General features: G+C 73.3%; 52 protein-coding genes and 1 pseudogene (1 of these 53 cut by a window edge). 12 read left to right on the top strand and 41 right to left on the bottom strand.

What is annotated here, in order from left to right; translation table 11 throughout:
- Positions 1 to 498: 498 nt before the first annotated feature.
- Positions 499 to 1185 (bottom strand): Crp/Fnr family transcriptional regulator, encoded by a 687-nt coding sequence (locus tag ACH4B3_RS07095; protein WP_398461736.1) that lies wholly within the window; start codon positions 1183 to 1185, stop codon positions 499 to 501.
- Between the two features lie 148 nt (positions 1186 to 1333).
- Positions 1334 to 1984: a TetR family transcriptional regulator gene (locus ACH4B3_RS07090; RefSeq protein ID WP_398461735.1), complete on the bottom strand. Its 651-nt coding sequence runs from the start codon at positions 1982 to 1984 to the stop codon at positions 1334 to 1336.
- A 106-nt stretch (positions 1985 to 2090) separates the two neighbouring features.
- Between ACH4B3_RS07090 and ACH4B3_RS07085 the strand changes: the two genes are divergently transcribed.
- On the top strand, positions 2091 to 3599 hold the full coding sequence (locus ACH4B3_RS07085) for an FAD-dependent monooxygenase (RefSeq protein WP_398461734.1): 1509 nt from the start codon (positions 2091 to 2093) through the stop codon (positions 3597 to 3599).
- 86 nt (positions 3600 to 3685) lie between these two features.
- Here the strand turns inward: ACH4B3_RS07085 and ACH4B3_RS07080 are convergent, their stop codons facing one another.
- The 8 genes and pseudogenes from ACH4B3_RS07080 to ACH4B3_RS07045 all read right to left on the bottom strand — a co-directional run bounded on the left by ACH4B3_RS07080 (position 3686) and on the right by ACH4B3_RS07045 (position 13254).
- Positions 3686 to 6304, bottom strand: a complete 2619-nt coding sequence (locus ACH4B3_RS07080) for a polynucleotide kinase-phosphatase (RefSeq protein ID WP_398461733.1) — start codon at positions 6302 to 6304, stop codon at positions 3686 to 3688.
- Positions 6301 to 7905 (bottom strand): 3' terminal RNA ribose 2'-O-methyltransferase Hen1, encoded by a 1605-nt coding sequence (locus ACH4B3_RS07075; protein ID WP_398461732.1) that lies wholly within the window; start codon positions 7903 to 7905, stop codon positions 6301 to 6303. Before ACH4B3_RS07075 ends, ACH4B3_RS07080 begins: the two co-directional genes overlap by 4 nt.
- A 34-nt stretch (positions 7906 to 7939) precedes the next feature.
- Positions 7940 to 8929 carry a homocysteine S-methyltransferase gene (gene mmuM, locus ACH4B3_RS07070; protein ID WP_398461731.1) on the bottom strand — a complete coding sequence of 330 codons (990 nt, stop codon included), beginning with the start codon at positions 8927 to 8929 and terminating at the stop codon, positions 7940 to 7942.
- 255 nt (positions 8930 to 9184) lie between these two features.
- Complete coding sequence (locus tag ACH4B3_RS07065; protein ID WP_398461730.1) at positions 9185 to 10108, bottom strand: LLM class F420-dependent oxidoreductase; 924 nt, start codon at positions 10106 to 10108, stop codon at positions 9185 to 9187.
- Positions 10109 to 10358: 250 nt separating this feature from the next.
- Positions 10359 to 10832 carry a DUF6099 family protein gene (locus tag ACH4B3_RS07060; RefSeq protein WP_398461729.1) on the bottom strand — a complete coding sequence of 158 codons (474 nt, stop codon included), beginning with the start codon at positions 10830 to 10832 and terminating at the stop codon, positions 10359 to 10361.
- Between the two features lie 132 nt (positions 10833 to 10964).
- Positions 10965 to 11348 carry a nucleotide pyrophosphohydrolase gene (locus tag ACH4B3_RS07055; RefSeq protein WP_398461728.1) on the bottom strand — a complete coding sequence of 128 codons (384 nt, stop codon included), beginning with the start codon at positions 11346 to 11348 and terminating at the stop codon, positions 10965 to 10967.
- Between the two features lie 347 nt (positions 11349 to 11695).
- Positions 11696 to 12772 (bottom strand): annotated as a pseudogene (locus tag ACH4B3_RS07050) (ATP-binding protein); the annotation flags it as partial.
- An 80-nt stretch (positions 12773 to 12852) separates the two neighbouring features.
- The gene (locus ACH4B3_RS07045) at positions 12853 to 13254 is read right to left on the bottom strand and encodes a cell division protein SepF (RefSeq protein ID WP_398461727.1); all 402 of its coding nucleotides are present in this window, start codon (positions 13252 to 13254) and stop codon (positions 12853 to 12855) included.
- 293 nt (positions 13255 to 13547) lie between these two features.
- Between ACH4B3_RS07045 and ACH4B3_RS07040 the strand changes: the two genes are divergently transcribed.
- A complete protein-coding gene (locus ACH4B3_RS07040) occupies positions 13548 to 14090 on the top strand; it encodes a DUF402 domain-containing protein (protein WP_398461726.1) in 543 nt (180 codons plus the stop codon).
- Between the two features lie 243 nt (positions 14091 to 14333).
- On the opposite strand, the gene ACH4B3_RS07035 is transcribed toward ACH4B3_RS07040, so the two are convergent.
- The 3 genes from ACH4B3_RS07035 to ACH4B3_RS07025 all read right to left on the bottom strand — a co-directional run bounded on the left by ACH4B3_RS07035 (position 14334) and on the right by ACH4B3_RS07025 (position 15840).
- Complete coding sequence (locus ACH4B3_RS07035; RefSeq protein ID WP_398461725.1) at positions 14334 to 14696, bottom strand: DUF4180 domain-containing protein; 363 nt, start codon at positions 14694 to 14696, stop codon at positions 14334 to 14336.
- A gap of 137 nt (positions 14697 to 14833) precedes the next feature.
- Positions 14834 to 15535, bottom strand: coding sequence for an HNH endonuclease family protein (locus ACH4B3_RS07030; RefSeq protein WP_398461724.1), 702 nt, complete (start codon positions 15533 to 15535; stop codon positions 14834 to 14836).
- Positions 15536 to 15639: 104 nt separating this feature from the next.
- Positions 15640 to 15840: a hypothetical protein gene (locus ACH4B3_RS07025; protein ID WP_398461723.1), complete on the bottom strand. Its 201-nt coding sequence runs from the start codon at positions 15838 to 15840 to the stop codon at positions 15640 to 15642.
- Positions 15841 to 15954: 114 nt separating this feature from the next.
- Here ACH4B3_RS07025 and ACH4B3_RS07020 point away from each other — a divergent pair, with 114 nt between their 5' ends.
- A complete protein-coding gene (locus tag ACH4B3_RS07020; RefSeq protein WP_398461722.1) occupies positions 15955 to 16932 on the top strand; it encodes an Eco29kI family restriction endonuclease in 978 nt (325 codons plus the stop codon).
- Between the two features lie 65 nt (positions 16933 to 16997).
- Here the strand turns inward: ACH4B3_RS07020 and ACH4B3_RS07015 are convergent, their stop codons facing one another.
- From ACH4B3_RS07015 to ACH4B3_RS06975, 9 genes are all read right to left on the bottom strand, one after another.
- On the bottom strand, positions 16998 to 18323 hold the full coding sequence (locus tag ACH4B3_RS07015; protein WP_398461721.1) for a class I SAM-dependent RNA methyltransferase: 1326 nt from the start codon (positions 18321 to 18323) through the stop codon (positions 16998 to 17000).
- Positions 18324 to 18818: 495 nt separating this feature from the next.
- Positions 18819 to 20882, bottom strand: coding sequence for an APC family permease (locus ACH4B3_RS07010; RefSeq protein ID WP_398461720.1), 2064 nt, complete (start codon positions 20880 to 20882; stop codon positions 18819 to 18821).
- A gap of 109 nt (positions 20883 to 20991) precedes the next feature.
- On the bottom strand, positions 20992 to 22143 hold the full coding sequence (locus tag ACH4B3_RS07005; protein WP_398461719.1) for a cytochrome P450: 1152 nt from the start codon (positions 22141 to 22143) through the stop codon (positions 20992 to 20994).
- Positions 22107 to 23591 carry a cytochrome P450 gene (locus tag ACH4B3_RS07000; RefSeq protein WP_398461718.1) on the bottom strand — a complete coding sequence of 495 codons (1485 nt, stop codon included), beginning with the start codon at positions 23589 to 23591 and terminating at the stop codon, positions 22107 to 22109. Before ACH4B3_RS07000 ends, ACH4B3_RS07005 begins: the two co-directional genes overlap by 37 nt.
- Complete coding sequence (locus ACH4B3_RS06995; RefSeq protein WP_398461717.1) at positions 23588 to 24190, bottom strand: GTP-binding protein; 603 nt, start codon at positions 24188 to 24190, stop codon at positions 23588 to 23590. Before ACH4B3_RS06995 ends, ACH4B3_RS07000 begins: the two co-directional genes overlap by 4 nt.
- Entirely contained in the window at positions 24168 to 24527 is a 360-nt protein-coding gene (locus tag ACH4B3_RS06990) for a DUF742 domain-containing protein (RefSeq protein ID WP_398461716.1), read from the bottom strand. The genes ACH4B3_RS06995 and ACH4B3_RS06990 overlap by 23 nt, the downstream gene beginning before the upstream one ends.
- Positions 24524 to 24952, bottom strand: a complete 429-nt coding sequence (locus tag ACH4B3_RS06985; RefSeq protein ID WP_398461715.1) for a roadblock/LC7 domain-containing protein — start codon at positions 24950 to 24952, stop codon at positions 24524 to 24526. The genes ACH4B3_RS06990 and ACH4B3_RS06985 overlap by 4 nt, the downstream gene beginning before the upstream one ends.
- Positions 24949 to 26340, bottom strand: coding sequence for an ATP-binding protein (locus ACH4B3_RS06980; RefSeq protein WP_398461714.1), 1392 nt, complete (start codon positions 26338 to 26340; stop codon positions 24949 to 24951). The genes ACH4B3_RS06985 and ACH4B3_RS06980 overlap by 4 nt, the downstream gene beginning before the upstream one ends.
- A 286-nt stretch (positions 26341 to 26626) precedes the next feature.
- Entirely contained in the window at positions 26627 to 27511 is an 885-nt protein-coding gene (locus ACH4B3_RS06975) for an SIS domain-containing protein (RefSeq protein ID WP_398461713.1), read from the bottom strand.
- A gap of 141 nt (positions 27512 to 27652) precedes the next feature.
- Between ACH4B3_RS06975 and ACH4B3_RS06970 the strand changes: the two genes are divergently transcribed.
- From ACH4B3_RS06970 to ACH4B3_RS06960, 3 genes are all read left to right on the top strand, one after another.
- Positions 27653 to 28432, top strand: coding sequence for a DeoR/GlpR family DNA-binding transcription regulator (locus ACH4B3_RS06970; protein ID WP_398461712.1), 780 nt, complete (start codon positions 27653 to 27655; stop codon positions 28430 to 28432).
- Positions 28433 to 28773: 341 nt separating this feature from the next.
- Positions 28774 to 29439 (top strand): potassium channel family protein, encoded by a 666-nt coding sequence (locus tag ACH4B3_RS06965; RefSeq protein WP_398461711.1) that lies wholly within the window; start codon positions 28774 to 28776, stop codon positions 29437 to 29439.
- Complete coding sequence (locus ACH4B3_RS06960) at positions 29436 to 30107, top strand: potassium channel family protein (protein WP_398461710.1); 672 nt, start codon at positions 29436 to 29438, stop codon at positions 30105 to 30107. The genes ACH4B3_RS06965 and ACH4B3_RS06960 overlap by 4 nt, the downstream gene beginning before the upstream one ends.
- Positions 30108 to 30184: 77 nt before the next feature.
- Here ACH4B3_RS06960 and ACH4B3_RS06955 read toward each other — a convergent pair whose 3' ends face one another.
- The 4 genes from ACH4B3_RS06955 to ACH4B3_RS06940 all read right to left on the bottom strand — a co-directional run bounded on the left by ACH4B3_RS06955 (position 30185) and on the right by ACH4B3_RS06940 (position 34967).
- Positions 30185 to 31039 carry a DUF3159 domain-containing protein gene (locus tag ACH4B3_RS06955; protein WP_398461709.1) on the bottom strand — a complete coding sequence of 285 codons (855 nt, stop codon included), beginning with the start codon at positions 31037 to 31039 and terminating at the stop codon, positions 30185 to 30187.
- 3 nt (positions 31040 to 31042) lie between these two features.
- On the bottom strand, positions 31043 to 31441 hold the full coding sequence (locus tag ACH4B3_RS06950) for an OB-fold nucleic acid binding domain-containing protein (protein ID WP_398461708.1): 399 nt from the start codon (positions 31439 to 31441) through the stop codon (positions 31043 to 31045).
- A 175-nt stretch (positions 31442 to 31616) separates the two neighbouring features.
- Positions 31617 to 32360, bottom strand: a complete 744-nt coding sequence (locus tag ACH4B3_RS06945) for a response regulator (RefSeq protein WP_398461707.1) — start codon at positions 32358 to 32360, stop codon at positions 31617 to 31619.
- Positions 32361 to 32414: 54 nt separating this feature from the next.
- Positions 32415 to 34967: a DUF4118 domain-containing protein gene (locus ACH4B3_RS06940; RefSeq protein WP_398461706.1), complete on the bottom strand. Its 2553-nt coding sequence runs from the start codon at positions 34965 to 34967 to the stop codon at positions 32415 to 32417.
- Between the two features lie 178 nt (positions 34968 to 35145).
- On the opposite strand from ACH4B3_RS06940, the gene ACH4B3_RS06935 reads away from it, so the two are divergent.
- On the top strand, positions 35146 to 35688 hold the full coding sequence (locus tag ACH4B3_RS06935) for a GNAT family N-acetyltransferase (protein WP_398461705.1): 543 nt from the start codon (positions 35146 to 35148) through the stop codon (positions 35686 to 35688).
- 127 nt (positions 35689 to 35815) lie between these two features.
- Here the strand turns inward: ACH4B3_RS06935 and kdpC are convergent, their stop codons facing one another.
- The 7 genes from kdpC to ACH4B3_RS06900 form a co-directional block, all read right to left on the bottom strand.
- The gene (kdpC, locus tag ACH4B3_RS06930; protein ID WP_398461704.1) at positions 35816 to 36463 is read right to left on the bottom strand and encodes a potassium-transporting ATPase subunit KdpC; all 648 of its coding nucleotides are present in this window, start codon (positions 36461 to 36463) and stop codon (positions 35816 to 35818) included.
- Between the two features lie 5 nt (positions 36464 to 36468).
- Positions 36469 to 38604: a potassium-transporting ATPase subunit KdpB gene (gene kdpB, locus ACH4B3_RS06925; protein ID WP_398461703.1), complete on the bottom strand. Its 2136-nt coding sequence runs from the start codon at positions 38602 to 38604 to the stop codon at positions 36469 to 36471.
- On the bottom strand, positions 38601 to 40286 hold the full coding sequence (gene kdpA, locus ACH4B3_RS06920) for a potassium-transporting ATPase subunit KdpA (RefSeq protein WP_398461702.1): 1686 nt from the start codon (positions 40284 to 40286) through the stop codon (positions 38601 to 38603). The genes kdpB and kdpA overlap by 4 nt, the downstream gene beginning before the upstream one ends.
- 8 nt (positions 40287 to 40294) lie before the next feature.
- The gene (kdpF, locus tag ACH4B3_RS06915; RefSeq protein ID WP_398461701.1) at positions 40295 to 40384 is read right to left on the bottom strand and encodes a K(+)-transporting ATPase subunit F; all 90 of its coding nucleotides are present in this window, start codon (positions 40382 to 40384) and stop codon (positions 40295 to 40297) included.
- Positions 40385 to 40685: 301 nt separating this feature from the next.
- On the bottom strand, positions 40686 to 41465 hold the full coding sequence (locus ACH4B3_RS06910; RefSeq protein ID WP_398461700.1) for a DUF3710 domain-containing protein: 780 nt from the start codon (positions 41463 to 41465) through the stop codon (positions 40686 to 40688).
- A gap of 1 nt (position 41466) precedes the next feature.
- On the bottom strand, positions 41467 to 41982 hold the full coding sequence (gene dut / locus ACH4B3_RS06905) for a dUTP diphosphatase (protein ID WP_398461699.1): 516 nt from the start codon (positions 41980 to 41982) through the stop codon (positions 41467 to 41469).
- Positions 41983 to 42013: 31 nt separating this feature from the next.
- Positions 42014 to 42598: a PaaI family thioesterase gene (locus ACH4B3_RS06900; protein ID WP_398461698.1), complete on the bottom strand. Its 585-nt coding sequence runs from the start codon at positions 42596 to 42598 to the stop codon at positions 42014 to 42016.
- A 59-nt stretch (positions 42599 to 42657) separates the two neighbouring features.
- Between ACH4B3_RS06900 and ACH4B3_RS06895 the strand changes: the two genes are divergently transcribed.
- Positions 42658 to 43107 (top strand): DUF3093 domain-containing protein, encoded by a 450-nt coding sequence (locus ACH4B3_RS06895; protein ID WP_398461697.1) that lies wholly within the window; start codon positions 42658 to 42660, stop codon positions 43105 to 43107.
- A gap of 294 nt (positions 43108 to 43401) precedes the next feature.
- On the opposite strand, the gene ACH4B3_RS06890 is transcribed toward ACH4B3_RS06895, so the two are convergent.
- The 4 genes from ACH4B3_RS06890 to ACH4B3_RS06875 all read right to left on the bottom strand — a co-directional run bounded on the left by ACH4B3_RS06890 (position 43402) and on the right by ACH4B3_RS06875 (position 46732).
- A complete protein-coding gene (locus ACH4B3_RS06890; protein ID WP_398461696.1) occupies positions 43402 to 44115 on the bottom strand; it encodes a hypothetical protein in 714 nt (237 codons plus the stop codon).
- A gap of 15 nt (positions 44116 to 44130) precedes the next feature.
- On the bottom strand, positions 44131 to 44430 hold the full coding sequence (locus ACH4B3_RS06885) for a DUF4193 domain-containing protein (RefSeq protein ID WP_135340395.1): 300 nt from the start codon (positions 44428 to 44430) through the stop codon (positions 44131 to 44133).
- Positions 44431 to 44836: 406 nt separating this feature from the next.
- Positions 44837 to 46075 carry a sensor histidine kinase gene (locus ACH4B3_RS06880; RefSeq protein ID WP_398461695.1) on the bottom strand — a complete coding sequence of 413 codons (1239 nt, stop codon included), beginning with the start codon at positions 46073 to 46075 and terminating at the stop codon, positions 44837 to 44839.
- A gap of 3 nt (positions 46076 to 46078) precedes the next feature.
- Positions 46079 to 46732 (bottom strand): response regulator transcription factor, encoded by a 654-nt coding sequence (locus tag ACH4B3_RS06875; protein WP_398461694.1) that lies wholly within the window; start codon positions 46730 to 46732, stop codon positions 46079 to 46081.
- 528 nt (positions 46733 to 47260) lie between these two features.
- Between ACH4B3_RS06875 and ACH4B3_RS06870 the strand changes: the two genes are divergently transcribed.
- A complete protein-coding gene (locus ACH4B3_RS06870) occupies positions 47261 to 47434 on the top strand; it encodes a hypothetical protein (RefSeq protein ID WP_398461693.1) in 174 nt (57 codons plus the stop codon).
- Between the two features lie 156 nt (positions 47435 to 47590).
- Here the strand turns inward: ACH4B3_RS06870 and ACH4B3_RS06865 are convergent, their stop codons facing one another.
- Positions 47591 to 48391: an inositol monophosphatase family protein gene (locus tag ACH4B3_RS06865; RefSeq protein ID WP_398461692.1), complete on the bottom strand. Its 801-nt coding sequence runs from the start codon at positions 48389 to 48391 to the stop codon at positions 47591 to 47593.
- A gap of 119 nt (positions 48392 to 48510) precedes the next feature.
- Entirely contained in the window at positions 48511 to 49746 is a 1236-nt protein-coding gene (locus ACH4B3_RS06860; RefSeq protein ID WP_398461691.1) for a ferrochelatase, read from the bottom strand.
- Between the two features lie 144 nt (positions 49747 to 49890).
- Between ACH4B3_RS06860 and ACH4B3_RS06855 the strand changes: the two genes are divergently transcribed.
- Positions 49891 to 51159, top strand: coding sequence for an MFS transporter (locus tag ACH4B3_RS06855; protein ID WP_398461690.1), 1269 nt, complete (start codon positions 49891 to 49893; stop codon positions 51157 to 51159).
- On the top strand, positions 51119 to 52447 hold the full coding sequence (locus ACH4B3_RS06850; RefSeq protein WP_398461689.1) for a D-arabinono-1,4-lactone oxidase: 1329 nt from the start codon (positions 51119 to 51121) through the stop codon (positions 52445 to 52447). Before ACH4B3_RS06855 ends, ACH4B3_RS06850 begins: the two co-directional genes overlap by 41 nt.
- Positions 52448 to 52456: 9 nt before the next feature.
- On the opposite strand, the gene ACH4B3_RS06845 is transcribed toward ACH4B3_RS06850, so the two are convergent.
- A complete protein-coding gene (locus ACH4B3_RS06845) occupies positions 52457 to 53347 on the bottom strand; it encodes a hypothetical protein (protein WP_398461688.1) in 891 nt (296 codons plus the stop codon).
- 446 nt (positions 53348 to 53793) lie between these two features.
- On the opposite strand from ACH4B3_RS06845, the gene sepH reads away from it, so the two are divergent.
- Positions 53794 to 54870, top strand: coding sequence for a septation protein SepH (gene sepH / locus ACH4B3_RS06840; protein ID WP_398461687.1), 1077 nt, complete (start codon positions 53794 to 53796; stop codon positions 54868 to 54870).
- 505 nt (positions 54871 to 55375) lie between these two features.
- Here sepH and ACH4B3_RS06835 read toward each other — a convergent pair.
- On the bottom strand, positions 55376 to 56078 hold the 3' portion of the coding sequence (locus tag ACH4B3_RS06835) for a sulfurtransferase (RefSeq protein ID WP_398461686.1). 134 nt of this gene lie beyond the right edge of the window; 703 of the gene's 837 nt are visible here — the last part of the coding sequence; the start codon falls outside the window, past its right edge — the gene reads right to left on this strand; it ends in the stop codon at positions 55376 to 55378.

The following is a 56078-nucleotide window of genomic DNA, read 5'->3' as shown; positions in this document are numbered from 1 at the left end:
CTCCGTGCCCGTCGGACGGCCCAGTGCCCGACCGGCGGCCCGTGCCTGATGGGCGGCACCCTGCCTTACAGGCAGCCGCGTACCCGACCAGCGGCCCGTATCTGACGGGCGGCACCGTGCCTGACCGGCGCCTCGGCGCCCGAACGGACGGCCCCGTACCCCGCCCGGGGGCGCCCCGTACCCGCCGGGCGGCACTTGCCAGACGGCGGCCCCACCCGGCCCGGCGGCCCCGCCCGGCGCGGCTGCCGCGCGGGAGGCAGCGGCCGGAGAGGCCCACTGACCGGCGCATGCCTCTCGCCGGCACGCGGGCCCTCAGCGACGGCGACGCCTCACCGTCTGTCGCCCGGATCGCCCAGGGGCGTCCAGGGGCGACCAGGGCGATCGGTCCACCGGCCCGACGCCTTGACGACCCGACGGCTTGACGAACCGACAGGAGCGACGGGCCCGGTGCAGAACCGACGCGAGCGACGGACGCGACGCGAGCGACGGCGCCGGCGGTCAGCTGTCCCGCCCCTGGGCCAGCAGCCGAAGCAGGGCGATGTCCCGGACCACGAACCGGCGCGCCCCGGTGCTGACCACCTCCTGGTCCCGGAGGAGCCGCAGCGCCTTGGCCACCGCTTCGCGGGTCGATCCGACCGCGGCCGCGATGTCGTGCTGGGGTAGCGGCAGATCGACGGTGATGCCCTCGGGACCCGACCACCCGGTGTGCTCGGCGAGTTCCACCAGGCGCGCGGCAAGCCGTTGGAGCACCCGCTCGGAGGCGAGTGAACGGCGCTCGCCGTCCGAACTGCGCAGCCGCGCGCTGAACTGACGGGTGATCTGCAGCATGGCCGCGGGGCGGGCCGTGAGGTAGGCGCGGAACCGGTCACCCGGCACCACCACCCCCCGCACCGGGCCGAGTGCGGTGATGGTGGCGCTGCGGGGCCGGTGGTCGACGGCCGCCTGGTCCCCCACCACCTCGCCCGCCCCGCGCAGCGCGAGGATGAGCCGCACCCCCCGCTCGGTGCCGACCGAGACGGTGGTCCAGCCGTTGAGGATCGCCACCACGAAGGAGGTGGGATCACCCTCCCTCATGATCACGTCACCGGCGCCGTACGCCCTGGGACGCCCTCTGTCGAGCAGCACCCGCCGGTCCTCCGCGGTGAGCGAGGCGAGAAAGGGTTTGCCGTCCTCGATGAGACTCATCCGCCCCTCTTCCCGCCCTGGCTCCGGCGCTGTCGCGCGCCGCACCGGGCCACAGCACGCTAGAGAGGACATCGGACAACGTCAACGTCCCTGCCACCGATCGGAGTTAGCCCCCGGCCGCCGGGAGCCGCCACCGGTCAGTGGCCGGTCAGCGCGCCGGCTCCGGCAGGGCGGCGTCCAGACCGGTGGCGAGCATGCCGAAGGCGAGGTCGGCGTCGGCCACGGCTTCCGGGTAGGCCTCGTCGGCGCTGCGGCCGGAGGCGATCCGCTGCCAGTTCTCCCGGCCGAGTGCCTGCCGGACCGATATCAGGTGGTGGGCGGCCAACCGGGCGGCCAGCGGCGGGTGCGCCTCCGCCTCGAGCGCACCGGCGAGCAACTCGACCTCCCGGGCGGTGTAGTGCGCGAGCCTCGTCTCCAGGCTGGAGGTCGAGTACAGCAGCCGCTGGAAGGCCACCACGTCCGGCAGGTCGCTCAGCCCGGTGATCGGGTCGCGCTCCCGCAGCGCGACGAGGAAGTGCTCGTGCAGGGCTCGCACCGGGGTGCACCCGTCGGGGCGGGCGCGGACGAGACGGGCAGCCTCGTCCTGATGGTCGGCGAAGCGGTACAGGATCAGGTCTTCCTTGCTGGGGAAGTACCGGAAGAGCGTGGGCTTGGAGACCTCCGCCGCCGCGGCGACGTCGGCCACCGACACCTGGTCGAAGCCCCGCTGCAGGAACAGCTCCAGTGCCGTGGCCGCGAGATGGCGGTGCGTGCGCAGCTTCTTGCTCTCCCGCAGCCCCGGGGTCCGTTCATCCGTCATGCGACCACCGTAGCACAGTTTCGTGACCGAGTTAATTTCATTACCCGGTTGCATTTTTCGCCGTCGAGGGGTTTCCTGGGATCACACCGACGACGAGAGGACTTCGATGACCGACGTACTGATCGTGGGTTCCGGACCGACCGGGCTCACCCTCGCCTGCGACCTCGCTCGCCGCGGAGTGGCCGTGCGGATCATCGACCGGCGCGCCGCACCGCACCGCGAATCGCGCGGCAAGACGCTCCACCCGCGCAGTTTGGAGGTGTTCGAGGACCTGGGCGTGGCCGGGCCGGTGCTTGCCATCGGCACCCCACATCTGGTGTTCCGCAAGTACTTCGACGGGGCGCACGTGAGCGACACCGACCCGTTCGCCGGCCCGGGGCCCCTCACCGGTTCTCCGTACGACAGCGCGGTGTTCATGGGGCAGTGGCAGATCGAGGACATCCTGCGCGACCGGCTCGCCGGTCTGGGCACCACAGTCGAGTACGACGCCGAACTCACCGCGCTCACCCAGGACGAGGAAGGCGTGACCGCCACCCTCGCCGACGGCCGTGCGATCCGGTCAGCCTACCTGGTCGGCTGCGACGGCGGGCACAGCGGCGTCCGCACGATGCTCGGCATCCCCTTCGAAGGCAGCACCGAACCGGAGCAGTCGATGGTGTGCGGGGACGTACGGGCGGCGGGCCTCGGCCGGGAGTGCTGGCACCAGTGGTTCACCGCGGACGGCGACGCGGTCATGCTCTGCCCGATACCGGACACGGACGTCTTCCAGCTCCAGGCCTCCCTGGAGCGGGACGAGCGGGGCGAACCGCTGCCGCCCTCGCTGGAGAGCTTCCAGCGGCTGTTCGACCTGCATGCCCGGATGCCCGGCGTCACGCTGCACGATCCGAGCTGGCTGTCGACCTGGCGGGTCAACGTCCGTCTCGCCCAGCGGCTGCGGTCCGGCCGCGTCTTCCTGGCCGGGGACGCCGCGCACGTCCACCCCATCGCCGGCGGCCTCGGCATGAACACCGGCATCCAGGACGCGTTCAACCTGGGCTGGAAGCTCGCTCTCGCACTGACCGGACGAGCCGGAACCGCCCTGCTGGACAGCTACGAGGAGGAACGGCTGCCGATCGCGGCGCTGACCCTGGAGATCACCACCGACCGGCTCCGCCATGTACTGGAAGCCATCAAGGAACCGGGCAACGGCACCGAGACGACCCTTTCCGCACCCATCGGTACCAGCTACCACTGGAGCTCCCTGGCCACCGGCGACGGGACCGGGAAGCTCCGGCCCGGCGACCGGGCGCCCGACGCGGAGTGCGCCGAAGCCGACGGCGGCCCGTCACGCCTCTTCACGCTGATGGCAGGAGGACGCTTCACCATCCTCGGGTTCGGCACGGGGACCCCGGCCGCGCTGCGCGGAACGGCCGCTGCCTACGGCGACCTGGTCAGCGTCCACACCGTGGACACCGGCCCCGCGGCCGGGGGCGGCAGCGGCTCGGCGGCCCGGGACGCATACGGCATCACGGGAGACGCCCTGGTGCTGATCCGTCCCGACAATCACATAGCCCTGATCACTCCCGGCGACGACCCGGCCCCGGTACACACCTACCTCGACGGCCTCCGCCGCTGACCCGCGAGACCGGGCGGCCGCGGCGGGCCGCCACTGCTCCGGTGGCCGGCCGCGGCGGGCCACCGGAGCAGTCACGGAGACCGAACCTAGAGCCTGGGGTCGACCGGCTCCGACTCCAGGGCGAGCACCGCGAACACCGCCTCGTGCACCCTCCACAGCGGCTCCCCGTCCGCGAGCCGGTCCAGCGCCTCCAGACCCAGCGCGTACTCCCGCAGCGCGAGGGAACGCTTGTGGCCCAGGTGGCGCACCCGCAGCCGCGCCAGGTTGTCCGGCCGGGTGTACTCGGGGCCGTAGATGATGCGCAGGTACTCCCGGCCCCGGCACTTGATGCCGGGCTGGACCAGTCGGCCGTTCGCCTGGCGGACGAAGGACCCCACCGGCTTGACCACCATTCCCTCACCGCCGGCCTCGGTCAGCTCCAGCCACCAGCGGACGCCCGCCGCGACGGAGGCCTCGTCCTCGGTGTCCACGTACAGCCGGCCGGTGTGACGCAGCAGCCCGCTGCCGTCGTGCTCGACCAGCCGGTCCAGCCAGACCAGCTGCTCGTCGTGTGGCACCGTGGCCAGGTTCCGCCCCTGGGCGGCGAGCAGTTGGAAAGGCGCGAAGCGCACCCCGTCCAGGTCCTCGACCGGCCAGCAGTAGCGTCGGTACGCCGCGGTGAACGCAGCCGCCTGCGCCGACCGGTCGCGCTGCCGGCCCAGCAGCCCGTCGGGTCCGTCGATGCCCTCGGCGCCCCGGGCGGCCGCCGCCTCCAGGGCGGCGAGCGCCTCGGGGAAGACGGCGCCGGAGGCGGCGCCGACGGCCGCGTACTGCTTCCGCAGCAACCCGGACGCCTTGAGCGACCAGGGCATCAGCTCCGCGTCGAGAAGTATCCAGTCGGTGGCCAGCTCCTCCCACAGTCCGGCGCGGGTGACCGCGTCGCGGACGCGGGCCAGCACCCGCTCGGTGACGGCGGGATCGTCGAAGAACGGACGGCCGGTGCGCGTGTGCAGGGCCCCGGTGACCTCCGGCCCAGGGCCGGCGACACCGAACCGCTCGCGGACCACCGAGGCGTCCCGGCAGACCAGCGCCACCGCCCGGGACCCCATGTGCTTCTCCTCGCAGACCACCTGGCGCACACCGTCCGCACGGTAGGCGGCGAAAGCCTCCGCGGGGTGCTCCAGGTATCCGCCGTCCGCCGCCCCTCCGGTGGTGCCGGCCCCGGCCGTGGCGCACGGCGCCATGGTCGGCGGGAGATAGGCGAGCAGCCGCGGGTCGACGGCGAAGCGGCTCATCACCTCCAGCGCGGCGGCGGCGTTCTCCTCCTTCACCGCGATCCGGCCCATGTGCCGGGTCTCCACCACCCGTCGCCCCGCCACGTCCGCGAGGTCCAGCGGCCGGCCGTCCGCGCCACCCGGTGCCTCGGCCCGCAGCGGCCTGGCCGGCTCGTACCAGACGCGCTCGGCGGGAACGTCCACCAATGCGCGCTCCGGCCACCGCAGTGCGGTGAGCTTGCCGCCGAACACACAGCCGGTGTCCAGGCAGATGGTGTTGTTGAGCCACGAAGCGGTCGGGGTCGGGGTGTGGCCGTAGACCACGGCGGCGCGGCCCCGGTACTCCTCCGCCCAGGGGTAGCGGACCGGAAGGCCGAACTCGTCGGTCTCCCCGGTGGTGTCCCCGTAGAGGGCGTGCGAGCGCACCCGGCCGGAGGTACGGCCGTGGTACTTCTCGGGCAGACCGGCGTGGCAGACCACCAGTGCCCCACCGTCCAGCACGTAGTGGCTCACCAGCGACTCGATGAACTCCTGCGCCCGGCGGCGGAAGTCCGGGTCGGTGGCGTCCTCCTCGGCGAACTGCGCGACGGTCTCCGCGAGGCCGTGGGTGTGCTGCACCTTGCGGCCCTTGAGGTGCCGGCCCAGCTTGTTCTCGTGGTTGCCCGGTACGCACAGCGCCGCGCCCGAGGCGACCATGCCCATCACCAGCCGCAGTACGCCGGGACTGTCCGGCCCGCGGTCGACGAGGTCGCCGACGAACACCGCGGTGCGGCCCTCGGGGTGCCGGGCGTCGACCGGTCGGCCGAGCGGGTCGCGCTCCAGGACGTACCCCAGGGCGGACAGCAGGCTCTCCAGCTCGGACCGGCAACCGTGGATGTCGCCGATGATGTCGAACGGCCCGCTGAGGTGCCGCAGGTCGTTGTATCGGCGCTGCAGCACGATCTCCGCGGACTCGATCTCCGCCTCACCACGCAGCACGTGCACCGTGCGGAAGCCCTCACGCTCCAGGTGCTTCAGGGAACGGCGCAGCTCGCGGCGCTGCCGCGGGATGACATGGGCGGGTATCCCGGCCCGGTCCGGGCGCTCGGAGTTCCGCCGCGCGCACACGCTCTCGGGGGTGTCGAGCACGATGGCCACCGGCAGCACGTCGTGCTCCCGGGCGAGCCGGATCAGCGCGCGTCGCGCCTCGGGCTGGACGTTGGTGGCGTCCACCACGGTCAGCCGGCCGGCCGCCAGCCGCTTGCCCGCGACGTAGTGCAGCACGTCGAAGGCGTCGGGGGTGGCGCTCTGGTCGTTCTCGTCGTCCGCCACCAGACCGCGGCAGAAGTCGGAGGAGATCACCTGGGTGGGCGTGAAGTGTCGGCGGGCGAAGGTGGACTTGCCGGAACCGGTGGTGCCCACCAGCACCACCAGGCTCAGGTCGGGTACGGCCAGGCCGCGCTTGTCGCTCATGCCACCGCCTCCTTCGCGGTCGCCGGGCCGTGGTGGCCGGTGTGGTCGGTGTGGTCGGTGTGGTCGGTGCCGCCCGTTCCGGAGCGGTCCGGGGCGGGGTGGGTCCCGCGGGTGCCTGCCGAGGTGTCATCGGTGCCGGCGGGCCCCGGGTCGGTGCCGGCGGCGAGGCGGAAGACCGCCAGCTGGGTCGGCGGGCCCACTTCGGGGTCGTCGGGGCCGACGGGCCGGAACTCGGTGGTGTAACCGTGCCGGTCCGCCACCGTGCGCGCCCAGTCGCGGAACTGCTCGCGGGTCCACTCGAAGCGGTGGTCGGCGTGCCGCCGGTGGCCGGCCGGCAGCGACTCCCAGCGCACGTTGTACTCCACGTTGGGCGTGGTGACGAGGACGGTCGTGGGCCTGGCCGCGCCGAACACCGCGTACTCCAGCGCGGGCAGCCGCTCCGGGTCGAGGTGCTCGACCACCTCGCTGAGCACCGCCGCGTCATAGCCGGTGAGCCGCTTGTCGGTGTAGGTCAGCGAGCCCTGCAGCAAGGTCACGCGGGCCGCCTGGCGTTCGGGCATCCGCTCCAGGCGGAGTCTGCGCGCCGCGATGTGCAGCGCCCGCATCGACACGTCGACGCCCACGATGTCGGTGAACCGCGCCTCCTTGAGCAGCGCGCCCACCAACTGGCCCTGTCCGCAGCCGAGATCGAGCACTCGGGCTGCCCCCGCCTCGCGCAGCGCGGTGAGGATCGCCTCGCGGCGCCGGACCGCGAGCGGCACCGGCCGTTCCTCGGTGTCCGAGGTCTCGTCGACGGCGTTGTCCAGTTCCTCGGGCCGGGCGTCGTCCGCCTCGGCGAGCCGGGCCAGTTCCAGCCGCTCCAGCGCGTCACGCGTCAGCGCCCGGCGTCGCGCCAGGAAACGGTTGGTGATCAGCAGTTGCTCGGGGTGGGCCTCCAGCCATCCCTCGCCGGCCCGCAGCAGCTTGTCCACCTCGTCCGGGGCGACCCAGTAGTGCTTGGTGTCGTCCAGCACGGGCAGCAGCACATAGAGGTGGCGAAGCGCGTCGGCGAGCCGCAGCTCCCCTTCGAGGACCAGGCGCACATAGCGCGAGTCGCCCCACTCCGGGAAGTGGTCGTCGAGCGGGACGGGCTGTGCCGTCACCGTCCAGCCCAGCGGTTCGAAGAGCCGGCCGACCAGCTCCGGGCCACCGCGGGCGGGCAGCGCCGGGACCGAGACGCGTAGCGGCAGGGACGTTTCCGGCAGCTCGGGGCGCGCCTTGCACACTCCCTTCAGCGCGCTGGAGAACACCGTGCTGAGCGCGACCGCCAGCAGCGAGGAGGCAGCGTAGGGGCGGTCGTTGACGTACTGGCCGAGCGCCTGGTGAGCGGCGCCACCGGGCGCGGAGCCCTTGCCGCGGGCACGCCGCACCAGGGCCACGGGATCCACCTCCAGCAGCAGTGCGGCGGTGCAGCGCTCCGCCGTGGCCTCGGGGTAGAAGACGTGCGCGGTGCCGTGGGAGGTCGAGAACCGCTGCGTCCGGTCAGGGTGCTTGTGCAGCAGGTACCCGAGGTCGGTTGCCGGAAGACCGGCCGGGCCGGTGGTGGATATCGTCAGGAACACGTGGCCGAGTATCACGTGTTCCCTTGTGCCGCTCCTACCGGTTTTCGTCCGGATCCGGGCGGTCGGTGGAGCCGGCGGCGTCCGGTCCGGTACCGGACGACGGTCCGGTACCGGCGCCGGTTTCCGGGGCAGCGGCGGCTCCCATGACGGTGGCGAGCGCGGCGATACGGTCCGGCCCCACCCGGCAGCAGCCCCCGATCAGCCGGGCTCCCGCGTCCCGCCAGGCCGTGGCCTCCGCCGGCCCCAGGGTGGGTTCGCCGCGCCACCCCCGGGCCCGGGCGTCCCACACCTCCCCGCTGTTCGGGTACACCACCACCGGTTTGCCGGTGCTCTCCGCGGCGATGCGCACCGCCCGGTCCGCGTCCCGCGGGTCGCAGCAGTTGACGCCCACCGCGATCACCTGGTCGTTCCCCGCCGCCGGCGCGAACGCCGCGTCGAGCGGCTGCCCGGCCCGGGTGCGCTCCCCCGCGATGCTGTAGGAGAGCCACACCGGCACTCCGCAGCCGTCCACCGCACGGAGCAGGGCCTCCGCCTCGTCGGCGTCGGGCACCGTCTCCAGCGCGAGGACATCGGGCGCCGCCTCGGCCAGCACGTCGATCCGCGGCCGGTGGAACCGCTCCAGCTCCGCCACTCCGATGCCGTACCTCCCCCGGTACTCGCTGCCGTCCGCCAGCATCGCGCCGTACGGCCCGACCGAGGCGGCCACCCGGACCGGCCGCGGTGCGCCTGCCGCCGCGCGGCGCGCCAGCTCGACACTGCGGCGCAGCAGCTCCGCCGCCCGCTCCCGCCCCACGCCCCGGTGTGCGAACCCCTCGAAGGTGGCCTGGTAGCTGGCGGTGATCAGGACCTGCGCACCCGCCCGGACGTAGGCCCAGTGCGCCGCCTCGATCTGCCGCGGGTCGTCGTCGAGCAGCCGGGCCGACCACAACGCGTCGGACAGGTCGCAGCCCTGCGCCTCCAGTTGGTTGGACAGTCCGCCGTCGAGGAGGAGCGGTCCCTGCCGGAGCGCCTCGGCCAGTGGCACCGGGGCCGCCCCCGCGCCGGCGTCCGGCTCGGACCACCGGGCGGCGTCCGGGCCGGTCCGCGGCTCGGGATCCGGCGCCGGACCGGCGAGGTCCGCCGCCGACCGGATGGGGTCAGGCCGGGGCCCTCGGGCAGGGTCCGGCCCGGAACGGGCGGGATCCGGTACGGGCTTCACGGTGACTGCTCCTCGCTGCGCTGCCGGGCGGGGGTGCGGTCCGCCGGCCGCGGCTGACGCGCCGCGGCCCGCGGTCCGGTCTCAGCCGACCTGGGAGCCGACCTGAGAGGCGATGAGCTCCAGGTGGTCCAGGTCGTGGAGGTCCAGGATCTGGAGGTAGATCCGGGAGGAGCCGACCTCCGCATAGCGTCCGATCTTGTCGACGACCTCGGCGGGCGAGCCGGCCAGACCGTTCGTCTTCAGCTCGTCCACCTCCCGTCCGATCGCCGCGGCCCGCCGGGCGACCTCGGCGTCGTCCTTGCCGACGCAGGCGACCAGGGCGTTGGAGTACACCAGGTCGTCCCCCTTGCGACCGGCGTTCTCCGCGGCCTTGCGCACCCGGCCGAACTGGGCCTCGCTGTCCTCCGGCGAGGCGAACGGCGCATTGAACTCGTCCGCGTACTCCCCGGCCAGACGGGGGGTGCGGTTCGCCCCGAGCCCGCCGATGAGCACCGGCACCTTGGGCTGCGCGGGCTTGGGCAGTGCGGGCGAGTCGGTCAGCTGGTAGAAGTCACCCGCGTAGCTGAAGCGCTCGCCGACCGGCGTCTTCCACAACCCGGTGACGATGGCCAGCTGCTCCTCCAGCCGGGCGAACTTCTCCTTGGGGAACGGGATGCCGTACGCCTGGTGCTCCTCCTCGAACCAGCCGGCGCCGAGCCCCAGCTCCACCCGCCCGCCGGACATCCGGTCGACCTGAGCCACCTGGATGGCCAGCACACCGGGCAGCCGGAAGGTCCCCGCGGTCATCAGGGTGCCCAGCCGGATCCGCCGGGTCTCCCGGGCGAGCCCGGCCAGGGTGATCCAGGCGTCCGTCGGCCCCGGCAGCCCGTCCACGCTGCCCATGTGCAGGTAGTGGTCGGAGCGGAAGAAGGCGTCGAAGCCCAGGTCCTCGGTGGCCTTGGCGACGGAGAGCAGGGTGTCGTAGTCGGCCCCTTGCTGGGGCTCGGTGAAGATGCGCAGATCCATGCTTCCATCCTGCACCGTTCGCCCGCCGCCGCCCGCCCGGCCCACCCGGCGCCCGCGCGGCGGCCAGCCTGCCAGCCGCCCCGGCGGCCCGACCGCCAAGACCGGCTACCGGCTACCGGCTACCGGCTACCGGCTACCGGCTACCGGCTACCGGCTACCGGCCACAGCGCCCCGGTTACCCGGGACTCGGCCCGTGACCCGCGCCCCGCGAGCCCTCGCAGCGGGCACCGCGGGGACGGCCGGTTGAACCTCAGGCCGCGCCGCCGCGTTCCCGGACCTCCACATGCCGAAGGATGCCCTGGACCCGGTCCCTGGACTCGTCGGCGGCGTCCATGGACTCCACGCAGCTCCAGTACAGCGCCTCTTCCTCGGTGCCGGACGCGACACCGACCAGGGCTATCCCGGCGTCCCCGAGAAGCTCCGCGAGGGCCGGTAACGCCCGGCGCAGGTCACGCACTTCGGTCAGCTGGGCCGCCCGTATACAGCCGCCGCCCGCCCCCCGGAGCTGTACCGCCCGGTACTGAAGGGCACCGCGGGCCCGGCCGGCCGCTTCGCACAGGCCACACGCCTCGACCCGTGCCTCCGGCGGGCCGTGCAGCGCCAGATGTCCGCCGATGGCTTCCGCCAAGGCGTGGGCCTGCCACGCCTCGACGACGATTTCCTCCTCTGTCCCGGCCTGCGCCAGGGCATGCCGACTGGCACCGATAAGCCGCATCGCGTCCATGCCCCGAACCCCTCTCGACGGACTCGCCGCACCCGTTAACCTTCCACTACCCAGAGTGATGGTCAACAGGCCGAAAAGCTAGGGGAATTCAGATATCTGTTGACAGAAGTTGCGCTGTGGATAACTCGATCACTACGAAGAGTGACGATGCGAGATCTTGGGGTCCTCCACGGGGAAGCGCTGCTCGTTGCGGTCGATCTTCGCGGAGAGCGCCGCCAGCGGATCGATGCCCAGGACACCGCAGAACTGCAGCAGATACGCGAGCACATCGGCGACCTCGTCCTCGACCCGGTGCGCCGTCTCGGGATGATCCATCACCCGCGCCGACTCCTCCGGGGTCAGCCACTGGAAGATCTCCACCAGCTCGGACGCCTCGACGCTCAGCGCCGCCGCCAGGTTCTTCGGCGTGTGGAAGGGCTGCCAGTCGCGAGCCGCGGCGAAGGCGGCGAGTCGGCGCTGCAGTCCGGGGACGTCGGTGTCCGTGCCGGGCAGGGGTTCATGAGCATCGTCGTTCACACCCCCAGGTGTACCACTGTCACCTCGACCCCAGGCTTCCCACCCGTGGCTTCCCGCGCTCCCGTCCCGGCCGGGGCCGAGGCCTTCGCCCCCGTCCGGGACGCGGACCCCGCCCCGGAGCCGGGTCCGCCCCCGGGCCCCTTCCCGGAAGTGACTCCGGAGGCGACTCCCCCACCCGCCCCGGAAGCCGCCCCGGCGTCCACTTGCGCCCCCGAACCGGCTGCGCTCCCCGGTGCCGCCCCGGGTGCCGCCCGCGCGCTCTCCGTCCTCGCCGCCGCGCTCTCCGTCCTCGCCGCCGGGAGACCGCCGGGCGCCCCCTCCTCCGGCCCTGGTCCGACGCCCAGCCCCGCCGCGTCCCCCACCGACCCCACCAGCCGGATGTGGCCGCGGGCGCACATCCGCACCGCCACTGCGAGCAGCTCCCGCGCCTGGCGCCGGTCCATACAGCGGTCGAACCCGTCAGCCAGCACGGTCAGCGCCTGCTGCGCCGGGAGCACGTCCGCCACCGGGTCGACCTCCAGCACCCCCGGTCCGGTCATCAGCACCAGGGCGAGCGCGAGGTAGCGCAACTCCCCGTCGCCGAGCCGTTCGACCGGCATCGCGCCCAGCTCCCCCTGCTCCACCACGGCCCGTACCGCGCCGCCGGACAGCTGCTCGGCCACCAGTCCCTCCACCGGGCCCCGGCACCCGGCCCGTACCGCCGCCACCAGCGCGGCGTGCCGGGTCGCACACTCGGTGCGGGTGCGGAGCAGGACCGGGGCGAGGTTGTCGCAGGTGCCGCGCAACCGACCCTCGCCGCGCTGCGCCGGCACCCGCATCCGCTCCGGCCGGGGATCACAGGCGAAGACGGCCCGGAGGGCGATGACGACCTGCTCCGCCGCGGCCAGGGTGAGCAGCTGCCCGGCGGTCCGGCCCGAGATGTGGAGGGGCAGCAGCGCCGTCGCCAGCCGGTCGTCGGGCAGCGGGGCGCGGGTGACCGGCGCCGTGCCCGCGGTGTGCCAGGCGGCCTGGACGGAGCGCCGGCGCGGGTCGCGCAGCGCGGTTTCCAGCAGTGTCTCCCCGGCGCCGGTCATCCGCTCGCCGACCACCCGCAGCTCCGGTTCGGCCTGGACCGCGACATCGAGCCGTACCGGTCCGACCGGGCCGTCCACGGTGCAGCCGATCCGGAAGCCCCGCCTGCCCTGGGCGTCGGGCCGGGCACCGTGCGGAACGCACTTCTCCGGATCCGGGAACACCATGTCGAGGGGTTCCCCGCCCGCTAATCGGGACAGTGCGGCATACGCTTCCAGCGCACTGGACTTGCCGGTTCCGCTGCCGCCGGTGAACAGGGTCAGCGGGCCCAGCGGGAAGGTGGCGCCGACGTGCGTTCGGTAGGCCGACAGCCTCAGTTCCGTCACCGTCGGCCGCAGCCTGGATGTACTCATGGCCGGAACGTATCCGGCGGCGATCCGCCGAACCGTTCCCTCGCGGCGTTCTTCCTACGATCGGGGTACTGCGGTTCTTGCTAGGACCGGGGTACCGCGGTGGACAGCCGCGGCTCCGCGACCTCGGTACCCACCGGGGCCAGCAGGAACACGTTGGTGTCCACCCGGTGCATCCCGCTGCTCAGCCCGAACACCACGCCGCTGGAGAAGTCCAGGATGCGCTTGGCCACGTCCGTGTCGGCGCTGGTCAGGTCCAGCAGCACCGGGATCTGCGCGGACAGGTACTCGGCGACCTCCCGGGCGTCCGCGAAGCACTGTGCGCGGATGACGACGAACCGCCGGGTGTCGGCGTCCTCGTGCTCGGGCTCGTCCTCGGGCAACGCCCGGTGGTTGGGCCAGGACGGCCATTCATTACGACCACGCAGCGGGACGACTTCGGCGAGCCCCTCCCACTGCTCGTCGGTCACGTCACGGCGGCTCACCGGACCCCCTCGCCTGCGAGCGTGCTGGATATATGCATCACACGATTCTAGGGATGACCGGACCACTCACCCGCACAGCGACACCGCGTTGCGCCCGGGAAAACCGGTGGACGCCGCGGACGCGGTGCCGCAGGCTCAGGGCTCGGGTGTCCACGTCGCGATGCCGGTCGCACACCATCGACATCACGCATCACAGCGGACACGTACACCACCGCAGCAGTCAACAGTCATCACAGGCACCAGGTCACGCCGCCGAAGGGCGCGCGACCACGGCAGGGAGCGGGTCTTTCCTCATGAGCGGCACGGGCGGTACGGCAGTGGCCTCGGCGGGCGACGAGGTGACGGTCAGGTTGGTCAAGCACCCGCGTCCCGACGTCCGTTACCCGGCGGTGGTGGTGTCCGACGACGGAAACCACGTGGTGGTCCGCGCCCCCTGGGCCGGTGCCGCCACCCGCGACTTCGGCTTCGTGCGGTTCGAGGACGGCGACGTGTTCACCGAACACTACTGGCGGGACCGCTGGTACGCGGTCAAGGAGGTCCGGAGCGGCGACGGCACCCTCAAGGGCTGGTACTGCGACATCACCCGGCCCACCGCGGTGGAGCCGGAAGGGCTGGTCGTCGAGGACCTGGACCTGGACCTGTGGCGGTCGGCGGACGGCAGCGCCGTGCTCCGCCTGGACGAGGACGAGTTCGCGGAGAGCGGGCTGGCGGAGCGCGACCCCGACGCCGCCGAGCAGGCGGTACGGGCGCTGGAGGAGCTGGAAGCCCTCGCCCGGGACGGCGGTTTCGACGCGCTGCTGACGCTGACGGCTTCCCCGGCCGCCAGCGGTAACTGACCCCGGGCCGCGGCGACCGGAGGGAAGAAGACCGCTCGCGGGCGAATGGCCCCCTTCCCTCGGTCGCCGCGGCCGCCCGGTGATCAGCCGGCCCGGCGGACACCGCCGCGCGGATCCCCGCCCGCGCTGCCGGACAGCACGAGCGGATGCGCCACAGGCGCCGGGGCCGGCGGGCTCCGGCCCGGCCCCTGACACGGCGGGCGGCCGGCTCCCTCAAGCCGGCCGGCCCGGACGGCCGGAGCGCTACCCCTTCAGGCGCTCCCGCAACTCCTCCGCGTCGGCGAGGAACCAGGTCTGCCGTCCGCGGTTGCACTCCCGGACGAAGTCCCGCAGCGCCGAACTGGCCTCCGTGTGCACGGAGATGTCGCCGAGCACGATGAGTCCCATGCGGTAGTTGACGAACTTCTGGATGATGTCCCCGGCGACCCGGGTACGCAGCCGGAAGAACTCCTCGCCGAGCCGCTCGGCCGGGAGGACGACCCACTGGGCACCCTGGTAGCCGGCATCGCCGATGAGATCCAGGGCGTCGCGTTCACTCCCGATGGTCTCGCCCTCGGCGGCGCACATCAGGACGGGCACGTCATGGATCGTCTGCAGGGTGGTCATGGGGTCGAGAGTAGTTCCGGAGGCCGATGGCGGTCGACGCCATTTGTCCGGGCGGTGCCCCGTGCGCCGGGCGCTCCCGCGGGACACCGCCCGGAGCCGTCGGCCGCACCGGGCGGTGGTCAGCGGCCGGCCGGCCTTCAGTCGCAGCTGTCCAGCATCGTGGTGAGGGTGGACCGCTCCGGCTCGGTGATGGTCAGCTTGTAGTGGTGCTTGACGTCCACCCAGGCGCGGCTGTAGGTGCACCAGTAGGTGACGTTCGGCGGCTGCCACTGGTCCGGACTCTGGTCGGCCTTGCTGCGGTTGGAGGCCGCCGAGACCGCGATGAGCTGCGAGTTCACCAGGTCGTTGGCGAACTCCCTGCGCTGCGCCGTGGTCCACTGGTCCGCCCCGGAACGCCAGGCGTTGGCCAGCGGCACCATGTGGTCGATGTCCACCTGCGCGGCGGCGGTGAGGGTACGGCCGTCGTACGGACTCTCCCAGTTCCCGGACACCGCGCGGCACATGGAGTCCCGGACGACGTCCGTACCGTCGCGTTCGAGGACGACCTCGCGGGTGTCGCACTGCTCGCCGTGCTGCACCCAGTGCGGGAACTTGGCACGGCTGTAGCCGTCCATCGAACGCGGGGCCGCGACCTCCAGCTCCCGGAGCTCCGCGCGAGCGGTGCCGACCGGCGGCGGCTCCGGCATCTGCAGCGGGACGGCCGCCACCCGGGCCACGGGCCGGTGGGCGGTCGGCGCGGCGGCGGACGCCGACGCCGGGACCAGGGCGACGGTCGCGCCCAGAGCGGCGACGGCGGCCACGGCGCGCCGGTTCCGCCCGCCGCGCCACCTCTTCCTCATGCCATTGATCATGTAAACGTCATATCGGACCGGATGTCGGGGCGGGCACATCTCACCCGGTCGGTGGCGCGCCGCCGCCGGTGCCCCCCGGGGGAGTTCCCCGGCTATCGCCAGAGGACCGAGAGGAAGGCGGCGCAGACGGTCAGGGTGGCGGCGAAGGCGGCGCCTCCCCGGAGCACGGCAGCCGGTCGCGTCGCCCCGTCCAAGCTGCCCAGCCAGGCCGCGGCGGTGCCGGCGAGCAGCGCCAGCAGCACGGCGATGGTGAGCAGGAGGGCGAGCGTGAGCTCAGGAGAACCTGCGGCCACGGGGATCCTTCCGGTCGGTGGGGTACCGCCATCGTCGACACCGCCACCACCCAAGATCAAGCAACCTGTGTACTGTCGTGTGATCTTGTGTGTGCGCCGGAGGGAGGGCGACTGATGGCGGAGCGGGATCACCTGGAAGAGCTCGCGGGAGCCTTGGCGCAGGCGCTCACACTGGCCGACCTCGGGATCGCCCGGGCGGCGAAGAAGTCGGCACTGTCCACGAACACCGTCAGCGCGGCCGTCAACGCCAAGCGCGGCAGACCCGTCCCCTCGCAGCGCACGGTGATGAGGATCGCCCAGGCCTGCGGAGCCGACCCGGGTCCCCTGCTCACGCTGAGGGAGAAGGCACGGTTCCAGAACCGGCTCGCGGATCCCGCCGACCTCCCGGCACCGAGCGGACCTGACTGGCTCCTCACGGCGGACGCCACCGAGCCGCCGGAGAGGCACTTCAACCCGCTACGCCGCGAGAACCTCGTCCGCAGCGTGGCATCCGCTCTCCGGACCGTCGAACCGGTTCCCCTGACGGGCCTGCGCGGGTTCGACGGAGTCGGCGTCTACGCGCTCTACTACGTGGGACCGCACGAGCTCTACCGGCCGGTGTCGCAGACCAGCTGCGAGACCCCGGTGTACGTCAGCAGGTCCGAGTACGGCGGGGATCGCTACGGCAGGGGCGTCGTCGACCGCCGGAACAACCCGCTGTGGCAACGTCTCACCGTGCACCGCCGCACACTCGAACGCTGCGCCGACCTCGCCCCGGAGGACTTCCGTGTCCGGTACCTGCTCACCGACGACCTGTTCATCGCGGGAGCCGAGCAGCTGACCATCAGCGACTTCCTGCCGGTCTGGAATGTCGTCCTGACGGGATTCGGCGTGCACGCCGGCGGGAGCAGACGAGACCGCGTGCCTCCCTGGCACGTCGTCCACCAGGGCGCCCTGAGGAGCCGGGTCACGGACACCCCCCAGAACACGGCGGAGTTGAGCGAGCGCGCCCGCCGGCATCTGGCGATCCACGGGTCGCGGCGCCGCCCTGAACGACCGGAGGTCAGGGCGGCTTCGCAGGGGTACGTCACAGGGCCCGAAGAAGCCCCCTGACCGGCTCGGCGTCAAGGGTCGCCGGGCGTGCCCCTGCCCTTCGGGCACACCCGCGAACCCGCGGCTCAGCGTTCCTTCTTCACCGGCTCCAGGATCGCCACGCACTCCATGTGGTGGGTCATCGGGAAGAGGTCGAAGGCGCGCAGGCGGCGGACCCGGTAGCCCTCTTCGGTGAAGTACTTCAGGTCGCGGGCGAGGGCGGCCGGGTCGCAGGCGACGTAGGCGATGCGGCGGGGGCCGAGGGAGGCCACCCGGCGGACGGTCTGGCGGCCGGCGCCGGCCCGGGGCGGGTCGAGGACGACCAGGTCGGCCTCGGTGATGCCGGTGCGCGGCAGGACCTGCTCGACCTTGCCCTGTTCGATGCGGACCCGGTCCAGGTCCTGGAGGTTGTGCCGGGCGTCCTCGACGGCGCGCTTGGCCGTCTCGATGCCGAGCACGGCGCCGGTCTCGCCGACGCGTTCGGCCAGGGCTCCGGCGAAGAGGCCGACGCCGCAGTACAGGTCGAGGGCCATCTCGCCCTTGCGCGGCATCAGGCCCTGCATCACCGCTTCGACCAGCAGCCCCGGGGCCTTGTGGTGGACCTGCCAGAACCCTCCGGCGCCGACCCGCCAGGTGCGGTCGATGGCCCGTTCCCGGACGAAGGGGCGGCCGTGCACCCGGTGCACGCCGCCGGTGTCGTCGGCCCGCAGCACCGAGACGGGCTGGTCGAGTTCGACCAGCGGAAGCCGCCCGCCGGGCTCCGGGGTCAGCAGTACCTGCCGGTCGTTCGAACCGGTGGCGGCGATCGCCTCGACGGTGGCGATCTGCGGCCAGTCGCGCCGCTCGACGCCCAGCTCGGTCACTCCGGGCGCGGCGATCAGGCAGCGGTCGACCGGCATGACGTCGTGGGAGCGGTGCTTGCGCAGCCCGGCCCGGCCCTGCTCGTCCACGGCGTACTGGACCCGGGTCCGCCACGCGGGCACCTCTCCCTTGGCGACCTTGTCGCCCGGCGCGGGTTCCACGGTGCCGTCCCAGCCCACGTCCTCGGGGGTCAGGCCGGCGAGCCGGGCGAGCTGCTCGGTGAGGACCGCGCCCTTCAGCCGGCGCTGGCCGCCGGGCGAGACGTGCTGCCAGTCGCAGCCTCCGCACCGGCCGGGCCCGGAGAACGGACAGGGCGCCTCGACCCGGTCCTTGGCGGGCTCCAGGATCTCGACGGCGTCGGCGCGCAGGTAGCGGGAGCCGCTGTCGCCCTCGGTGACCTTCGCCACCACGCGCTCCCCGGGGAGGGTGTGCCGGACGAAGAGCACCCGGCCCTCGGCGGTGCGGGCGATGCAGTGGCCGCCGTGTGCGACCGGGCCCACCTCGACCTCGTGCTCCTCGCCTACCAGCGATTCCGGGGTCTCGTCGTGCATGGCGGAGGGCTCCTGGGGGTGGGGTGCGGCGGCGGGCGCCGTCCCGCTCGGTGCGGGACGACAGCCGTTCAGTCTACGTCCCGCGGGAGCCGGTCCGTGCCGCGCGGCGGGGCGGGGCTCCGGCGCGGTGCGGTGCGGGTGTCGCAGCGGTGGCGGGAGCGGGCTCGGTGGGCCGGGGCCCGGCCCGGGCGGCCGGCGGAGTGGTGGGGGCGTCGCAGTGGGCTCGGTGGGACGCACTCCGGCCGGGCGGCGGGAGCACGGTGCGGTGGGGGCGTCCGTGTAGCGCTGCCGGGAGCGGGCGCGGTGGGGCAGGGCGCGCTCCGGCCAGGCGGCAGGAGCACGGCGCGGTGGGGGCGTGCCAGCGCTGCCGGGGGTGGGCTCGGTGGGGCGGTCCCCGGCCCGGGCGGTGGAGGGCGGCCGCCGTGGGGTGTGGCGCCGGCGGCCGCCGCCCCGTGCCGCTCCCCGGCCGTGCGGGCGGGGAGCGGCGGTCCGGGGTCAGCTGCCGGAGGGCGGCTTGCTGCCCGTCTTCTCGCGCTTGGGCGGGGTCACCGGGCCGCGGCGCACCGAGCCCGGGGCGTTCCAGTCGGCGCGCTTGCGGGCCCGCCGTTTGGCCGCCTCGGAGGAGTCCAGCTGCCAGGGCACCGAGGTCACCATCACCCCGGGGGTGAAGAGCAGCCGTCCCTTGAGCCGCAGCGCGCTCTGGTTGTGCAGCAGGTGCTCGTACCAGTGGCCGACGACGTACTCCGGGATGTAGACGCTGACCACGTCCCGGGGGCTCTCCCGGCGCAGGCTCTTCACGTAGTCCATGATCGGCCGGGTGATCTCGCGGTAGGGCGAGTCGAGGATCTTCAGCGGGACGTCGATCCCGTGTTCCTGCCACTCGTTCTGCAGCGCCTTGGTCTCGGCCGGGTCGACGCTGATGCTCAGCGCCTCCAGCTTGTGGGAGCGCATGAGCTTGGCGTAGGCGAGCGCGCGCAGCGTCGGCTTGTGGATCTTGGAGACCAGGACGATGGCGTGCACCCGGGAGGGGCGCATGGTGTCGTCGTCCTCCTCGTCGGCGACCGACAGCTCCTCGGCGACGCCGTCGTAGTGGCGGCGGATCGCGGTCATCGTGACGTAGAAGATGACCATGCCGAGCAGCGCCACCCACGCCCCGTGGGTGAACTTGGTCAGCAGCACCACGACCAGCACCAGGCCGGTGAAGAAGGCGCCGAAGGTGTTGATCGCGCGGGAGCGGATCATGTGGCGGCGCTTGGCCGGGTCCCGCTCGGTGGCCAGGTGCCGGTTCCAGTGCCGGACCATTCCGGTCTGGCTGAGGGTGAAGGAGACGAACACCCCGACGATGTAGAGCTGGATCAGCTTGGTGGAGTCCGCGCCGTAGATGTAGACGAGTATCGCGGCCGCGCCGGCCAGCAGCACGATGCCGTTGGAGAAGGCGAGCCGGTCGCCGCGGGTGTGCAGCTGGCGCGGCAGGTAGCGGTCCTGGGCGAGGATCGAGCCGAGCAGCGGGAACCCGTTGTAGGCGGTGTTGGCGGCCAGGAAGAGGACCAGCGCGGTGGCCGCCGCGAGCAGCACGAAGAGGAACGTGCCGTCGCCGAACACGGCGGCCGCGACCTGCGAGATCACCGGGTCCTGGGTGTAGTCGCCGCCGACCGGGGTGCCGTCCTTCAGCAGGTCGTGCTCGGGGTTCTCGGCCATCTTCACGTCGGTGGCCATGGCCAGCCCGATGATCCCGCAGAACATGGTGACGGCGAGGGCGCCCATCAGCGCCAGCGTGGTGGCGGCGTTCCTGCTCTTGGGCTTGCGGAACGCCGGCACCCCGTTGCTGATCGCTTCCACGCCGGTGAGCGCGGCACAACCGGAGGAGAAGGCCCGCAGCAGCAGGAACACCAGGGCGAGGCCGGCCAGTCCGGTCTTCTCGGCGTGGATCTCGAAGTCCGCGGTGGGGGCCCGCATGTCGTCCCCGGCGATCAGCCCCCGGTAGGCGCCCCAGGCGATCATGAGGAAGACCCCGACGACGAAGACGTACGTGGGGATCGCGAAGAGCTTCCCGGACTCCTTCACGCCGCGCAGGTTCATCAGGGTCAGCAGCACGATGATGAGGACCGCGCACAGGGTCTTGTTCTCGACCACGAACGGGATCGCCGAGCCGAGGTTCTCCACACCGGAGGAGATCGACACCGCCACGGTGAGCACGTAGTCGACGAGCAGGGCGCTGGCGACGGTGAGGCCCGCCTTGGGGCCGAGGTTGGTGGTGGCCACCTCGTAGTCGCCGCCGCCGCTGGGGTAGGCGTGGACGTTCTGCCGGTAGGACGCCACCACGGTGAACATCAGGACGACGACCGCGACGGCGATCCACGGACTGTAGTGGTAGGCCGACACTCCCGCCACGGACAGGACGAGCAGCACCTCACCGGGTGCGTACGCCACGGAGGACAGCGGGTCGGACGCGAAGACCGGGAGGGCGATGCGCTTGGGCAGCAGGGTCTCCCCCAGCTTGTCGCTGCGCAGCGCCCGGCCGATCAGGATCCGTTTCGGGATGTCGGTCAGTTTGGACACAACAGAGCATCGTAAGGGCTGCCCCGGGTGGCCGCCCACCCGCCACCCGGTGCGGGCGGCGGGCGGGGCGGGCGGCGGCGGTCCGGGCCGCCGGGCGGCGGGACGCGGATCAGGCCGAGGGCCGTCCGAGCCGGGCCGGGAGGGACCGGTGTCCGTTGGAGATGAAGGAGTCCACCGGGGCCAGGCCCTCCGGACCGGCGGCGAGCGTCAGGTCGGGGAACCGTTCGAAGAGCGCCGGGAGGGCGATCGCCGCCTCCAGCCTGGCCAGCGGCGCGCCGAGGCAGAAGTGCACCCCGTGGCCGAAGGCCAGGTGGTCCTTGAGCTTGCGGGTGACGTCGAAGGTGTGGGCGTCGGGGCCGTGCAGCTCCGGGTCGCGTCCGGCGGCCGCGTAGGCGGCGACGATGGCGTCGCCCTTGCGCAGCACCGGGCCGCCGTCCAGTTCGATGTCCTCGACCGCGTAGCGCAGCGGCAGGTTCGCCACCGGGGCCTGCACCCGCAGTGTCTCGTCGATCACATCGTCCCAGCTCGCCCGGCCCGACCGGACGTGCTCCAGCTGCTCGGGGTGGGTGAGCAGGGCGTGGATGGCGTTGTCGAGCAGGTTGACGGTGGTCTCGTGGCCGGCGCTGATCAGCAGCAGCAGGGTGTCGACCAGTTCCTGCTCGGTGAGCCGGGAGTCGCCGTCCTCGTCCCGGGCGGCGATCAGCCCGCTGGTGAGGTCGTCGCCGGGGGTCTGCCGCTTGCGGGCGACCAGCTCGCCGAGGATGGCGTACACCTCGCCGTAGGTGGCGGTGACCTCCTCGGGGTCGGCGGAGGTGTGGAAGATGCTGTCGACGCACTTGCGCAGCCGCAACCGGGTGGGCTCGTCGTCGATGCCGAACAGCTCGCAGATGACCTGGATCGGGATCGGGTACGCGTACCCCTCCCGCAGGTCCACCGGCTCGCCGCCGGAGCCGGCGGCGGCGAGGTGGTCGAGGAGTTCGGCGGTCATCTCCTCGATCCGCGGCCGCAGGGCGGCGGTGCGGCGGTTGGTGAACGCCTTGGCGACCAGGGTGCGCAGCCGCCTGTGGTCGGTGCCGTACGCGGTGAACATGTTCTGCACCGCGACCCAGGTGAACAGCGGCCACTCCGGTGAGATCTCACCGTTGATCCAGGCGGGCCAGTGCTGCCGCGGGTCCTTGGAGACGCGCGGGTCGGTGAGGAGTTCCTTCAGCAGTGACGGGCGGCTTACCGCCCACGCCACCACGCCGCCAGGGAGCTCCACACGCGCCGCCGGCCCGTGCGCGCGGATGCGGTCGCCCTCGGCGTGGATGTCGCTGCCTGTGGGGTCGATGACAACAGTGCCTGGCTGGCTGGACTGGCGTTCCATTCGCTGTCTCCATGGGTGTCGTCGATGTGGGCACGCGCGGGTACGGCCTCGGGTGCCGGCGCCGGCGTCGGCAGCGGCGTCGAAACGGTGAGGGGCACCGGGGGGAAGCGCACGGGCAGCGCGGCGAGCGCTCGGTGGAAGGGACCGGGCCGCCACTCCAGCCGGTCGGCCGGGACGGCGAGCTCCATGTCGGGGATGCGGTCCAGCACCTTCTCGACGGCGACCGCGGCGATCAGCCGGGCCGCGTCCTTGCTGGGGCAGGTGTGCGGGCCGGCGCTCCAGGCGAGGTGGGCGCGGTTTCCGGCCCGGTGGTCGGAGACCAGGGCCGGGTCGTTGTTGGCGGCGGCGAAACTGACCACCACCGGCTCGCCCTCGCGCAGCCGTACGCCCCCGAAGTCCAGGTCGTGGATGGGGTAGTGGACGGCGTAGTTGGCCATCGGCGGGTCCAGCCACAGCACCTCGTCGAGGGCGTCCTCGACCGGCAGGCTGCCGCCGGAGAGGTCACCGGCGAAGCGGTCGTCGGCCAGCAGCAGCCGCAGCGCGTTGGTGATCAGGTTCTTCTGCGGTTCGGTGCCCGCGCCCATCAGGACGACGATCTGGTGGAGCATCTCCTCGTCGGTGAGCTGCACCGGGTGCGCCAGCATCCAGGAGGTGATGTCGGCCCCGGGGCGGCGGCGCTTGAGCGCGATCAGCTCCAGGCCGGTCTCGGTGAGCAGGGCGTTGGCCCGCTCCGCGTCGACCCCGTCGAAGATGCCCGACATGCCCTCGACCAGCCGCTCGCCCAGCGCCGGCGGGCAGCCGAAGAGCTGCTGGAAGACCATCAGCGGCAGGACCTTGGCGTAGTCGCCGAGCAGGTCCGCCTCGCCGGTGGGGGCGAACCGGTCGATGAGGGTGTCGGCACTGTGCTCGACGTAGCCGCGCAGGGCGTTGGGGTCCACCCGGTCCAGGCTGTCGGTGACCGGCTGGCGCAGCCGGGCGTGCGCCTCGCCGTCGTTGAACAGGCAGTTGGGACGGTAGTGCATCATCGGCACCACCGGGTTGTCCGGGGCGACCCGGCCGTCGGCCAGGGCCTTCCAGCGCCGGGCGTCCTTGGCGAACTTCTCCGGGCTGCGCAGCACTTCGAGCGCGGCGGCGTACCCGGTGACCAGCGTGGCCTGCACGCCGGGGGCGAGTTCGACGGGGGCCGTCGGCCCGTACTGCCGCAGCCTGCGGTACACCGCCTGGGGGTCGGCGGCGAAGTCCGGGCCGTACAGCGGCACGCCGGCGGTGGCGTGGCCGGTGCCGCCGGCGTGCGCGGGGCACCCGGGCGGCGGCACGGCTCCGGCGTCGTAGGGGGAGGTCACACGTGCTCCTGGGTGGTGCGGGTGTGCAGGTACTGGACGAGGGAGATCAGTGCCTGGGTGGAGGAGATGCGGTCGCGGGCGTCGCAGGTCACCAGCGGGGTCTCGGGGAGGAGGTCGAGCGCCTCGCGGATCTCCGCCTCGGAGTGCACCGGCGCCCCGTCGAAGTGGTTGACGGCGACCGCGTACGGCAGGCCGTGCTCCTCGAGCAGGCCCATGACGTCGAAGGACTGCTCCAGGCGGCGGGTGTCGGCGAGGACCAGGGCCCCGAGCGCGCCGCGGGTCATGTCCTGCCACAGCCGGGTGAAGCGCTGCTGTCCGGGCGCCCCGAACAGGTAGAGGACCAGCGAGTCGCTGAGCGTGAGCCGGCCGAAGTCCATGGCGACGGTGGTGGTCGTCTTGTCCTTGATGCCGGCCAGGTCGTCGACGAGCGCCCCGGCCTGCGTCATGGTCTCCTCGGTGCGCAGCGGCTTGATCTCCGACAGGGAGCCGACGAAGGTCGTCTTGCCGACCGCGAAGTGCCCTACGACCAGCAGCTTCACCGCTGTCCGGACGGTCTGTCGCAGATAGACGCCGTTGTCAGAGACGAGCGCGGAGTCCATCGAGCACCTCCTGCAGGAGCTGGGCCTCGGGCAGCTGGGCCGAGGGGATGGGGGACCGGGTGGTGATGTGGCCGCTGTCCACGAGGTCGCTGAGCAGGACCTTGGTGACGCTGACCGGCAACCGCAGATGGCTGGCGACCTCGGCGACCGAGAGCGCGCCGCCCAGGCACAGTTCCATCAGCTTGCGCTTCTCGGGGCTGAGTCCGGACAGCGGCCGGTCGCCGTACGCCATCACCAGCGTCACCAGGTCGAACGTGTTACGGGACGGGTGGGCACGGCCGTCGGTCACGACGTACGGCCGCACCAGCCCTCGTTCCTCGCGCCGCGCCGGGGTCATGCCGGGCTGCCGATCCCCTGCCAGGTGGAGCCCTGCCGGGGCGGGCTGGTCAGCTCCTTGCCGAGCCGGTCGACCAGCTTCTGCATCCGGTAGGAGACCGCCTCCATGTCCACCTCGGCGGTGGCGGACACCGCGAGGTAGGCGCCGGGGCCCGCGGCGATGAGGAAGACGTAGCCGTTCGCGAACTCGACCAGCGTCTGCTGCCAGGGGGTCTCCTCGCGGCCGCAGAACTCGGCGGTGCTGCGGCTGATGGACTGCAGGCCGGAGAGCGCGGCGGCCTGGCGTTCGGCTTCGTCCCGGTCGATGCCCTCGGAGTGGGCACGGAGCATGCCGTCCGCGGAGAGCAGGATCGCGTGCCGCGCCTCCGGCATCTTCACGACCTCGTCGAGCATCCAGCCCAACTCGTTGTTCATGTGGTCGTTCATGCCTGGCGGTTCCCTTCTTCGTGGTGAGGAGCGGTGTCGTCCCGGTTCCCCGCACGGCCGGACCGGGTGCCGCGGGCAAAGGCGCCCATGCGCCGGGCGGTCTCCTCCGCCGAGCGGACGGCGTGTGAACCGGTGTCGGACTCCGCGGGCGCCGGCTGGGCCTCGGCCGTCGGCCAGTCGTCCACCGGCTGGGCCGCGGGCTGCCGGCGGCGGCGCTTGGGCAGCCCGCCGGGCGTCGAGGGATAGACGCGCGGCACGTCGTCGCCGGGCTGCGGGTGGCCCAGCGGGGTGCGGGGCTCGGGCGCCGTCGCGCGGTGGGCCGGGGTGGGCTGGGGCTGGGGCTGGGCGGCCGGGGTCGCGGGGGCGGGCATGGTGTGCGCTCCGTCCGGTTCCAGATGGGTGAGGAGCGCGCTGGGCAGGAAGAGGACCGCCCGCACACCGCCGTAGGGAGACCGGGTGTCCACCGAGACGCTGAACCCGTAGCGGGCGGCGAGCACGCCGATGACGGGGAAGCCGAACTGGGGCGGGTCGCCGAGGCGGGCGACGTCGACCGGCCGCTGTCCGGACAGCCACGCCTGGGCGCGCTGCACCTCCTGGCCGTCCATGCCGACGCCGGCGTCGTCGATGACCACACAGGCACCGTTGTGGACCGGCTGGAGGCTGACCTCCACGGTGGTGTTGGGCTGGGAGTGGCGGGCGGCGTTGTCGAGCAGTTCGGCCACCGCGAGCACCACCGGCTCCACACCGCGGCTGATGACAGCGATGTCTGCCTGGGAGTGGACCTGGATGCGACGGTAGTCGCGGATCCGGGACTTGGCGCCGCGCACCACGTCGGTGAGGGAGGAGGCGGCGCGCTGGCGGCCGGGCCACGATCCGCACAGCACGGCGATGGCCTGGGCACGGCGGCCGAACTGGGAGTTGGCGTGGTCGATCTCCAACAGGTCGCGGAGCACGTCGGGGTTGTCGTGCCGGTCCTGCATCTCGGAGATCGACAGCTGCTGTTCGTGGGCGAGGCCCTGGAGGGCCCGCATCGACGCCTTCAGTGCGGCCTTCGCCGACACGTCGGCCTTGGCCTGGGCCTTCTCCACGGCCTGCTGGAACAGGTCCGACACGGACCGCAGGCTTGCCGCGTAGGCCGTCCCGGCGAGTCGTTCGTCGAGGAGTCCGGGGAGCGGCGCCGGGCCGCCGGAGGCGTCCGTCACGGCCGGGAGGCGGACCGCGACGAGGTGCCGGAGCTCCTCGTCACGTGAGCGGAGACTGCCTTCCAGAGCGGTGTTGCGCTTGCGCACGGCGGTGGTGATCCGGTGCTGACGGAGCAGCAGGACCAGGACGACGGCTACGACCGCGGCCAGGCACCAGACCAACACCTCCGATATGTGATCTGTCATCGGTTCCTCATGGACGGGGGGCTTACAGAAGTCCAGAAGCGGAATAGCGCGATCATCCTAGCCACGACGGTGACCAAGTGTCCGTTCGCCGTCACAATTTGCGAATGAGTGCGGCAATTGACGCGCCCCGCGACCGCCCGTGCACCCCGGCTCGCGACCGGACCGGCGCGGTCGCCCAACCGACCCGCCCGACCTGCGGGTTTGCGGTCGCCAACCGGCCCCGGCCCGGCCCGGTCCGGGGCCCGCCCCGCCCGTTCCCGCCGTCCGGAACCGGAGGGCGGGACGGTCAGGGGCCGTCGAGGACCACCGAGCGGGTGAGGTTGCGGGGAGCGTCGGGGTCCAGGCCGCGGGCGGTGGCGACGGCGACGGCGAGCCGCTGGGCGCGCACGAGTTCGGCCAGCGGGTCCAGGCCGCCGGACACCCACATGCCGCCCGCCGCCCGCACCTGCCCGGCCAGCCCGGCCGGGGCCTCGCCCAGCATCCAGGTCGCGGTGGTCGGCGAGGTGATGCTGATCGGCCCGTGCCGGTACTCCATCGCCGGGTACGCCTCGGTCCAGGCCAGTGCCGCCTCCCGCATCTTCAGCGCGGCCTCGTTGGCCAACCCCACCGTCCAGCCCCGGCCGAGGAAGGTGAACTGGGTACGGTCGACCAGCCCCGCGGGCAGCGGCTCGGCGAGCGCGGTGCGCGCGTCGGCCACCACCGCGTCGGAGTGCAGGCCCAGATGGGCGCGGAGCAGGGTCAGCGCGGTGGTGGCGAACCGGGTCTGCACCACCGACCGTTCGTCGGCGAAGTCGAGCACCACCACGTCGTCCGCGGCCGTCATCACCGGTGTGCCGGGATCGGCGGTGACCGCGGTGGTCCGGGTGGTGCCGCGGACCTGTGCGAGGAGGCGCAGCACCTCGGTGGTGGTGCCGGACCGGGTGAGCGCCAGCACCCGGTCGTAAGCCCGCCCGACGGGGAACTCGGAGGCCGGGTAGGCGTCCGTCTCGCCCTGCCCGGCGCCCTCCCGGAGCGCGGCGGCCGCCTGGGCCATGAACAGCGAGGTGCCGCAGCCGATCACCGCGACCCGCTCCCCCGGTCGCGGCAGCGCGGCCGCGTGACCGGCGGCCAGCTCCGCCGCGCGCTGCCAGCACCCGGGCTGGTCGGCCAGTTCCTTCTCCACATGACTCACGGTGCACTCCCGCCCCGGTTACCCGAATCGACACGCCATCATGATTATTCGTGCAACATATAGCCGTGTTGCGCGCAACTTCAAGCATGGGGCGGGGTGCAGCTAGGGTCGCCGGGGACGGATGACGAATGGAGAGCCCCGATGTCCCGCGACGCCCGCTGGAAGGAACTGCTGGAACTCCTCGTGGAGCGGGGCCGGCTGGACGTCGAGGACGCGGCGACCGCCCTCGGGGTCTCCGCCGCGACCATCCGGCGCGACTTCGACCAGCTCGCGGAACAGCAGATGCTGGTGCGCACCCGCGGCGGCGCCGTGCTGCACGGCGTCTCCTACGAACTCCCGCTGCGTTACAAGACGTCCCGGCACGCCTCGGAGAAACAGCGGATCGCCGCCGCGGTCGCCCGGCTCATCACCCCCGGGGAGGCGGTGGGGCTCACCGGGGGCACCACCACCACCGAGGTGGCCCGGGCGCTCGCGGTCCGTCCCGACCTGACGGACGGCTCCCCCGCGCTCACCGTCGTCACCAACGCGCTCAACATCGCCAACGAGCTGGCCGTCCGCCCGCAGTTCAAGATCGTCGTCACCGGCGGGGTGGCCCGGCCGCAGAGCTACGAGCTGGTCGGGCCGCTCGCCGCGGGGGTGCTCGGCCAGGTGTCGCTGGACACCGCGGTGCTGGGCGTGGACGCCTTCGACGTGACCGAGGGAGCCGCCGCCCGGGACGAGGAGGAGGCGCTGATCAACCGCATGCTCTGCGACCGGGCGGCGCGCGTCGTGGTGGCCGCCGACTCCACCAAGCTCGGGCGGCGCGCGTTCGCCGCGATCTGCGGCACCGCGCGGGTCGGCACGCTGGTCACCGACACCGGGGTGCCGGAGGCGACGGCCGCGGCGTTCACCGAGGCCGGGGTCACCGTGGTCACCGCCTGAGGCCGCCGCGGCCCGGCGCCGGTCGCCGCGGACGCTGGGCTCGCCGGCGCCGCCGCCGCGGACCCGCCCGGTCCGGGCCGGGCACGGCGCCGGCCCTGCCGCGGCCGGGCCCCGGCGCCCGCCCCACGCCGAGCCGTCATGTGCGCGTCGGCCCGTTCGGGGTTGACGCTACGGTGGTCCCAGACATGCTCGAGGTCGGCGTCCCCGTCGCCTCCGGCGTCGAGAGCCGGCAGCCGGGAGCCCACCGTGGCCCGCCGCGCCGGACGAACCGAGAAGGAAGATGTGAGCAGGTTGTTCAGGACAGTCAGCGGACCGGCCCGGAGTGCGGAGTAGGGGGGACGATGCACATCGTCATCATGGGCTGCGGCCGGGTGGGCGCCGCGCTGGCCCAGACCCTGGAGGCCCAGGGGCACACGGTCGCGGTGGTCGACCGGGACCCGACGGCCTTCCGCCGGCTGGGGGCCGGTTTCGGCGGCCGCCGGGTGACCGGTGTCGGGTTCGACCAGGACACCCTGCGCGAGGCGGGTATCGAGGAGGCCGGCGCGTTCGCCGCGGTGAGCAGCGGTGACAACTCCAACATCATCGCCGCCCGGGTGGCGCGCGAGATGTTCGGCGTGGAGAACGTCGCGGCCCGCATCTACGACCCGCGCCGGGCCGAGGTCTACCAGCGGCTCGGCATCCCGACCGTGGCCACGGTGCGCTGGACCGCCGACCAGATGCTGCGGCGGCTGCTGCCGTCGGGCTCCGAGCCGCTGTGGCGCGACCCTAGCGGCGGGGTGCAGCTCGCCGAGGTGCACACCGCACCGGCCTGGGTCGGCCACAAGATCAGCAAGCTCCAGGAGGAGACCGGTGTCCGGGTGGCGTTCCTCACCCGGCTGGGCGAAGCCATACTGCCCACGTCGCAGACGGTGCTGCAGGAGGGCGACCTGGTGCACGTCATGATGCGCTCGGACGAGGTCGAGAAGGTCGAGGCCGCCTTCGAGCACGGACCGGAGGACGCGCGATGAGGGTTGCCATTGCCGGAGCGGGCGCGGTGGGCCGGTCCATCGCCGGTGAGCTCCTGGAGAACGGACACGAGATCCTCCTGATCGACAAGGCGCCAACCGCCATCTCGGTGGAGCGGGTGCCGCAGGCGGAGTGGCTGCTCGCCGACGCGTGCGAGATCACGTCGCTGGACGAGGCGGCGCTGCAGGGCTGCAACGTCGTCATCGCGGCGACCGGTGACGACAAGGTCAACCTGGTCGTCTCGCTGCTGGCGAAGACCGAGTACGGCGTGCCGCGGGTGGTCGCGCGGGTGAACAACCCGAAGAACGAGTGGCTGTTCAACGAGTCGTGGGGCGTGGACGTCGCCGTCTCCACGCCGCGTCTGATGTCCGCGCTGGTGGAAGAGGCGGTGAGCGTCGGCGATCTGGTGCGGCTGCTCCGCTTCAGCCACGGCGACGCCAACCTGGTGGAGCTGACCCTGCCGCCGGAGGCGGCGCTGGCCGGCACCCGGGTCGGCGAGGTGGACTGGCCCGAGGACACCAGCCTGGTCACCATCATCCGCGGCACGCGCGTCCTGGCGCCCAGCAAGGACGACGTGCTGGAGGCCGGTGACGAGCTGCTGTTCGTGGCCGCCCAGGCGCGCGAGGAGCAGTTGGAGGACCTGCTGTCGGTCCGCCGCGAGGACATCTGAGACGGCAGCCGCGAGACGCGCCGGGGCCCGGGAAGAGAGGATCTTCCCGGGCCCCGGCCGCGTTCCGCGGCACCGTTTCAGTGGGCGCGCGGCGGCTGCCGTTCCGCGGACTCGGCACGGGCCTGGTCGACGAGCCCGTCGGTCCAGTCGGCGAGCAGCGGCCCGGCGGCCCGCTCCGCTTCCGCCGCCTCCCGCTGGGACCGCTCGCGCTCCCGCTCCGCCTGCTCCTCGGCCTCCATCTCCGCGATCACGTCGATGGGCGGCGGCGCCTTCGCCAGGAAGATCCAGGTCAGATAGACGCAGAGCAGGAACGGCGGGATGCCGAGGGCGACCTTGACCCAGCCGAGCTGGGTGGCGTCGCCCCACCAGTACAGCGGGAAGAGGATCGCCGACTTGGCGAGCAGCACCAGCCCCCAGGCCCAGGTGGCCTTGGTGTACGCGACGAACCGGCCCGGGTTCCGGGTCCGCCAGGAGAGGTTCTCCTTGAGGATGGGGCCGAGCAGCACCCCGATCAGCGGGAACCGGAAGATCGCCGACAGGATGTAGGCGAGGGCGAAGCCCAGCGTGTAGAGCATGCCGGGCAGGTAGAAGTTCTTGGCGTCGCCGGACATCATCGCGAACACGGCGCCGAAGGCGACCCCGAAGACACCGCTGAAGGCGTGCTTGAGGGTCTCCTTGCGGACCAGCCGGGCGACGGCGAGCAGCAGCGTGACGCCGAGTGCCGCGATGGCCGCGAGATGGATGTCCCGCTTGATGGTGTAGAGCAGCACGAAGATCAGGCCCGGCACGGTGGTGTCCACCATGCCGCGCACCCCGCCGAACGCCTCCAGCAGGGCGGTGTCCGCCGCCGCCCTGCTGCGCGCGGCGTCGGAGGCGTGCTCGCCCCCCGCGGCGTCCTGATCGTTCGGGGCCCGCTTGTCGTCAGACGTCACCCGCTACTCCTGTCCGAGCGGTCGGAGTTCGTACTTGGGGTTGAACAGCACCCGGCGCCCGTGACTCATGGAGATGCGGCCGGTGGCGATCAGTTTGCGGCCGGGCTCTATCCCGAGGATGGAGCGACGGCCCAGCCACACCACGTCCAGGGCCGCGGTGCCGTCGAACAGCTCCGCCTCCAGGGCGGGCACTCCGGCCCGCGGCCGCAGTGTGACCGTGCGCAGCGTACCGGTCACCGTGACTATCTGCCGGTCACCGCACTCGCCGATCTTGGTGCAGCCCGCGGCCTCCGCGTCCTGCTCCAGTTCGGCGGAGTGGAGCTCCTCCTGGGAGCTCGACAGCCGGTCGAGCATCCGCCGGAAGCGACCGGCGGGCTTCTCGGGTCGGGTAACGGCACTCATACGGCCAGCGTACCGGGGAGGACCGGCCGGATCACCGTCCGCGCGGCGGCGGTCCGTCACACCCGGGGGTGCCGCGCGTCCCCCGGCCCGGGGCCGTGCCCGCCCCCTTCCGCGACCCGCGGCGGGCCGGCCGCGGGGAGGGCGGGGCGCCGCCGGCGGGCCCGGCCGCGCCGGCTCACTCCTCGAAGCGGTACCCCATGCCCGGCTCGGTGATGAAGTGCCGCGGGTGGGACGGGTCGGCCTCCAGCTTGCGGCGCAGCTGGGCCATGTAGACGCGCAGGTAGTTGGTCTCGGTGCCGTAGGTGGGCCCCCACACCTCCTGGAGCAGCTGCCGTTGGCTGACCAGGCGGCCGGTGTTGCGCACCAGCACCTCCAGCAGGTGCCACTCGGTGGGGGTCAGCCGCACGTCGCGGCCGTCCCGGTTGACCTTCTTGGCGGCCAGGTCGACGGTGAAGGCCTCGGTCCGGACGACCACCGGGGCGTCGTGCTGCCCGCCGGGTTCGGCCCGGCGCACCGCGGCGCGCAGCCGGGCGAGCAGTTCGTCCATGCCGAACGGCTTGGTGACGTAGTCGTCGGCTCCGGCGTCGAGCGCCTCGACCTTCTCGTCGGAGGTCTGGCGGGCGGAGAGGACCAGGACGGGGACCCGGGTCCAGCCGCGCAGTCCCCTGATCACCTCGACCCCGTCCATGTCGGGCAGCCCCAGGTCGAGGACGACCACGTCGGGGTGGCGGGCGGCGGCCAGCCGGAGGGCGGTGGCGCCGTCCGGGGCCGCGTCCACCTCGTATTTGCGCGCCTTGAGGTTGATCACCAGCGCCCGGACGATCTGCGGCTCGTCGTCGACCACGAGCACCCGCACCGGCGGCCTGGCGGCCTCCCCGGCGGTGGCCGGGGCGGCGTCCTGCCCGGAAGGTAGCGGCATCTGGCGACCTGCCTTTCTGTTCTGGAGCTGCCGGTGCGGTCGGTCGCGGGCCGGTCAGGAGGTGGCCTGGGCCGGGAGGCCGGGGCGGGCCGGGGGCCGTCCCGGCGCCGCCCGGAGGGTGAGCACCATGGTCATGCCACCGCCGGGGGTGTCCTCCGCGGTGAGCCGGCCGCCCATGGTCTCCGCGAAACCGCGGGCCACCGCGAGGCCGAGGCCGACCCCGGCGCCGCGCGGAGCGTCGCCGTACCGCTGGAAGGGCTCGAAGATGCGGTCCTTGGCGCTGTCCGGCACCCCCGGGCCGCGGTCGACGACCCGCAGCTCCACGCGTTCGCCGAGGGCGCTGGCGGCGACCAGCACCGGTGTGCCGGCCGGGCTGTACTTCACGGCGTTCTCGACGATGTTGGCGACGCTGCGCTCCAGCAGCCCCGGGTCCACGGCGACCATCGGCAGCTCCTCGGGGACGTCGAGGGTGAAGCTGTCCTCGGGGACGCCGACGAGGGCCATCGGCACCACCTCGTCGAGGTCGATCTCCCGGATCAGCGGGGTGACGGTGCCGGTCTGCAGCCGGGACATGTCCAGCAGGTTGCCGACCAGGTGGTCGAGCCGGTCGGCGCCCTCCTCGATGCCGGCCAGCAGTTCCGCCTCGTCCTCCTCGGACCAGGCCACGTCGTCGGAGCGCAGGGAGGAGACGGCCGCCTTGATCCCGGCGAGCGGGGTGCGCAGGTCATGGCTGACCGCGGCGAGCAGGGCGGTGCGGATGCGGTTGCCCTCGGCGAGGTCCCGGGCCCGGGCGGCTTCGCCGACCAGCCGCTGCCGGTCGAGGACGACGGCGGCCTGGGCGGCGAAGGCGGCGAGCACCCGGCGGTCCTCGGCAGGCAGTACCCGGCCCCGCATGGCCAGCGCCAGGTGGTCGCCCACCGGCATGTCCACATCGGCGTCCTCCGGCCGGTCGGGCGGTGGGGCGTCACCGCTGCCGGCGCTGCCCGCGCAGGTCCACGGGGCCAGGTCGCCGTCCCGCTCCAGCAGTGCCACCGATTCCATGGCGAAGGTCTCCCGGACCCGCTCCAGCAGCGCCTCCAGGCTGGTCTCGCCCCGCAGCACGCCGCCGGCCAGGAAGGACAGCGTCTCGGACTCGGCGCGCAGCCGGGCCGCCTGGTGGGTGCGGCGGGCGGCGAGGTCCACGACGGAGGCGACGGAGACCGCGACCGCGAAGAAGATCACTATGGCGACCAGGTTCTTCGGGTCCTGGACGGTGAGGGTGTGGGTGGGCGGGGTGAAGTAGTAGTTGAGCAGGAGCGAGCCCACGGCGGCCGACGCGAGGGCCGGCAGCAGTCCGCCGAGCAGCGCCGCGACCACGGTGAGGAAGAGGAAGAGCAGCACGTCGTTGGCGAGTCCGGGCCCGGATTCCAGGGTCAGCAGCGCCGGGGTGAGCAGCGCCGGCCCCAGCACGCCGGCCAGCCAGCCGGTCACCAGCCGGGAGCGGCCCAGCCGGGCGCCGCGGGCCACCGGCAGCCCGCGGCCCTTGGCGACCTCGTCGTGGGTGACGATGTGGACGTCCAGGTCGGGGCCGGAGTCCCGGGCCACGGTGGCGCCGACCCCGGGGCCGAAGACGTACTGCCAGGTCTTGCGGCGGCTGGAGCCGAGCACGATCTGGGTGGCGTTGACGCCGCGCGCGAACTCCAGCAGGGCGTGCGGAACGTCCTCCCCTATGACGTGGTGGAAGGTGCCGCCCAGGCTCTCCACCAGGGTGCGCTGGACGGCCAGTTCCTTCGGGGAGGCGGAGGTCAGACCGTCGCTGCGCACGATGTAGACCGCGAGGATCTCGCCGCCGGCGCCCTTGGCGGCCATCCGGGCGGCGCGGCGGATCAGGGTCTGGCCCTCGGGTCCGCCGGTGAGGCCGACGACGATGCGTTCGCGGGCGTTCCAGATGGTGGAGACCCGGTGGTCGGTGCGGTACTGCTGGAGGTACTCGTCGACCCGGTCGGCGGTCCACAGCAGGGCGAGTTCGCGCAGTGCGGTGAGGTTGCCGGGCCGGAAGTAGTTCGACAGGGACGCGTCGATCCGGTCCGGGGCGTAGATGTTGCCGTGCGCCATGCGGCGGCGCAGTGCGTGGGGCGACATGTCGACCAGCTCGATCTGATCGGCGCGGCGGACGACCTCGTCGGGCACGGTCTCCCGCTGCCGTACGCCGGTTATCGACTCCACCACGTCACCCAGCGATTCCAGGTGCTGGATGTTGACCGTGGAGACGACGTCGATGCCGGCCCGGAGGAGTTCCTCGACGTCCTGCCACCGCTTGGCGTTGCGGGAGCCGGGGACGTTGGTGTGGGCGAGTTCGTCGACCAGCGCCACGGCGGGGCGGCGGGCGAGGACGGCGTCCACGTCCATCTCGGTGAAGGCGGCGCCCCGGTACCCGACCTCCTGGCGCGGGACGGTCTCCAGCCCGTGCAGCATGACCTCGGTGCGCGGTCGTCCGTGGTGCTCCACCAGGCCGACGACGAGGTCGGTGCCGCGTTCCACGCGCCGGTGGCCCTCGGAGAGCATCGCGTAGGTCTTGCCGACGCCCGGTGCCGCCCCCAGATAGATCCGAAGCTTCCCGCGTGCCATGGCCCCATCTTCTTACCCGGGCCGGTAGTCCGCCCTGTGTGTCGTGTCCGGTGCCGACTCTACGGCGCCGTCGGGCGACAAAACGGACGAAGGGCGTCCGTATGGTGCGACTTTGATGCACCCCTGACGCCCGGCGGCAACGGAAAACCGCTCGCCACCCGCGCGTGGGGTCACGATCATGACGACCATGACCGAATTGGTGACCGCACACACCTCGGCGCTCGGCGCGGGGACGCTGGCGGCGATCCGGAAGCTGCTCGACGACGCTTTCGAGGGGGATTTCGACGACGAGGACTGGGACCACACACTCGGCGGCATGCACGCGCTGCTGTGGGAGGGCGACCTGCTGGTGGCGCACGCCGCGCTGGTCCAGCGGCGGCTGCTGCACGGCGGTCGGGCGCTGCGCACCGGCTATGTGGAGGGCGTGGCGACCCGCGCCGACCGGCGGCGCCGCGGCTTCGGCACCGCCGTGATGGGGGCGCTGGACCCGGTGCTGCGCGGCGGGTACGAACTGGGCGCGCTGTCGGCGGCCGACGAGGCCGCCGCGCTGTACCGGTCGCTGGGCTGGCAGTGCTGGCAGGGGCCCACGTCGGTGCTGGCGCCGGGGGGCGTCGAGCGCACCGAGGAGGACGACGACTCGACGTTCGTCCTGCCCCTGACGGCACCGGTGGACCTGACCGGGGAGCTGGTCTGCGACTGGCGTGACGGGGACGTCTGGTAGTCCCGGACGACGCCCGCCCCCGGGGTGCCGCCTTCCGAGGCGGCGGCGTGACCGGCCCGGGGGCCCGCGTCCGCTCGTGTCCTGCACGGCGGGCGCGGGCCCCCGGGGGCGCTCAGCTCGGGGGCGCTCAGCCCCGGGCGAGTTCCCGCAGGGCGATGTTGAGCTTCAGCACGTTGACGTGCGGCTCACCGAGGAAGCCGAGCAGCCGCCCGTCGGTGTGGTCCTGGACCAGCCGCGCGACCTCGTCCTCGGGCAGGCCGTTCGCCCTGGCCACCCGCGCGACCTGGAGCTCGGCGTACGCCGGCGAGATGTCCGGGTCGATGCCGGAGGCGGAGGCGGTGACCGCGTCCACCGGGACCCGGCCGGGGTCGACGCCGTTGAACGCGGCGACCCGCTTCCGCCGCTCCCGGACGGCGGCGAGCAGTTCCTCGCTGTCCGCCGCCAGGTTGGACGCACCGGAGACGACGAGGTCGTACCGGGTGTTGAGGGAGTTGGTCCCGGCCGCCGACGGCCGCGGCTGGAACCACCTGGGGTCCGGCAGCGGGTTGCCGTCCCGGTCGGTCCGGTCCAGGTCGAAGGTCTGGCCGAGGTGCTCGGAGCCGACGACCCGGCCGTCCACCGTGATCTTCGAGCCGTTGGCGTTGTGGTGGAAGGCGGCCTGGGCGATGCCGGTGACCACCAGGGGGTAGAGCACGCCGCAGACCAGTGTGAGCACGAGGAGCGCGCGGATTCCGGCGCCCGTCAGCCGGGCCGCCCCGCGCAGGGAGTTGTTCATGATCGTCACCCGATGCCAGGGATGAGGGAGATGAGCAGGTCGATGAGTTTGATCCCGACGAACGGCGCGACGAGTCCGCCGAGGCCGTAGACGGCGAGGTTGCGGCGGAGCATCCGGTCGGCGCTCATCGGCCGGTAGCGCACGCCCCGCAGGGCGAGCGGCACCAGCGCGATGATGATCAGCGCGTTGAAGACCACCGCGGAGAGGATGGCCGACTGGGCCGAGTCCAGCCGCATGACGTTGAGGGTCTCCAGCCCCTCGTAGCCGGCCGCGCCCGCGAAGATCGCCGGGATGATCGCGAAGTACTTCGCCACGTCGTTGGCGATGGAGAAGGTGGTCAGCGCGCCGCGGGTGATGAGCAGCTGCTTGCCGATCTCCACGATCTCGATGAGCTTGGTGGGGTCGGAGTCCAGGTCCACCATGTTCCCGGCCTCCTTGGCGGCCGAGGTTCCGGTGTTCATCGCCACCCCGACGTCGGCCTGGGCGAGCGCCGGGGCGTCGTTGGTGCCGTCGCCGGTCATCGCGACCAGCCGGCCGCCGGCCTGCTCCCGCTTGATCAGCGCCATCTTGTCCTCGGGCGTGGCCTCGGCGAGGAAGTCGTCCACCCCCGCCTCCTCGGCGATCGCCTTGGCGGTGAGCGGGTTGTCGCCGGTGATCATCACCGTCCGGATGCCCATCCGGCGCAGCTCGTCGAACCGTTCCCGCATGCCCGCCTTGACGACGTCCTTGAGGTGGACCACACCGAGGACGCGCGGGCCGTCGGTGTCCTCGACCGCGACCAGCAGCGGGGTGCCGCCCGCGGCGGAGATGCCGTCGGCCTTCTCACCGGCGCCGGGCGGCACCGTGCCGCCGCGCTCGGTGACCCAGGCGGTGACGGCGGCCGCGGCGCCCTTGCGGACCGTGCGCACCGTGCCGTCGTCCTCGGTGAGGTCGACGCCGGACATCCGGGTCTGCGCGGTGAACGGGACGAACACGGCCCGGCCGGGTTCGCCCTCCCGTGAGGCCCGCAGGCCGTACCGCTCCTCGGCGAGGGCCACGATGGAGCGGCCCTCGGGGGTCTCGTCGGCCAGCGAGGACAGCCGGGCGGCGGCGGCCAGCTCCGGCTCGCCGACGCCCTCGAGGGGTATGAAGCCGGCCGCCTGCCGGTTGCCCAGGGTGATGGTCCCGGTCTTGTCCAGCAGCAGCGTGGAGACGTCACCGGCCGCTTCCACCGCCCGGCCGGACATGGCCAGCACGTTCCGCTGCACCAGCCGGTCCATGCCGGCGATGCCGATGGCGGAGAGCAGTGCGCCGATGGTGGTCGGGATGAGGCAGACCAGCAGCGCGGCGAGCACGATCATCGAGGTCTGCCCGTCGGCCCCGGCGTGGATCGCGAACGGCTTCAGGGTGACGACGGCCAGCAGGAAGACGATGGTGAGGGACGCGAGCAGGATGTTCAGCGCGATCTCGTTCGGTGTCTTCTGCCGGGCCGCACCCTCGACCAGGTTGATCATGCGGTCGATGAAGGTCTCGCCCGGCCTGGTGGTGATCTTGACGACGATGCGGTCGGAGAGCACCTGGGTGCCGCCGGTGACCGCCGACCGGTCGCCGCCGGACTCGCGGATCACCGGAGCCGACTCGCCCGTGATCGCCGACTCGTCGACGGACGCGACCCCTTCGACGACATCGCCGTCACCGGGGATGACGTCGCCGGCCTCGCAGACGACCAGGTCGCCGACGCGCAGGTCGGTGCCGGCCACCCGCTCCTCGGCCGCGCCGGCGCCGGTCAGCCGCCGCGCGACGGTGTCCGACTTGGCCTTGCGCAGGGTGTCGGCCTGGGCCTTGCCGCGGCCCTCGGCGACCGCCTCGGCCAGGTTGGCGAAGACCACGGTCAGCCACAGCCACCCGGCGATCGCCCAGCCGAACCAGTCGCCCGGGTCCTTGGCTGCCAGCACGGTGGTGAGCACCGAGCCGACCTCCACCACGAACATGACGGGCGAGGACACCATGGTGCGCGGGTCGAGTTTCCGGAAGGCGTCCGGGAGCGAGCGGACCAGCTGCCGGGGGGCGAAGAGGCCGCCGGAGACCCGGCTGCCGCCGGCCTCGCCCGGCGGGGTCCGCTCCCCGCCGGGAGCGGTGCGTACGGGGGTGGTGGTGCTCATGCGAGTCCCTCCGCCAGCGGGCCGAGGGCCAGGGCCGGGAAGTAGGTGAGACCGGTGATGATCATGATGGCGCCGACCAGGAGCCCCGCGAAGAGCGGCTTCTCGGTGCGCAGGGTGCCCGCGGTCTCGGGGACGGGCTGCTGTCCGGCGAGCGATCCGGCCAGCGCGAGGACGAACACCATGGGCAGGAAGCGGCCGAGCAGCATGGCCAGACCGATCGTGGTGTTGTACCAGTCGGTGTTCGCGTTCAGGCCCGCGAAGGCGGAGCCGTTGTTGTTGGCGCCGGAGGTGAACGCGTACAGCACCTCGGTGAAGCCGTGCGCCCCGCTTCCGTGGACCGAGTGCTCCGCGGTGTTGAGGATGGACTCCGGCGGGCCGGCCAGCGCCATGGACAGCGCGGTGAAGCCCAGCACCAGCGTCGGGGTGATCAGGATGTAGCAGGAGGCGAGCTTGATCTCACGGGTGCCGATCTTCCTGCCCAGGTACTCGGGCGTCCGGCCGACCATCAGGCCCGCGATGAAGACCGCGATGATCGCCATGATCAGCATGCCGTAGAGGCCGGAGCCGACCCCGCCCGGCGCGATCTCGCCGAGCATCATGCCCAGCAGCGTCAGGCCGCCGCCCAGGCCGGTGAAGGACGAGTGGAAGGAGTCCACCGCTCCGGTCGAGGTCAGGGTGGTGCTGGTGGCGAAGATCGCGGAGGCGCCGACGCCGAACCGCTGCTCCTTGCCCTCCATCGCGCCGCCCGCCTCCTGGAGCGCGGGGCCGCCGTGGTGGAACTCGGTCCACATCATCAGCGCGGTGAACCCGAGCCAGATCAGGCCCATGGTGGCGAGGATGGCGTAGCCCTGCCGCACGTTGCCGACCAGCTTGCCGAAGGTACGGGTCAGGGAGACCGGGATGATCAGGATCAGGAAGACCTGGAAGAGGTTGGTGAAGGCGTCGGGGTTCTCGAAGGGGTGGGCGGAGTTGGCGTTGAAGTATCCGCCGCCGTTGGTGCCGATCACCTTGATGGCCTCCTGGGAGGCCACCGCGCCGCCGTTCCCCTGCCGGCTGCCGCCGTCGAACCGGCCCACCTCGTGGATGCCGGCGAAGTTCTGGATGGCGCCGCAGGCCACCAGGACCACGGCGGCCACGACGGCGAGCGGGATCAGCACCCGGACGGTGCCGCGCACCAGGTCGGCCCAGAAGTTGCCCAGCTCGCCGGTGCGGGACCGGACGAAGCCGCGGACCAGGGCGATCGCGACGGACATGCCGACGGCGGCGGAGAGGAAGTTCTGCACCGCCAGGCCGCCGGTCTGCACCAGGTGGCCCATCGACTGCTCGCCCGAGTAGGACTGCCAGTTGGTGTTGGCGACGAAGGACGCGGCGGTGTTGAACGCCTGGTCCGGGCTGATCGGGGTGAATCCGAGGGACAGCGGCAGGTCGTCCTGGAGCCGCTGCAGACCGTAGAGGAACAGCAGGCTCACGGCGGAGAAGGCCAGGACGCCGCGGAGGTAGGCCGGCCAGCGCATCCGGGCGCCGGGGTCGGCGCCGATGCAGCGGTAGATCCACTTCTCGACGCGCAGGTGCTTCTCGGAGCTGTACACGGCGGCCATGTGGTCACCGAGGGGGCGGTACACCAGGGCGAGCGCGCCGATGAGCGCGAGCAGCTGGAGCACGCCGGCGAGTTCGGAACTCATCGAAGTGCTCAGAACCTCTCCGGGAAGACGAGGGCGAGGATCAGATAGCCCAGCAGGGCGGCGGCCACGACGAGGCCGACGATGTTCTCGGCGGTCACAGCTTCGCCACCCCCTTCGCGACGAGCGCCACCAGCGCGAAGACCGCGATCGTGGTGACGACGAAGGCCAGGTCGGCCATCGGGTGCTCCTAGGTGAGGTTCGATCGGACGGAACCCCCTGAGCAAAGCGCCTGTGAAGGGGTGGCGGGCCCTTCGTTGACGGCTCCCTTACGGCCATTGACGGGGCCTTGACGGTTCTCTTACGCCCCCGCTTCCACCTGCGAAAACGCCGGTGGGCCGCACTCCCGCTCAGGGAGTGCGGCCCACCGGAACGCCTGATTCAGGCCGTCGTCAGCGCACCTCAGCGCACCTCGGTGATCTCCGGGCCGCGCTGCAGCCGGTCGGCGCCGCCCGCGAACCGCGAGCCCTGCGCCTCCTCCTGCTGCACCCCGTCGGGCACCATCTGGGCGTCCTCGGGGAGCTTGAGGACGATCGGGTCGCGGGGGGCCATCGGGCCCTCACCGCGCACCACGACGGTGTCCCGGAACACCGCCTCCAGCAGGCTGCCGGTCTCGGGCTTCACCGCGCCCTGGCCGGAGATCACACCGCGCAGGAACCAGCGCGGCCCGTCCACGCCGACGAACCGGACCACCTGCACGCCGTTGGTGCCGTCCGGCAGCTGCACCGGCACCTGGGCCCGCAGCTCCCAGCCGAGCGGCCCCTCGACCTCGTCGACGACCCCGCCCTGCTGGGTGATGCCGCCGGCGATCTCGTCCCGGACCTCGGACCAGATGCCCTCCTTCTTGGGGGCGGCGAACGCCTGGAGCTGCACGGCGCTGTCCCGCAGCACCACGGTCGCGGCGACGATCGCGTCCCCGGCGACCTCCACCCGCAGCTCCATGCCCTCCACACCCGGCACGAACAGTCCGCCGAGGTCCACGCGGCCCTCACCGGGCTCACGCACCTCGGAGACGTCCCACGGCCCGTCCGGGCGCGGCGCCGGAGGCAGGGCGACCCTGCTCGCGGCGGCGTCCTCGCCTTCTTCGGCCTCCGCGGACTCCTCCGCCTCGGCCGATTCCTCGGCAGTGACGTCGAATTCCTCGACGTCTTCCTTGCTGCGCTTGCGGCGACGTCCGAACACGTCACTGTCCTTCCCGGTCGGAACCGACCGAAGCGTATCCATTCCCACCCGTCGCGCCGTCCACCGCGGCATGGCCACCGGTGGACCCGAAGCCCCCTTCGGCCCGAGCCGAACCGGGAAGCTCCGCGACCTCGTGGAAGCGCACCTTCTCGACTTGCTGGACGACCAGTTGGGCAATCCGGTCGAAACGCTCGAACCGCACGCTCTCGCGCGGGTCCAGATTGACCACGATCACCTTGATCTCTCCACGGTACCCGGCATCGACCGTCCCTGGGGCATTCACCAGCGCCACACCGCACCGGGCCGCCAGACCGGACCGCGGATGGACGAAGGCGGCGTAGCCGTCGGGGAGGGCGATGGACACTCCGGTGGGCAGCACCGCGCGTTCCCCGGGGGCGAGCTCGGCGGCCTCGGTGGTGACGAGATCCGCGCCGGCGTCCCCGGGGTGGCCGTAGCCGGGCAGCGGAACGTCCGGGTCGACCCGGCGGATCAGTACGTCGACGGGTGGGCGGGTCACACCATCCTCCTGTGGGCGGTGGCGGGCACGGTCACGGGTTCACCTCGAAGGCGCGGGCGACCCGGACCTGGTCGGGGTCGGCGAGCGCCGCGTTGATCTCCTCGGGCCGGCCGTTGTCGATGAAGTGCTCGAGGTTCACCTCGATGAACAGCGCGTCGGCGCGGACCGCCACCGGGCCGTCCGGGCCGCCGATCCGGCCGGTGGCGGTGGAGTAGATCTTGCGGCCGTACACACCGGTGACCCGGGCCTCCAGGTACAGCTCGGTGCCGACCGGCACCGGCCGCAGGAAGTCGGTCTCCAGGCGCCCGGTCACCGCGATGACGCGCAGCAGCCACTGGAGCGCGCCGAGCGCCTCGTCCAGCGCGGTCGTCAGCACCCCGCCGTGCGCCAGGCCCGGGGCGCCCTGGTGGGCCGGCTGCACGGTGAAGGTGGCGGTCAGACTCACGCCCTCGCCGGCCGTCGCCGCCAGGTGCAGCCCGTGCGGCTGCCCTTCGCCGCAGCCGAAGCACTGGTCGTAGTGCGAGCCCAGGGGTTCTCCGGGGGCGGGGGCGTCGGGGTGCCGCACCGGGGCATCGGCGTCCTCCGGCGGCGTCAGCGCTGTCGTTCTTCCACTCACAGCGCCGAACCTTACCCGCGAGGCAGGTGGCGGACGTCCGCCGTGCCAAGCTTGGGCTCATGCAGCCCTACGAAGAACGTCTGACCGCTCCCCGTTCCTGGTGGTTCGTCGCGGCCCTCGCCGGGCTCGCGATGGGAGTGATCCTGCTGCCCTTCGGCCCGCTGCCGATGCTGGGCGGTCTGGTCGGCGGCGCCGCGCTGGCGGCCGTCGTGGTCAGTTCCTACGGCTCGGTACGGGTCCGCGTGGTGGCCGACTCGCTGGTCGCGGGGGACGCGCGGATCCCGGTCGCGGCGCTCGGGGAGGCACAGGTGCTGGACGCCCCGGAGGCGGCCGCCTGGCGTACCCACAAGGCCGATCCGCGGGCGTTCATGCTGCTGCGGGGCTACATCCCGACCGCGCTGCGGATCGAGGTGACCGACCCCGCGGACCCGACGCCGTACCTGTACGTGTCCACCCGGGACCCGCGGCGGCTGGCGGCGGCCCTGGACGCGGCGCGCGCCGCCGGCTGACCGGCCCCCGGCGAACGCCGCGGCCGGGCGGCACGCGGTTCGGCCGGGCGGCGGCCGGGCGGCCGAGGTGGCCGGTGGCGGTACGGGTGCGGCCTGCGTGGCGGCGGTGCCGCGCGGGCGGCCCGGACACGCCGGACGGGGCCCTGGCGGGCGGCGGTGGCGGAGTGGGCCGCTGCCCTGCCGGGGCGGCGGAACGCGGGCCTCCGACGGCCCGGGAAGGGCGTGCAGCGGGCCCGGATGAGACCGGGAACGGCGCGGGTCGGGCCCGGTGGGGCCGGGCAGCGGCCGGGCCGGTCAGCCCGCGGCGGCCGGAACCGCGGTGGACGGCGGGGTGCCCCACGGCACCTGGCGGGACCGCAGGTCGGCCCGGATCCTGGCCGCGAGTCTGGCCGTCTCGCGGCGATTGGTCGCGGCTCCCACGACCGCGCCCATCAGGAAGGGCGTCAGGCCGGGCAGGCTGCGGAAGGAGCGTTTGAGCACCCGCTGCCGCAGTTGCCGGCGGAGTTCGCCGCCCAGGGCGGCGTCCACGGTCACCGGGGCGTGCACGTCGACGCCCCGCTCCTGGCTCCAGGAGCCGAGGTAGGCGGCGGTGCGCTGGTGCAGCGCGCCGGGCGCCCGCAGCCCGTACACCTCGTGCAGCTCGGCGACGAGCTTGAACTCCACCCAGGCCACGCCGACGATCTCGGCGGCCAGCTCGGCGGAGACGGCGGGCGGGACCGGCAGCATCGCCACGGCTCCGACGCCCGCGCCCACGGTGGAGGTGCCACGCATGGCACCGGCCACCAGTCTGTCCGCGAGCTGCTCCGGGCCGAGCCCGGGGAACTGCGCGCGCAGCGTGGCGAGGTCCCGGACCGGGACGCGCGGGGCCTGAGCGACGATGCGCTCGACGACGGTGGTCAGCCGCGTCCGCGCGCCCCATCCGCTCGTGCGGGCCCCGCGGGCGACGGCGGTCGCGAGCGAGGCCGCCCGGCCCCGCTCGACGCTCGCGTCGCCCTGCTCCGCGCTCACGCCGGTCCCACGCCCTCAGGCCGCGCAGTCACGGCAGATCGGCTGGCCGTTCTTCTCCTCGGCCAGCTGGCTGCGGTGATGCACCAGGAAGCAGCTCATGCAGGTGAACTCGTCCTGCTGGCGCGGCAACACCCGGACGGACAGCTCCTCGTTGGAGAGATCCGCGCCGGGCAGCTCCAAGCCCTCGGCCTGCTCGAACTCGTCCACGTCGACGGTCGACGCGGACTTGTCGTTCCGCCGGGCCTTCAGCTCCTCGATGCTGTCCTCGTTGACGTCATCGTCGGTCTTGCGTGGGGTGTCGTAATCCGTTGCCATGTCGCTCTCCCCCTCTGGGTGTCTGCGGTGTCTCCAGCGCACGTAACGCGTGAGAGGCCGGACTTGTGCCCGACCCGAGGCGGAGATTTTGCCTCACATCAAGGTCTGTTACTCAATCGACACCCAACCGCTCCCCTAAGTGGCGATCGGGTTGGGTGGCGAACGGGACCGTACACGGTCGCGGCGCCGCCTGACACACGGGCCCTGACGTGTACTTCCCGTGATCAGGACCCCCGGAAACCCGGATTTTCCCGGCTTTCCAGCAGGGTTGGCGATCACTCACCGTAGATGGCCGGAAATTCGTCCATGTGATCGATCACACACGTTCGGGGTGGGGTCCGGGTCAGGAGGATTCCGCCCAAAGCGAACGTCTGCCCGATCGGTGTGTGCCCCCCATGGTCTCACCTCAGAGCGGCAGAACGACCCGCATGACCAGGCCACCACCCTCGCGCGGCACCGCGGTGATCCGCCCGCCGTGCGCCCGCGCCACCGAGCGCGCGATGGACAGCCCCAGGCCGACGCCCTTGTCGCTGCCGGTACGCTCGGTCCGCAGGCGGCGGAACGGCTCGAAGATGTTGTCCAGCTCGTACGCCGGGACCACCGGGCCGGTGTTGGTGACCACCAGCACCGCCTCGCCGCCCTCGACCTCCGTGGCGACCTCCACCCAGCCGTCCGGGGCGTTGTAGCGCACGGCGTTCTGCACCAGGTTGAGCGCGATGCGCTCCAGCAGCACGCCGTTCCCCTGGACCACCGCCGGCCGCCGGAAACCCCGGAACTCCACCCCCTTGGCCTGCGCCTCGGAGCGGACCTGATCCACCGCCCGGGTGGCGACCTCGGCCAGGTCCACCGGCTTGCGGTCGACGATCTCGTTGTCGCTCCGCGCCAGCAGCAGCAGCCCCTCGACCAGCTGCTCACTGCGCTCGTTGGTCGCCAGCAGGGTCTTGCCGAGCTGCACCAGCTCCGGCGGGGCGGCGGGATCGGACAGCTGCACCTCCAGCAGCGTCCGGTTGATCGCCAGCGGCGTGCGCAGCTCGTGCGAGGCGTTGGCCACGAACCGCTGCTGCGCGGTGAACGCCCGGTCCAGCCGCTCCAGCATCTCGTCGAAGGTGTCCGCGAGCTCCTTGAGCTCGTCGTCCGGGCCGTCCAGCTCGATCCGCCGGGACAGGTCGGAACCGGCCACCTGGCGGGCGGTGCGGGTGATCCGGCCCAGCGGGGACAGCACCCGGCCGGCCATCGCGTAGCCGAACGCGAAGGCGATCACCGACAGGCCCATCAGGGCCAGCAGCGAGCGGCGCAGCAGGCCGTTGAGCGCCAGCTCGCGCTGGTGCTCCATGCAGTCGGCGACCGCCTGGTTGAAGGCGCTGTCGCTGCCGCTGGTGGGCAGCTGGCAGGCGTCGTCGGTGATCTCGTACTTGAGCTGGATGATCCGGAACGGGAACCGGCTGCCGTCGTTCAGGGCGTCGGCCGCCAGCAGGTAGATGATCGTCAGCAGCACGACCCCGGCGATCAGGAACATCCCGCCGTAGAGCAGGGTGAGCCGTATCCGGATGGTCGGCCGGAGCAGGAAGTCCGTACGGGTGGGATGGCGGTGCGGTTCCCAGTTCGGCTTCGGCGGCGCGGCGGGCGGTGGCGGAGCGGTGGCCATCGGTCAGATCCGGTATCCGGAGCCGGGCACGGTCACGATCACCGGGGGTTCGCCGAGCTTGCGCCGGAGCGTCATCACGGTGACCCGCACCACGTTGGTGAACGGGTCGGTGTTCTCGTCCCAGGCCTTCTCGAGCAGCTGCTCGGCCGAGACGACGGCGCCCTCGCTGCGCATGAGCACCTCCAGCACCGCGAACTCCTTCGGCGCCAGCTGGATCTCCCGGCCGTCCCGGAAGACCTCGCGGCGGTTGGGGTCCAGCTTGATCCCGGCGCGCTCCAGCACCGGCGGGAGGGCCACGGTGGTGCGCCGCCCCAGCGCCCGCACCCGGGCGATCAGCTCACTGAACGCGAACGGCTTGGGCAGGTAGTCGTCGGCCCCGATCTCCAGGCCGGCCACCCGGTCGCTGACGTCGCCGGAGGCGGTGAGCATCAGCACCCTGGTCGGCATGCCCAGCTCCACCACCCGGCGGCAGACGTCGTCGCCGTGGACCAGCGGGAGGTCGCGGTCGAGGACGACCACGTCGTAGTCGTTGACCGCGATCCGCTCCAGGGCGGCGGCACCGTCGTACACGACGTCCACGGCCATGGCCTCCCGGCGCAGCCCGGTGGCCACCGCATCGGCGAGCAGCTGCTCGTCCTCGACGACGAGTACACGCACGTCGCTAGTCCTTCCTTCGTCGGCGCCTGGCGGGCACGCCGGAGCGGCGCCGCGGGGGCGCCGAGCGTTCTATGGGCGCCTCCATCCTGCCCCGAAGGCTGATAAACCGGCGGTAAGAGGCGGTCGGGCGACGGTCGGGCCGGGGTGCCCGTCCGCTCGCCGGACGGTGGCCGCCGGCAGTCCTCCGGCGGCGCCGGGCGGGTGTCCCGGGCGGGCCCCGGCGCGGGGCGCGGACCCGGCCCGGGCGGGTGGCCCGGGGGTGGCCGGTACATGGACCGTCCCGGAACTAGCGGATAGCGCCCGGATTTCACTCGAATTCCCCGTGAGTTGAGGTTTCCCCGGCGACGGCGGCGGGGAGGACGAGTGCACACCCCGCGATCACGCCCTGATCCACAGGCACGCCACGACCCGCGCGACCTGGCTGCCGGACAGGGACGCGCATGTGGTCGCCGTCACCCCGGCCGTGGCCGGGGCCCCCAGGGCACACCCCCGTGCCGCCGACCCTTTACCCAGACGAGGGGGCGCCAAATGGACGCGTTCACCGCAGGCATTCTGCAGCGTATAGAGACCACCCGATCGGATCTCGCACGCGCCCGTGAGACCGGCGACGACTTCCTCGCCGACGTGGAGCAGGCCGAGCTCGAGGATCTCCAGCGCCTGGCCGCCGAGCACGGCGTCGAGGTCGGCGCCGGGATGCTCTGACCCGGCACCGCACAGCGGAGCGCCCCGGTGCCGTGCGGCACCGGGGCGCTCTCGCGTGCGGGCGGCTCCGGGCCGGGCGCGGGCGGTACGCCGCGCCCCGCCGGTCCACGGCGCCGGGTGGCGGCCTCCGGTCCGGCGCGCCCGGATCCGGCGGGATCAGTCGTGCCAGGCGCCGAGGTCCTCCAGCCTCCGCTGCAACTCCTCGAAGACACCGGGCGCGGCCGCGACCGTCAGGTCCCCGTCGGCCCGCCCGCCCGGCCTGCCGCCGGTGAGCGCCCCCGCCTCGCGCGCTATCAGCTCCCCCGCCGCCAGGTCCCAGGGGTTCAGCCCGCGCTCGTAGTACCCGTCGAGCCGGCCGCAGGCGACGTCGCACAGGTCGATGGCCGCCGAACCCCCGCGCCGGATGTCCCGCACCCGCGGCAGCAGGGCCTTGACCACCTCGGCCTGGGCGGCGCGCCGCTCGGCCAGATAGGCGAACCCGGTGCCGATCAGCGCCTGCTCGAACGGCGGGGCGGCGCGGACCCGCACCCGCTCGCCGTTGAGGTACGCGCCCCCGCCGAGCACCGCGTGACACGTCTCCCGGCGCATCGGCGCGGTGACCACGCCGACCACCGTCTCGCCGTCCCGCTCGGCGGCGATCGACACCGACCAGGACGGCAGCCCGTACAGGTAGTTCACGGTGCCGTCGATCGGGTCGACCACCCATCGCACCCCGCTGCTGCCGACCGTGCTGGCGCCCTCCTCGCCCAGCACCCCGTCGTCCGGGCGCCGCTCGGCGAGGAAGCCGGTGATCAGCCGCTCGGCGGCCAGGTCCATCTCGGTGACGACGTCGATCGGGCTGGTCTTGGTGGCCGCCACCCCGAGGTCGGCGGGCCGGCCGTCGCGCAGCAGCGCCCCGGCCCGGTCGGCCGCCTCCCGGGCGACGGTCAGCAGTTCCTGCTCAAGCTGGTGGCTCATGGTGCTCCTCGGGGTGTCGCCGGCTCCGGCCGGGGCGCCGACGCGGCCCTCGCCCCGGCCGGTGATGCGTCCGCCGGCCGCGGCGGCCGGCGCTCGGGGCGGACGGCGCCGCCCCGCGGTCATGCGTACGGGCTGTCGGCGCCCGCGGCGGCGGGTCGCGGCGCGCGCGCCGGGCAGCAGCCGACCGGGCACAGGTCGTGGCTCGGCCCCAGCGCGCCCAGCGCGCACCGCTCCACGGCACCGGGCGCCGGTGCGGCGGCCTCCTCCACCACCCGCGGTGCGGCGGTCCCGGGCCCGCCGCCGTCCGTCCCGGCGGCCGCCCGCTCGGTCGCGGCCCGCTCCAGCACCAGGTCCCGGACCGCCGCCGCGAACCGCGGGTCGGCGCCGACCGTCGCGGCCCGGCTGACCGGCAGCCCCAGCTCGGCGGCCTTGGCGGTGGCCTCGGTGTCGAGGTCGTACCTGACCTCCATGTGGTCCGAGACGAATCCGATCGGCACCATGACGGCGGCGGGTACCCCGGCGCCGTGCAGCTCCTCCAGGTGGTCGCAGATGTCCGGCTCCAGCCAGGGGATGTGCGGGGCGCCGCTGCGGGACTGGTAGACCAGCCGCCAGGGGTGGTCGGTCCCGGTCTCCGCGCGCACCGCCTCCGCCACGGTGCGGGCCACGTCCAGGTGCTGGGCGACGTAGGCACCGCCCTCCCCGTGCTCGGTGTGCGCCTCGGCGGGGCCGGAGGTGTCGGCCGCGGCGGTCGGGATGGAGTGCGTGGTGAAGGCCAGGTGGGCGCGGTCGCGCACGCCGGCGGGCAGCTCGGCGAGCGCGGCCAGGGTGGCGTCCACCATCGGCCGGACGAAGCCGGGGTGGTTGAAGTAGTGGCGCAACTTGTCGACACGGGGCAGCGGCAGGCCCTCCGCCTCCAGCGTGGCGAGGGCGTCCGCGAGGTTCTCGCGGTACTGGCGGCAGCCGGAGTACGAGGCGTAGGCGCTGGTGGCGAGGGTGAGGATGCGCCGGTGGCCGTCGGCGACCATCTCCCGCAGGGTGTCGGTCAGGTACGGCGCCCAGTTGCGGTTCCCCCAGTGGACCGGGAGGTCCAGGCCGTGCTCGGCGAAGTCCTTCCGGATCGCCTGCAGCAGTTCGCGGTTCTGCGCGTTGATGGGGCTGACGCCGCCGAACAGGAAGTAGTGGCGGCCGACCTCCTTCAGCCGCTCACGGGGGATGCCGCGGCCGCGGGTGACGTTCTCCAGGAACGGGACGACGTCGTCCGGGCCCTCGGGGCCGCCGAAGGAGAGCAGCAGCAGGGCGTCATAGGGCGCGCCCACGGCCGCGGGGCGGGGCGCTTCGGGGTGCTGGGCGGACATGTCCCCGATCCTGCCACCCGGCTCCGACAGCCCGGAAACGGACCTGCGGGCCCGTCGGGAAATGCACCTGCACTCGCCCCGGGGCGGAACGTAAGCTCTATAGCCACGTACGTTCCTTACCTGCTGATCGGCGGAGCCTCCCCCGTGCCCAGTCCCTATCGCATGATCTTCGCCGCCCCCGGCGCCCGGAGTTTCTCGGCTGCCGGATTCCTGGGCCGGATGACGCTGTCGATGATGGGCATCGGCGTGGTCACCATGATCTCGCAGCTCACCGGCCGGTACGGGCTGGCCGGAGCGGTCTCGGCGACGCTGGCGCTGTCCGCCGCCGTCCTCGGTCCGCAGATATCCCGGCTGGTGGACCGGCACGGGCAGCGCCGGGTGCTGCGCCCGGCCACCGCGGCCTCGGCCGTCGCCGTGACCGGTCTGCTGGTGAGCGCGCACGAGGGATGGCCGGACTGGACGCTGTTCGTCTTCGCCGCACTGGCCGGCTGCGTGCCGAGCGTGGGCTCCATGGTCCGGTCCCGGTGGGCGGAGATCTACCGCGGCTCGCCCCGCGAACTGCACACCGCCTACGCCTTCGAGTCGGTCGTCGACGAGGTGTGCTTCATCGTCGGCCCGATCCTGTCGATCGGCCTGTCCACCGCCTGGTTCCCGGAGGCGGGGCCGCTGCTGGCCCTGGGGTTCCTGGCCGTCGGGGTCTACTGGCTCACCGCGCAGCGCGCCACCGAACCGGTGCCGCATCCGCGCGAGCACCACACCCGCGGCTCGGCGCTGCGCTCCCGCGGTCTGCAGGTGCTGGTGGGCACCTTCGTGGCGACCGGCACCATCTTCGGCGCGGTCGACGTGGTGACGGTGGCCTTCGCCGAGGAGGAGGGCCACAAGGCCGCGGCGAGCGTGGTGCTGGCCGTCTACGCGCTCGGCTCCTGCATCGCGGGCGTGGTCTTCGGACTGCTCCGGCTGTCCGGTTCCGCCCCCCGGCGGTGGCTGCTGGGGGTGTGCCTGATGGCCGCGAGTATGATCCCCCTCCAATTGGTCGGGAACCTGCCGTCGCTGGCCGTGGCGCTCTTCGTCGCGGGTCTTTCCATCGCGCCGACGATGGTGACCACCATGGGCCTCATCGAGCAGCATGTACCACGAGCGAACCTGACCGAGGGGATGACCTGGGTGAGCACCGGGCTCGCGGTCGGCGTGGCGCTCGGCTCGTCGGTGGCCGGCATGGTGGTCGACGAAGCCGGCGCGAAGGCCGGGTACGCAGTGGCCGGAGTGGCCGGCGCGCTCGCGGCGGTGGTGGCGTTCCTGGGATACCGCCGGCTGCGGTCGGCAGAGCCGGCGGGGGCGTCCCCGCCGAAGGCGACGGGAGGGCCGGAGGCGGATGACCGTAGTGAGGACCACACCGAGCAGCACCTGGCGTAACTGGGCCGGGAACGTGACCGCCGAGCCGGCCCGCGCGGTGGCGCCTTCGTCCACCGAGGAGCTGGCCGCGGCGGTCCGCGAGGCGGCGGAGGCCGGCCTGCCGGTGAAGGCCGTCGGCACCGGCCACTCGTTCACCCCCGTGGCGGCGACCGACGGTCTGCTGATCCGCCCGGAGCGGCTCGTCGGGGTGCAGGGGCTGGACCGGGCCGCCGGCACCGTGACGGTGGCGGCCGGCACCCCGCTGTGGCAGCTCAACCGGACGCTGTCGGCGTACGGGCTGTCGCTGACCAACATGGGCGACGTGATGGCGCAGACGGTCGCCGGCGCGACCAGCACCGGCACCCACGGCACCGGCCGGACCAGCGCGTCGCTCGCCGCCCAGATCACCGCCCTGGAGCTGGTCACGGCGGACGGTTCGGTGCTGCGGTGCTCGGCGGACGGCACGCCGGAGGAGACCGCGGTGTTCGCCGCGGCGCGGCTGGGGCTGGGCGCGCTGGGCGTGATCAGCGCGCTCACCTTCGCGGTGGAGCCGGAGTTCTGGCTCACCGCGCGCGAGGAGCCGATGCCGCTGGACCGGGTGCTCGGGGAGTTCGACCGGCTCGTCGCGGAGAACGAGCACTTCGAGTTCTACTGGTTCCCGCACACCGACCGGTGCAGCACCAAACGGAACAACCGCAGCGCGGGCCCGGCGGCCCCGGTGGGGCGGGTGAGCGGCTGGATCGAGGACGAGCTGCTGTCGAACGGCGTCTTCCGGGCGGCCTGCGCCCTGGGGCGCGCGGTGCCGGCCACCATCCCCCGGATCGCCCAGCTGTCCAGCCGGGCCCTGTCCGCGCGGACCTACACCGACATCCCGTACAAGGTGTTCACCAGTCCGCGCCGGGTGCGCTTCCTGGAGATGGAGTACGCGATCCCCCGGGAGGCGGCGGTGGCGGCGCTCCGGGAGCTGCGGGCGGTCGTGGAGCGCTCCGGCTTCCGGGTGAGCTTCCCGGTGGAGGTGCGCACGGCGCCCGCCGACGACGTGCCGCTGTCCACCTCGTACGGACGGGAGACCGCCTACATCGCGGTGCACATGTACCGCGGCACCCCGCACCAGGCGTACTTCAGCGCGGTCGAGCAGATCATGACCGCGCACGGTGGGCGGCCGCACTGGGGGAAGCTGCACAGCCGTGACGCGGCCTACCTGGCCGAGGTCTACCCGCGGTTCGGCGAGTTCACCGCGGTGCGGGACCGGCTGGATCCCGGCCGGGTCTTCGGCAACGAGTACCTGCGGCGCGTGCTGGGTTCCTGACCGGGTGGCTCAGCCGGTGCCTCCGGTCCCGGTGGGGCCCGGTTCAGGTTCCGGGGCCGTCGGGGGACCGTCCGGGTCCGGCGCGGGCGCCGGGCCGCCGGCCTCGTCCTGACCGCCGGCGCCGCCGGACGGTGTGGGGGCGGGGGCCGGGGTGGCGGTGCCCTCCGGGTCCGCGGTGCGTCCCGCGCCGTCGTCCGCGCCGGGCGTCCGGTCGGCTTCCGGTTCCCGGTCCGGGCCGCCGCCGGCCGGTCCGGTGGGGTCCGTGCCACCCGGTCGGCCGGCGTCGTCCGGGGACCCGGTCTCCGGGCGGGCGGGGTCCGCGCCGTCCGGGGTGGGGTGCCCGGTGCCGGGGGTGGGTTCGGGCCGCTGGTGGGCGGGGCGGGTGACGCTGTTGCCGACCGTGGTGCCCCCGCGGTCGCCGCCCCAGACGTTCGAGACGGGGCCGCCGGCGAAGAGTTCGATCCCGGTGACGGTGGCCATGGCGAGCGCGAACACCGCACCGGTCAGCACGGCGGTGCGCTTCCAGCCGCGCAACCGGGTGCCGTGTGTCGTCGCCGCGCCGTATTCCCCGGTGCGCCGGGGGCGTGCGCCGCCGGGGGCGCGGCGGCGGGGCCGCGCCTGGGCGGTCGCTTCCCGCCACTGCTCGCCGGTCCGCCGGAACAGGTGCTGGAAGACCGATCCGCCCGCGGTGGCCACCACGCTCACCACTCCGGCGCCGATGATCGTCCCGTACACGCCCAGCCGGGAGGCGAGGACCGCGGCGGCCACCGCCGCCAGGGCGCTGCCCGCCACCTGGGCGACGCTCAGTTCGAGCCGCCTCTTTTCCGCCTTTCCGGTACCTCCGGCCGGTTTTTCCTCGCTTTCCACCCTGGTGCCCACATCCTGCCCCTGATTGATCATTCGTGCCAGCTTGCAGTCACAAATGACATGTGAGGCAATCGTGGAGTTCCAGTTCTGGCGTTTCTGTGAAACTTGACACCCGTGCACCGTTCGAAGATCCACTCAACCGGCCCGGTCACGGCCGCGGTCGGCCAACTTGGCTGGCGTGCCGGTCCACCCAAGTGGCCCGAATGGAGTACTGTGGCGAGCCCTGGCCCCGTAATCCCGTCCGGCCGCCCGGACCCAGCGGGAGGGGCCAACCAGCGGCAACTCAACCGGCGGTGCCGCGACATGGCAGGGGGATCGCTGCACAGAGTGACGTTCGTCACTATGAGTGGCGAATGAGTAACCGTGCCATAACGGCGGATCGGTGCCCAGGCCCGACACGCCGGGCAACTCGGCAATGTTGTGGCAGGCTGCACCCGGGCAGGCCACACTCGTCTAGCGGGAGAACGGCAGCGACGCACGTGACGTCGGCAGGCACCACCCGGGAGGTCCCCATGCCCGAACTGCGTGTCGTGGCCGTCAGCAACGACGGCACACGGCTGGTGCTCAAGGCTGCGGACAGCACGGAGTACACGCTCCCGATCGACGAGCGGCTCCGGGCCGCCGTGCGCAACGACCGCGCACGTCTGGGCCAGATCGAGATCGAGGTCGAGAGCCATCTGCGGCCCCGGGACATCCAGGCGCGGATAAGAGCCGGAGCCTCCGCCGAGGAAGTCGCCCAGCTGGCCGGGATCCCCGTGGACCGGGTGCGCCGCTTCGAGGGCCCGGTGCTCGCCGAGCGCGCCTTCATGGCCGAACGCGCCCGCAAGACCCCCGTCCGCCGGCCCGGTGAGAACACCGGACCGCAGCTGGGCGAGGCGGTCGCCGAACGGCTGCTGCTGCGCGGCGCCGAGAAGGACACCGCGCAGTGGGACTCCTGGCGGCGGGACGACGGCACCTGGGAGGTGCTGCTGGTCTACCGCGTCGCCGGCGAGCCGCACTCGGCCAGCTGGACCTACGACCCGCCGCGGCGGCTGGTCCAGGCCGTCGACGACGAGGCGCGGGCGCTGATCGGCGAGACCGACGACACCCCGGAACCGAGCTTTCCGTTCGTCCCGAGGATCGCCCGGCTGCCGCGGGACCGGGTACTCGACCGGCCCGAGCGGCCGGAGCGTCCCGTTCCGGCTCCCCAGCCGGACGCCGGCGACGCGGTGGCCTCGGCCGACGAGGGCCCCGGCGAGCGCGACTCGCTGACCAGCCTGCTGGAGGCGGTACCGAGCTTCCGGGGCGACATGGTCGTCCCGGACCAGCCCCAGCAGCCGGGCTCCGACGAACCGGACGAGGAGCCGGAGGTCATCGAGCCGCCGGCCGCGAGCGCGGGCGCGGGGTCGGCCTACGCCGATGTGCTGATGCCCCGTTCGGTGGCCGGTCACCGCGACCGGCTCACCGGCACCACCGACCGGCAGGCGGAAGCCGACGGGGTACGGCCCGGGCGCCGGGCCGCGGTGCCCAGCTGGGACGAGATCGTCTTCGGGACGCGGCGCAAGAAGCAGGAGTAGCGCGGCGGCCGGGTGCTCCGCGGAGCGGCCGGCCGCGTCACCCCGGCCGAGGGGCCGCCGGGCGGCGGCGAACCTGCGTGCGGCCGGCGCGCCGTGCACCTCTCACGCCGCCACCCCTGCCGCTGCCCATCCCCGCCCGGTCTCCCGCGCCGAACGGCCGACCGCCCCTGTGCGGGAGGCGGGACCGAGCGGGCACGACGGGGCCCCGAGGGCGGTGCCCAAACGTCATCACCGGTGGCCGCAAGGCGATTTCCGGCCATCCCCACACCCCGTCAGATGCCGCGCACCGGCGAGACGCCCCCGGCCGAGCGTCGGCGGGACGCCCTGGGCCGGGCGCCGACCGGACGCCCCGAGCCGGGCACGCCGCCGGGCGACCGGCCCGGTTCCGGTCCCGGCCGCCCGCATCCGGCCCGCGCGACCGCACCCCGCCGCTGCCCCGCCCGGGCCGTGCCGACGGGCCGCGCCCCGGGCGGCGGCCGTCCACCGCACCGGGGCGCGCCTCGGGTCAGCCCGGCTGCGGTCCGGTGGCCACCGGCCGGGAGGGGTCGGCGGACCACTCGCTCCAGGACCCGACGTACAGCGCCGCCGGGATGCCCGCGACGGCCAGCGCCAGGACCTGGTGGGCGCCGGAGACCCCGGAACCGCAGTAGACCCCGACCTCCTCGCCGGGCTTGGCGCCGACCGCGGCGAACCGGTCGGCCAGCTCCGCGGCGGGCAGCAGGCGGCCGTCGGGTGCCACGTTCTCCGTGGTGGGCGCGGAGCGGGCACCGGGGATGTGGCCGCCGACCCGGTCGATGGGTTCCACCTCTCCCCGGTACCGCTCGGCCGCCCGGGCGTCCAGCAGCACCCCGCGGCGCGCCAGGGCCGCCGCGTCGTCGGCGGTCAGCAGCGGCAGCGCACCGGGCACGGGGGTGAAGTCCCCCTCGGCGACGGCCGGCTGCCCGGTGGTGAGCGGACCGCCACCCGCGGTCCAGGCCGCCAGCCCGCCGTCCAGTACCCGCACCCGGGGGTGCCCGGCCCAGCTCAGCAGCCACCAGGCCCGGGCCGCGGCCCAGCCCTGGCCGCCGTCGTAGACCACCACGTCGCGGCCGGCGGTGACGCCCGCCCGGCGCATCGCGGCGGTGAACACCGGCAGGTCCGGCAGCGGATGGCGGCCCGCGGCGCCCGCCGCCCCGGCCAGTTCGGTGTCGAGGTCGACATAGACGGCG

Source organism: Streptomyces sp. NPDC018031, from assembly GCF_044327625.1.
In the GTDB taxonomy this organism is placed as follows: Bacteria; Actinomycetota; Actinomycetes; order Streptomycetales; family Streptomycetaceae; genus Streptomyces.
The sequence above is the reverse complement of the archived record's forward strand: the minus strand, read 5'-3'. Positions and strand labels throughout refer to the sequence as shown.

Excerpts from the sequence above, each read along its gene's own strand:
- ACH4B3_RS06885 (WP_135340395.1), bottom strand. The coding sequence starts at position 44,430 with ATGGCAACGGATTACGACACCCCACGCAAGACCGACGATGACGTCAAC.
- ACH4B3_RS07090 (WP_398461735.1), bottom strand. The coding sequence starts at position 1,984 with ATGACGGATGAACGGACCCCGGGGCTGCGGGAGAGCAAGAAGCTGCGC.
- ACH4B3_RS06985 (WP_398461715.1), bottom strand. The coding sequence starts at position 24,952 with ATGAACGACCACATGAACAACGAGTTGGGCTGGATGCTCGACGAGGTC.
- ACH4B3_RS07085 (WP_398461734.1), top strand. The coding sequence starts at position 2,091 with ATGACCGACGTACTGATCGTGGGTTCCGGACCGACCGGGCTCACCCTC.
- ACH4B3_RS07065 (WP_398461730.1), bottom strand. The coding sequence starts at position 10,108 with ATGGATCTGCGCATCTTCACCGAGCCCCAGCAAGGGGCCGACTACGAC.
- ACH4B3_RS07080 (WP_398461733.1), bottom strand. The coding sequence starts at position 6,304 with ATGAGCGACAAGCGCGGCCTGGCCGTACCCGACCTGAGCCTGGTGGTG.
- ACH4B3_RS07020 (WP_398461722.1), top strand. The coding sequence starts at position 15,955 with ATGGCGGAGCGGGATCACCTGGAAGAGCTCGCGGGAGCCTTGGCGCAG.
- ACH4B3_RS06995 (WP_398461717.1), bottom strand. The coding sequence starts at position 24,190 with ATGGACTCCGCGCTCGTCTCTGACAACGGCGTCTATCTGCGACAGACC.
- ACH4B3_RS06950 (WP_398461708.1), bottom strand. The coding sequence starts at position 31,441 with ATGAGTGCCGTTACCCGACCCGAGAAGCCCGCCGGTCGCTTCCGGCGG.
- ACH4B3_RS07060 (WP_398461729.1), bottom strand. The coding sequence starts at position 10,832 with ATGGACGCGATGCGGCTTATCGGTGCCAGTCGGCATGCCCTGGCGCAG.
- ACH4B3_RS06940 (WP_398461706.1), bottom strand. The coding sequence starts at position 34,967 with ATGGCACGCGGGAAGCTTCGGATCTATCTGGGGGCGGCACCGGGCGTC.
- kdpC (WP_398461704.1), bottom strand. The coding sequence starts at position 36,463 with ATGAACAACTCCCTGCGCGGGGCGGCCCGGCTGACGGGCGCCGGAATC.
- ACH4B3_RS07095 (WP_398461736.1), bottom strand. The coding sequence starts at position 1,185 with ATGAGTCTCATCGAGGACGGCAAACCCTTTCTCGCCTCGCTCACCGCG.
- ACH4B3_RS06860 (WP_398461691.1), bottom strand. The coding sequence starts at position 49,746 with ATGTCCGCCCAGCACCCCGAAGCGCCCCGCCCCGCGGCCGTGGGCGCG.
- ACH4B3_RS06960 (WP_398461710.1), top strand. The coding sequence starts at position 29,436 with ATGAGGGTTGCCATTGCCGGAGCGGGCGCGGTGGGCCGGTCCATCGCC.
- ACH4B3_RS06945 (WP_398461707.1), bottom strand. The coding sequence starts at position 32,360 with ATGCCGCTACCTTCCGGGCAGGACGCCGCCCCGGCCACCGCCGGGGAG.
- ACH4B3_RS07030 (WP_398461724.1), bottom strand. The coding sequence starts at position 15,535 with ATGAGGAAGAGGTGGCGCGGCGGGCGGAACCGGCGCGCCGTGGCCGCC.
- ACH4B3_RS06845 (WP_398461688.1), bottom strand. The coding sequence starts at position 53,347 with ATGATCAATCAGGGGCAGGATGTGGGCACCAGGGTGGAAAGCGAGGAA.
- ACH4B3_RS06935 (WP_398461705.1), top strand. The coding sequence starts at position 35,146 with ATGACGACCATGACCGAATTGGTGACCGCACACACCTCGGCGCTCGGC.
- kdpA (WP_398461702.1), bottom strand. The coding sequence starts at position 40,286 with ATGAGTTCCGAACTCGCCGGCGTGCTCCAGCTGCTCGCGCTCATCGGC.
- ACH4B3_RS06895 (WP_398461697.1), top strand. The coding sequence starts at position 42,658 with ATGCAGCCCTACGAAGAACGTCTGACCGCTCCCCGTTCCTGGTGGTTC.
- ACH4B3_RS06965 (WP_398461711.1), top strand. The coding sequence starts at position 28,774 with ATGCACATCGTCATCATGGGCTGCGGCCGGGTGGGCGCCGCGCTGGCC.
- ACH4B3_RS06990 (WP_398461716.1), bottom strand. The coding sequence starts at position 24,527 with ATGACCCCGGCGCGGCGCGAGGAACGAGGGCTGGTGCGGCCGTACGTC.
- ACH4B3_RS06850 (WP_398461689.1), top strand. The coding sequence starts at position 51,119 with ATGACCGTAGTGAGGACCACACCGAGCAGCACCTGGCGTAACTGGGCC.
- ACH4B3_RS06970 (WP_398461712.1), top strand. The coding sequence starts at position 27,653 with ATGTCCCGCGACGCCCGCTGGAAGGAACTGCTGGAACTCCTCGTGGAG.
- ACH4B3_RS06865 (WP_398461692.1), bottom strand. The coding sequence starts at position 48,391 with ATGAGCCACCAGCTTGAGCAGGAACTGCTGACCGTCGCCCGGGAGGCG.
- ACH4B3_RS06880 (WP_398461695.1), bottom strand. The coding sequence starts at position 46,075 with ATGGCCACCGCTCCGCCACCGCCCGCCGCGCCGCCGAAGCCGAACTGG.
- ACH4B3_RS07040 (WP_398461726.1), top strand. The coding sequence starts at position 13,548 with ATGAGCGGCACGGGCGGTACGGCAGTGGCCTCGGCGGGCGACGAGGTG.
- ACH4B3_RS07015 (WP_398461721.1), bottom strand. The coding sequence starts at position 18,323 with ATGCACGACGAGACCCCGGAATCGCTGGTAGGCGAGGAGCACGAGGTC.
- ACH4B3_RS06870 (WP_398461693.1), top strand. The coding sequence starts at position 47,261 with ATGGACGCGTTCACCGCAGGCATTCTGCAGCGTATAGAGACCACCCGA.
- ACH4B3_RS06980 (WP_398461714.1), bottom strand. The coding sequence starts at position 26,340 with ATGACAGATCACATATCGGAGGTGTTGGTCTGGTGCCTGGCCGCGGTC.
- kdpB (WP_398461703.1), bottom strand. The coding sequence starts at position 38,604 with ATGAGCACCACCACCCCCGTACGCACCGCTCCCGGCGGGGAGCGGACC.
- ACH4B3_RS07035 (WP_398461725.1), bottom strand. The coding sequence starts at position 14,696 with ATGACCACCCTGCAGACGATCCATGACGTGCCCGTCCTGATGTGCGCC.